We start from the raw sequence: 57671 nt of genomic DNA, 5'->3' as shown, positions 1-57671 counted from the left end.
TACAGTAACGCCAATTGCAACCTTTTTCGCCTGTTCCCTGTTTTGCTCTTTTACTTGTGTAAAGAAGAGCATACTGTGCGTAAGTTTGTCAGCATCTGCCGGAATATGGAGAGATATAATAATTTGCTTTTTCTCTCCGGGCAGAAGTACTATATTGTTTTCTGACAAGGAAATCCATTTTGCGTTGGAGGCCGGATGGGTGTTGATTTCGGAATATACCTTGTTCCCCTTGCTGTCTCTGACCCAGTCCTGCAATCTGCTGATGAAAGATAACGTATTTGAAGAGGTATTTGAAAAAATGACAGACTGCATAATGGTTTCTCCGGGATTACCTGTAAAGAATATTCTCGAGGGAGAGATAGAAAAACCCTGCCCCTTCGATGTGGAGGCAATAGAAAGGACTAGGCTTAAAGTAAGTATAACCGTTAATAGTTTCATTAACCTACTGCTGTGTCAGTGTGTACACAACATTTGTACTATAAGTAGCGGCTTTTTTATCGAGAAGTAATAAAGCCTTTGCTGCAGGGATTTTATAGTTAATATTATAGGCTGTTCCTAAAGTTGGCTTCGCTCCAGTGACAAGTGCCTGATTGGTTTCAGAAAGTGAAGGATTATCGTAAGTGCCATTTGTAACAGGTGTGCTTGCATCTACAGAAACATTTACCGCATCCAGCGGCACCGGCAGCGCATTTGTTGCCTCTACATTAAAGGCACTTGTTGCCTTTACAAATACATTGTACGTTTTATTACTAAATACTGAGAATGCACCTGTCTTAGGCACGGTCTGATCAGCAGCATATGCTGCCTCTGAATTATAGGTAAAAGTTACATCGGGTGTACCCCCTAAAGTTATGGCCACAATATCAGTAAGAATAATCTTTAACGGGACATTCCCTGAAGTGGTGGTTGCAGGTGTTTGCGCGTTCGCCCTGATGTTAATAAGCGATAACAACATAAGAACAGCGCCACCCTGTAGTAAAGTTTTTTTCATAGCTTGTAAATTATTATATAATTCAAAAGTATGAATACCTAAATAAAAAAAACTTTTAATATTGACACATGTTGATGTTACACAACCTGCTCATTTTTAATGGTTATGGTAAAAGTTGATCCTTTATCGACTTCGCTTTCCACAGCTATTGAACCGCCTAATGAAGTGATCTGGGTTTTGGTAATAAAAAGGCCTACACCACTGCCGTTTACATGGCTGTGAAAACGCTCATTTAAACCGAATATGCGGTCTTTATGTTTTAGAAGGTCTATTCCCATTCCATTATCACTGAAAGTAAGGATGATATTATTATCCTCATCCAGTCTTGTAGCAATTTCAATCCGCAATGCACGGTTTTCTGAACAGTACTTTACAGAGTTTGACATTAGATTCATTAGTACGCTCTCCAGATAACTCTTGTTAAAAGGGATTAACTCACACTGGAAATCAGTGTGGATAAAAATACCCATTGTGTGGATCTGTTTGGTGAAAGAATTACATACTTTTTTAAATATGCGTGACACGCTGACCTTCTCAATCTTAATTGCTTTGTTCTGTTTGAGGCTGAGCATCTGGGTAAGATCGTAGATAGTTTCGTTTAACTTATCTGCTGAATCTCTAAACATGTCTACAATCTTTTTATTGTACTCATCCAGAAGATCATAGTTAAGTATATCGATTAAGCCAATCAGATTGGAGAGGGGTGCGCGGAGATTATGAGAGGTAATGTAAGCAAACTGACTGAGGTCCTGGTTCCGGGAAGTGAGATCCTCAATAAGCTGATCGCGCTCTTCTTCGGTTTTATTCCGGGCAATATATTCCCGAAAATTAGCCGCAAGTGCGCTGATATCCGAGTTCTTTATCATATTATTATTCAGTTGATTCGACATAAAGTTTATCCTTGGTAGTGATGCACTACACATTAGTCAAACACCTTGCCACATCCTGAGGTCCCCCGGATTTTAACAATCATTAATATCCCTCTCAGGAATACTGTTATTCCGGGTCGAGAATCCGGTGCGCAAGTGCCGCCTGTTCTGCAGAACCTGCTGCAATACTGAGAATATATTCATCCCTGGAGCCGTCGCCAATAAATTCTGTATCGGTATTTCCGGCAGGATCGGTGACGCTGTTCAGCGGGTTGTAAGGGGTAACTTTAAGATCTTTTTCAGAAAAACCGTTATCAATCAGCAGCACAAAAGCATTTTCTGCTTCGTTCTCTTCCTGGTAGATCCGGGTGATTACCTGGAAGGGAATATCATCCTCATAACTTCCCGGCTGCCTTCTGGCGTAAAGGTTTGATTCATTAAAATCCTTATGCCCGTAAAGTTCTGAGTTTGCTGAGATGACTGCATGGCCCCTGACGTAATCAGGCAGGACAATCAACTGTTGTGCAGTGATATTGGGCAGGATCACGTGGTCCTGCACGGCATCCAGTTCTGCCACTCCGATCGGGATCAGCACTGCTCTTTCTGCCATATTCCAGATATTACCTTTAAGGTTAAGCACCAGGTAACGAACTTTCTGTTCCCCTTCGTCAAAAAGCAGGTCGGTAACTGTGCCCAGGTCCTGACCGGCTGTATTGACTACCTTCCACTTAATGATGTCCGGCTGGCCGTCTTTAATCTCAAAATCGCTTGTGCTCAGTTCAGTCAGTTGTCTGACCTCATGCTCGTTCTCTTTGCGTTCCATAGTCATTAGTATATAATTTTATCACTTAGAAAATAGAATAATGCAAGTCCGAGTGCAGCAATTGTCAGCAGCCAGCTAAACCAGCCTTTATATTTTTTGGGTTGAACTTCTAGTTGTGCCATGATTTCTATAGTATTGATGTTCTGGTGTAACACCTGTCAGGTAATTTATGTTTGAGTATCAAGCAATTCTATTGCCTCTTTATTCCCCTGCTGTATGGCCAGGTCGAGGGCAGTGAGTCCTCTGAACTCCGTGATATCAGGATTTGCACCATAATCCAGCATCATTTTTACAAGCTCGTTTCTGCCGAACATGGTAGCAAACATCAGGGCCGTGCCGCCATTGCCATGCTGAAGGTCCAGGTCGGCACCGCTTTCTACCAGCAGTTTTGCGATCTCTGGGTAACCTTTAAAGCACACGCCCATCAGGGCGGTATTACCGCCGATATCCGCAGCATTAACATCTGCACCGGCATTGATCAGGAGTTTTGCCGCCTCAAGACGGTTATTGTAACAGGCGATGATCAGTGGGGTATATCCTTTTTCGTCATTGATATTTACGTTTACTCCATCACTGAGAATGGATTGAAGGAAGGCAATGTCGCCGGTTCTTGCGGCAGCAATAAGTGTAGGGTGATTTTCCATGAATAGTAATAGCTTGAATGAGAAAAAGCCTCCTGTATGAATTACAGGAGGCCGGATAAATAATTATGCAGGTACGTCTGGTTTTTTCTCTCTTTCCCAGAAACGGTGCTGCGCAACTGCTGAGATGAAATCAGCAGGTTTACCATTGATAACAACTCCCGGAGGGGTTGCGCCTTTGGGACCGGCAGGGACTTGCGATGCTTTGATGATCTCTTCACCTTCGCTGCTGGCAGCAATTGCTTTGCAGTGTTTGAAAGCTTCAGTTACAAAATGCAGGGCATCAGCTTCGGCAGCAATTGTTTTTACGCTGGCCGCGCCTCCCGGAATATATACGGCATCGAACAGTACCGATGCAGTGGTAAGGAAAGTAAAATCTACCTTCACCGCCGCGCCTTTGTCATCCTTGATGAATCCGCCATGGGTGGCAACGATTTTGGGTACTGCACCTTCTGCAAGCAAAGCTTTTTTGAATGCGCTGAGTTCAGCACTTTTCACTCCATCGGTAGCCAGGATAGCAATCATTCTGGTTTTGATAGAATCTTTTGGTGTATTGGCCATGCTCAGTGCAGCGGATGCTCCGAGCGCTGATTTGATGATTTTTGATTCGTATTTTGCCGGGTCTGCATCAGCAGGCACCCCGTGATTGATCGGTTGCTCCGGGGCCGGAACTTCCATTCCCAATCCATCGGCTACTTTTTTTGCAAGGCTGGCATCGATGATGCTCAGGATGCCGAGCATCCTTTTGCGGATTTCTTCACGTTCTACTTTTCCAAGCTCGAAACGCAGGGCATCAACGATATGATTTTTCTCCGGTTCCGACTGGCTGTTGAAGAACATCGTAGCCTGGCTGAAATGATCAAAGAAGCTCTCGCTGCGGTCCCTGATTTTTCTCGCATCAATTCTTTCCTGGTATGAATTAAACCCGCCTTCGGCAACAGTTGCCTGTCTCGGAGAATTACCGGAGATGCTGTTGGGCTCATAACTGGTGCGGCTGGTATTGATCGTCTGACGCATATGTCCGTCGCGCTGGTTGTTGTGGACAGGCGATACCGGTCTGTTGATCGGGATCTCGTGGAAGTTAGGTCCGCCCAAACGAAGCAGCTGTGTATCTGTATAAGAGAATAAACGTCCCTGCAGCAGCGGGTCATTGGTAAAGTCAATTCCGGGAACAACATGTCCCACGTGGAATGCTACCTGTTCTGTTTCTGCAAAGAAGTTATCAGGATTCCTGTTCAGCGTCATCTTTCCGATCCGCTGTACCGGTACCAGTTCTTCAGGGATCAGTTTGGTAGGATCGAGGATATCAAAGTCGAACTTGTGCTCATCTTCTTCAGATACGATCTGTACGCCAAATTCCCATTCAGGAAAAGCGCCGGATTCAATCGCATCCCAAAGGTCCCTTCTGTGGAAGTCGGGATCATTGCCCGAAATCTTTTTCGCTTCATCCCAGGCAACGGAGTGAACGCCCAGTAAAGGTTTCCAGTGGAATTTTACAAAGCTGGATTTTCCTTCGGCCGTAATCAGGCGGAAAGTATGGACACCAAAACCTTCCATCATACGGTAACTGCGCGGGATTCCCCTGTCCGACATCGCCCACATAATCATGTGCGCAGATTCTGGCATCAGGGAGATGAAATCCCAGAAGGTATCATGTGCTGATGCTGCCTGTGGAATTTCGTTGTGTGGTTCTGGTTTTACCGCATGGACCAGATCCGGAAATTTGATCGCATCCTGAATAAAGAATACAGGCATGTTATTTCCGACAAGATCGAAATTACCTTCCTGGGTATAGAATTTTACGGCAAAACCACGTACGTCGCGCGCCAGGTCGGTAGAGCCCCTGGAGCCCGCAACGGTGGAGAAACGTACAAATACAGGAGTTTTAACCGAAGTATCATTTAAGAAACCTGCTTTGGTAAGCTCAGGAATGGGCTTATACAGCTCGAAGACACCGTGAGCGCCGGAGCCACGTGCGTGGACGATCCTTTCGGGAATACGTTCATGGTCAAAATGTGTGATCTTCTCACGAAGGATAAAATCTTCGAGGAGGGTTGCACCCCTCTCGCCTGCTTTTAATGAATTCTGGTTATCGTTGATTTTTAAACCCTGGTTGGTAGTCAGGAATTCACCCGCGCCGTTTTCTTTGTCGGCAGCCAGTTTCTGTAATTTTTCACTTTGTTGTGCCGGAGGGCTAACCTGTGCTGGGTTGTTCGCCTCTGGTTTTGTTGTTTTTTTGTCTTTCATGGTCGTATGAGTATGCTGAATCACAACATTTAATAGCTGACAGTGTTTTGACTGTTTACACATATTTTGAGTAAATACACGATGGGGTATGTTTTTGATAAGCATTCCGCGAGGGAGTACGACTAAACTAATTGATAAATATGTTGTTGGGAGATATATCTATTAAAAATATTTACTTATGAAAAACCTTTTAAATACTTCGTCGATAGGGCTCCTTGCAGGAGCATTGATGCTGGCTTCATGCGGCAACCAGACAAAATCTACAAGCACAACGGACAGCACTTCTACAGAAACCACTACCACGGTAGAAAAGCCTGCGGGTTTAAAGCCTACTGGCCCGGCACCCGAATGGGGTCCTACGATCCATCCTGAAATGCAGGCGGTAATCGAAAAGCTGGTAAGCTATGGTGATAAACCTACAGAAAGCCTGAGTGCAGTTGATGCAAGAAAGAACCATACGCCAACTGATGCGGTGATGGACCTGATCAAAGAAAATAATATTACATTACCTGCTCCGGGTGTAGACACGGTAGGAAAAGAGATTCCTGTAGCCGGTGGAAATATTCATTTACGGATATACACACCAAAGACGGGCAAAGGTCCTTTCCCTGTAATCGTATACTACCATGGCGGCGGTTTTGTGATTGCAAATATTGATGTATACAATGCTTCGGCGCAGGGACTGGCTGAGCAGGTTGGTGCAGTAGTCGTATCTGTGGCTTACAGGCTTGCTCCTGAACATAAATTCCCTACGGCACATAATGACTCATTTGCCGCCTATGAATGGACAGTGAAAAATGCAGCATCTATCAATGGAGACCCTAAGAAGATTGCTGTAGTAGGCGAGAGCGCAGGTGGTAACCTGGCGGCCAATGTAAGTATCATGGCCAGAGATAAAAAGATCATGGTTCCATTGCATGAGGTGCTGGTGTACCCGATTGCCCAGGCAGACATGACTACTAAATCTTATACAACTTATGCTGCGGCTCATCCGCTGAATAAACCGATGATGGCCTGGTTTACTGAGAAATATGTAAACGCCATGGCTGAGGCTAAAGACCCAAGGATTTCTTTGGTAAATGCAAACTTAAAAGGATTGCCATCAACTACGATCATCACAGCAGAAATTGATCCGCTGAACAATGACGGGATGATGCTGGCTGACAAACTAAAAGCAGCAGGCGTAACGGTTGATACTAAAAACTATGACGGTGTAACCCATGAGTTTTTTGGAATGGCTGCGGTTGTTCCTGAAGCCAAAGAAGCGCAGGCATATGCCGCAGATGCACTGAAAAAAGTTTTTGGAAAATAACCAAAACATTTTTTTTTCAGCGCTGTTGTTTGAACATCTACCACATTTACCTGTGAAATACAAAGAGGCTGGATCATTTATTTGATTCAGCTTTTTTTGTTCAGGGAACCTCCTGCACAACCGCCGGATTAATAAACAGGGATGTAACTGCTGTTTAAAGGATGCTCTACCACATATCCGAATTTGATATTGAGGCCCATATAAAAGGAGGCACCAATGGTTCCTGTTGAGGAATACGATGTGGATTTTAACAGTGTTGAAGATTTAAAGAGATTATCTGTTCCCATAAAACATTCAAAATTAGGCGTTTGATATATACCCTGCGCCCCAAACAAGACAATTTTATTCATGTTATAGGCAGGTACAAAAGCCAGGGAAAACTCATTCATCTTAAATGTGTTGACCAGCACTACATCACCACCATTGTAAAAGAGGTTTTTGGAGACAATGAAACCGGGTGTATAAAGGCCGTAGGTTTTGGAAATCAGAAAATCGGCTTTGGCATTTGTAGGCGTATAAAAACTGCCCTGTACAGCCTTGTTGCTTACCAACGCCGAAACCCTGCGTGCCAGGTCATTTGCTCCGGGATTTCTGTTGAGAGTGATGACATCATTGATCACAGCAGTGCTGGAATTTTTATTCCAGCGGATAAATCCCAGGTCTTTGAGGTTTCCCATCAGGAAGATCCCGGATGCTGCATCCCTGTAGCTGCTGCCAAAACTCAGCGACAGGCCCGGATTCTTAAAGTCAGGAATGAGCATTTTTTTGTCGATATCATCTTTCTTCAGGAAGCTGCCTTTGTAAACGCCCTGCAGGGCTACTGAAGAGCTGCGGGGATTGACCGTCAGGCTGGATTCATCAACCCGGCCGCTGTTATAGGTTATTCCGCTGAGCAGGCTCAGCTTTCCGCCAAAAGCCAGTTCATCGGTTTCGTCCTGCCGATAGCTAAGGCTAAACTGATGATAGGTCTGTGCGTACCCATCGCCATTAAATAGTCCGTCCTGGGAGGTATTCAGCCGGCCAAAAGTCTTGGCTGCTATTGCAGTTTCGTTGGTATAATCAGCATCGCCATCTGCCCTGACCTGCCAGGAAAAGCCAATCTCTTTGTTGTCGCGCCAGGACAGGTAGCTCCTGAAAGTAAGCAGATAAACATTCGCATTACCGTAAAATTTATTGCGGGTATTGTTGCCGGCGGGTATCTGCTCTGTGTCAATTTCTCCTTCATTGAGCCTTGTCTTGATTGCGTAGTTGACATCACCCTTATTTCCGCCGTTGAGACCCAAGTTGGGCAAAAAGAAATTGGAGGCGAACTGCCGGGAATAGTCCAGTACAAAAGCGCGTTGTGCCGGATTTTCAAAGGCATCAAATAAGGTGTTGGTATGAAATAAACCGTATTGCTGCGCGCTGACGTTTACGGTAAATATTGTGGTAAAGCAGAATAGAACGTATGTTTTCTTCATAACTTAAATATTATCTTCAAATATCTAAATTATAGAAAACAGAGTGTAATTGTTTGCTAAATTTAATATTTATTAAATAACGTTATCCTTATATATAAATATATTAACATTAATCGTGCCGTGAATACTTACTTTTAATTATAAGTGTCTGAAGAGCAGTTGTCTATATTAAATTATCATTTGTGTTAATATTTCCGTTTGCTGGCCTCCTTTCCGGGAAATATTATAATTGATGCCGTACCAAAACTTTTGGTTGTACATTTTAAACTACACCGAAATTTTAAAGTGTGACCGGTAATTTTAGCTGTTGGGAATATATCTTGTTGATGATCAATGGCGTTGTTTTAAAACGGGCTCTGATTTTCGGGCAAAAAAATAAAGAATGTTAAAACATTTCGTGCTAAAATTGATTGATATTAGTAATGGAGAAGATTACTGTATATCCCGGCCGTCCCTATCCGTTAGGAGCTACCTGGGACAGCGAAGGTGTTAATTTTGCAATTTATGCCGACAATGCAACGGCGGTTGATCTTTGTTTTTTTAATGATGAAGATGATACCCGGGAATCCCTGAAAGTAAAGCTTACTGAACGCACCCACCATATCTGGCATGGCTACCTGCCTGGCATAGCTCCGGGACAATTATATGGTTACCGTGTACATGGTCCTTTTGATCCGGAAAACGGGCACCGCTTTAATGCGAATAAACTGCTGATCGACCCCTATGCGAAAGCAATCTCGGGCGTGATCGGCTGGAGCGATGCACTGTTTGGCTATGTGATGGGCTCCGAAATTGAAGACCTGAGTTTTTCTGAGCTGGACAGTGCGCCTTTTATTCCCAAAGCGGTGGTAATTGACCAGACCTACGACTGGAAGGGTGATGTGCCGCTTGATATTCCATACCATGAATCAATAATTTATGAAGCACATGTAAAAGGTTTTACCATGCAGCATCCGGATATCCCGGAAGAAATCAGGGGGACATATGCCGGACTGGCACATCCAATTACGCTGAACTACCTGAAGGAACTGGGCGTAACGGCGATTGAGCTGATGCCTGTCCACCAGTTTGTGAACGACAGGCACTTAGTGGAAAAAGGGCTGAGCAATTACTGGGGGTACAATACGATTGGATTTTTTGCACCTGATGTACGCTATGCGGCCAGTACGGAACGCGGCGGACAAGTGAAGGAGTTTAAGGATATGGTGAAGGCAATGCATGTTGCCGGCATAGAGGTGATCCTGGATGTGGTATATAACCATACGGCTGAAGGAAACCATATGGGACCTACGCTTTCTTTTAAAGGAATTGATAACGCTTCGTACTACAGGCTTACTGCCGACCAGCGTTATTATATGGATTATACGGGTACAGGGAACACGCTGAATGCGAACCTGCCGAATGTGCTGCGCCTGTTTATGGACAGCCTGCGCTACTGGATTACTGACATGCATGTGGATGGCTTTAGGTTTGACCTTGCACCGGCCCTGGCGCGGGAGCTGCACAGCGTAAACAAGCTGAGTGCGTTTTTTGATATTATCCACCAGGACCCGCTGATCTCGCAGGTGAAGCTGATTGCAGAACCCTGGGATATTGGTGAAGGGGGTTACCAGGTGGGGAACTTTCCGCCGGAATGGGCAGAGTGGAACGGGAAGTACCGGGATTGCATCAGGGATTACTGGAGAGGTGCGCATAGTATGCTAGGTGAATTTGCCCAGCGCTTTACGGGCAGCCCGGACCTTTATCAGGATGACCTGAGAAGTCCCACTGCGAGTGTGAACTTTATTACGGCGCATGATGGTTTTACGCTGCATGACCTGGTGACATACAATGAGAAACACAATGAAGCGAATGGCGAGGATAACCGGGATGGGGAACAGCACAATGGTTCCTATAATTACGGTGTGGAGGGCGAGACTGATAACGAAGAGATCAATCTGATCCGCTCCCGCCAGAAACGCAACCTGCTGACCACCCTGTTTCTGTCGCAGGGCGTACCGATGATGGTGGCAGGTGATGAATTTAGCCGTACCCAGCGTGGTAATAATAATGCCTATTGTCAGGATAATGAAATTTCGTGGATCGACTGGAACAATATGGACAAAGAGCTGTTCAACTTCACCCAGCAGCTGATCCACCTGCGGAAAAGGCATCCTGTATTTTGCAGGCGGCGCTGGTTCCAGGGTGTGCCGATCAAAGGGGCAGGTCTGAAAGATGTGGCCTGGTTCCTGCCGGACGGACTGGAGATGCAGGAACACAACTGGAATGAGGATTATGCAAAATCGCTGGCTATTTATTTGAACGGGGCCGATCTGCGCAGTACTGACCCAAAGGGAAACAAGATTACTGATGACAGCTTTTACCTGATGTTTAATGCGCATGATGAGCCGCTGCACTACAGTCTTCCGAATGAACGTTATGGTAAGGAATGGCTGAGGGTACTGGACACGGCAATAGAGGATATCAATGAATCACCTGTAAGGCACTTTACCAGTGATACGATCCGTGTGGAAGGAAGATCTATAGTTTTATTAAAACATGTTAGGAACAATAATGAAGATGTCCAGAGAGCTAAAAAGAAAAATAGGCGTAAACTTTAACGATGCCGGACTGGCGGAGATCAGGTTCTGGTCGCCCGAAGCTGAAACGGTGGAACTGAAAACCGAAGCTGTAACGGTGGCGCTGGAAAAGAAAGAACTCGGGTACTGGGAGCTGAGCGGAGCGGGCATTTATCCGGGAAATACGTATCAGTTTCTGATCAATGGCGAAACGCTGATTCCGGACCCGGCAAGCCTTTCGCAGCCGCAGGGTGTGCATGGCCCCTCGGAAGCAGTTGACCTTTCGGCTTTCAGCTGGACAGACCAGGACTGGAAAAACCCTGAACTGGGAGATTACATTTTTTATGAACTGCATACCGGTACATTTACACCGGAAGGAACTTTTGAAGGCATCATAGCGAAACTTGATTATCTGGTTGAACTGGGAATTACAGCCATCGAGATAATGCCTGTGGCCCAGTTTCCTGGTGGCCGCAACTGGGGCTATGATGGTGTTTTTCCTTTTGCTGTACAGAACTCCTATGGCGCTGCGGCAGGTTTGCAGCAACTGGTTGATGCCAGTCATGCCAAAGGCCTGGCGGTGGTGCTGGATGTAGTATATAACCATATGGGCCCCGAAGGTAACTACTTTGAACAGGCCGGGCCGTATTTTACAGAGAAATATCACACGCCATGGGGCAGTGCCATCAATTTTGATGATGCCTGGTCTGATGGTGTGCGCCGGTATTTTATTGAGAACGTACTGATGTGGTTCCGCGATTTCCATATTGACGGGCTGCGCCTGGACGCAGTACATGCGATCAAAGACCTGGGCGTGAAGCACCTGCTGCAGGAGATCAGCGAGGAAGTGGATCAGCTGATTGAAGCTACGCACCGCAAACACCACCTGATTGCAGAGTGCGACCTGAATGACAATAAATATATCAATTCCCCTGATCAGCATGGTTACGGAATGGATGCACAATGGATCGACGAGTTCCATCATGCACTGCGGGTGACAGCCGGTGAACCTGCTACAGGTTATTACAGTGATTTTTCGGGGATCAAGGACCTGGAGAAATCGTATCGCGATGCTTATATCTATGATGGTGTATACTCTCCGCACCGCCTGAAAACTTTTGGCGGCACAGCTGAGGGCAATGCAGGCTCGCAGTTTGTAGTCTTTTCACAAAATCATGATCAGGTGGGAAACCGCATGCTGGGCGAGCGCAGCAGCACACTGGTGAGTTATGAAATGCAGAAGCTGATGGCCGGCGCAGTGATTTGCAGCCCCTTTTTGCCAATGTTATTTATGGGCGAAGAGTGGGGAGAAACCAACCCCTTCCTGTTTTTTACGAGTCATGGCGACCCGGAGCTGATCAAAGCGGTGAGCAAAGGGCGTAAGGCGGAGTTTGCGGCTTTCCATGCCGAAGGCGAAGCGCCGGAACCGCAGTCTGAAGATACCTTTAACCAGTCAAAATTACAATGGGACCTCCTGCAGTCGGACGGACACAGCGAACTCCTGTCGTTCTACAAGACCATCATCGGCCTCCGTAAAAAATATGCACCGCTGCGGAATACCAACCGGAAACAGCTTACCGTATCGGCTGATGCCAAAACAAACTGCCTGGTGCTGCGGCGCTGGGAGGAGGAGGTGCAGGTACTATGCCTGATGAACTTCTCAAAAAATACACAGGATATCACTATCCCTGATGACAAACCCAGCTGGAAGAAGATCCTTGATTCTGCCGATCCGCAATGGAAAGGCAGGCGTGCAGCACCTTTGTCTGTGGACGCACTGCAGAAAATGGAAATACAACCACAATCTATCCTAATTTACACCAATAAATATGCTTAATCCGATTTCAACCTACCGCATACAGTTCCATAAGGACTTTACATTTAAGGATTTTGACGGGATCATTCCTTATTTAAAAGAATTGGGCATAACCACGATTTACGCGTCGCCGGTACTGGAGGCTTCGCCGGGAAGTATGCACGGATATGATACCGTGAACCCCGGTCAGATCAATCCGGAAATCGGGACGCTCGAAGAACTAAGGGCCTTGTCGGCCAGGCTGAAATCGCTGAACATGGCCTGGATCCAGGATATTGTACCCAACCACATGGCTTTCCATCCCAATAACCAATGGCTGATGGATGTGCTGGAAAAAGGAGATCAATCGGACTATGATGGTTTCTTTGATATCAACTGGTCTGGCGACAGCAAGCTGCCGCTGATGGTTCCTTTTCTGGGCAGCACGGTGGAGGAAGCCATAGCGAAGCAGGAACTGAAACTGATCCAGCGCGACAGCGGAATAAAACTGCAGTATTTTGAAACAGAGTGGCCTGTGAACGACAAGGTAAAGGATGTAAATATGCCCTTACAGGCGGCCATCGATCTGCAATATTACCGGCCTTGCTCGTACAAGGAAACAGATTATAAAATTAATTACCGCCGCTTTTTTACTGTAAACAGCCTGATCTGTTTGAATATGCAGGATGAGAAGGTTTTTACGGCCTATCATCGCCTGATCAAGACACTGCTGGAAGAAGGGGTTTTCCAGGGACTGCGGGTAGACCATATTGACGGCCTTTATGATCCCGAGACCTATTTTGCACGGCTGCGCAGGCTTGCCGGCGAAGAAACTTATATTGTAGTAGAAAAAATCCTGGAAGAAGGTGAGGAGGTGCCGGCAGACTGGCCTGTTGAAGGAACAACGGGCTACGATTTTCTGGCGCAGGTGAACAACCTGTTTACTGCAAGAAAAGCAAAAAAGAAATTCTCCAAATTTTATGAATCGATCAGCGGTGAGAACAAGGGTGTAGAAAGGCTGATCCGCCAAAAGAAAGCAGGTATCCTGGGCGACCATATGGCTGGGGAACTGGACAATCTGTACCAGCTTTTCCTGGAACTGAGACTGGCAGAGGAAACACAGTTGAACGCGCTGAAGCCGGGAGCGCTGAAAGATGCGATTGGACAGCTGCTGATCTGTTTTCCCGTTTACCGCTTTTATGGCAATCAGCTGCCGCTCGATGTAAAATACCATGGAATGATGGCTGATGTGCTGAAGGAGATTGAAGTAGTGAAATCGCTGGGCGGGGCTGTAGAAGTGCTGCGCCATGTGCTGCTGACAAAACCTTTTGAACAGGCCGATCAGGATTACAATGACAGGATAACGCTGTTTTATCTGCGCTGCATGCAGTTCAGCGGCCCGCTGATGGCAAAGGGCGTGGAAGATACTTTAATGTATACATACAACTGCTTTATCGGACATAATGAGGTTGGAGATGCACCTGCTGCTTTTGGTATCAGGAAAAAAGACTTTCATCAGCTGATGCAGAACCGTTTGCAGATGCTGCCGCATACCATGAACGGCACCTCAACGCATGATACCAAAAGGGGCGAGGATGTACGTGCGCGGTTAAATGTGCTGACAGACCAGCCCGAGCTATGGATTGCGAAAGTAAAGGAATGGAGAAAACTGAACAAAGAGATTGCAGGCGGATTAGACGCGAATGATGAATACTTTATCTATCAGACTTTAACGGGCAGTTACCCTATGCCGGGCATGGAACCGGATAATTATACGGAGCGCCTGCAGGCTTACCTGGAGAAAGCGCTGCGTGAAGGAAAGGTGAATTCTAACTGGACGGACCCGGATACAGATTATGAGGGACTGGTGAAGGAGTTTATCCTGGGCATACTGGACCAGTCGGCACCTTTCTGGAAGAGCTTTGCTGCTTTTCACCGGAAAATCGCTGATTTTGGTATCCTGAATTCGCTCTCGCAACTGGTGCTGAAGTTTACCTGCCCCGGGATGCCCGACACTTATCAGGGGACGGAGCTGTGGGACCTGAGCCTGGTAGATCCGGATAACAGAAGACCTGTGGATTATCAGCAGCGGCAGGAATGGCTGCAGGAGCTTGCTGCGGGAGGGGATTTGAAAGCGCTCTGGGAGGAACGCTATAATGGAAAGATCAAGTTGTACCTGACACATTTACTGCTGGAACAGCTAAAGCCTTTTGCAGATCTTTTATCTTCCGGTGAGTATCTGCCCCTGGAGGTAAAGGGCAGGTTTGCAAATGAAGTATTTGCCTTTGCAAGAAAAAAAGATAAGCAGTGGCTGGTGGTGGCGGTTCCGCTGCACCCGGCCCAGCGCATGAAAGAACTGGAACTGGACATGGATTGGGGAGATACCAGTATTACATTGCCGTTACGAAGTTCATTCCACTGGAAAAACCTTTCGGATGGCACTGCAGGAACCGGCCATACTGCCGAAATAGCTGTAGCTACGCTATTTGATGCTTTCCCGCTGGGGCTGCTGACGCTGGAAGAGATCGACAATCCGCGCGGAGCCGGTGTATTGTTGCATGTGACCTCACTGCCCTCGGTACATGGGATTGGCGATATAGGGCTGGAGGCCTATTTATTTATGGATTTCCTTGCACAGGCTGAGCAAAAGTACTGGCAGCTGCTGCCACTGAACCCGATAGGAGCAGATCAGGCATATTCACCTTACAGTTCTGTTTCGGCGATGGCCGGCAATGACCTGCTGATCAGTCTTGTTGGGCTTTTCAATGAATACTTTATAGACCTGCGTTTGCTGGATAAGAAGAAGTTTGAGGCCGCAGATGAGGTAGATTTTGAAAAAGCGACTGCATTTAAGAATAAGATGCTGCTGAAAGCCTATGAAGGCTGGGGCGAGATATTTGGCGGCAATGATGAGGATTTTGATAATTTTTGTGAGAAGGAAAAGGACTGGCTTGATGATTTTGCACTGTATACTGTACTGAAAGAAAATCAGGAAGGCAAGCCCTGGGTAGATTGGTACCCGGCTTACCGGGACCGTGATGCAGGGCGATTAGGCCAGTTTGCCGCAGACTATACAGATGAATTGAAATTTGTGAAATGGAAGCAGTTCAAGTTTGCTGAACAATGGGCGGATATCAGGCAATATGCAGCAGCTGCGGGTATTGAGCTGTATGGCGATCTGCCATTCTATGTGAGCCACGATTCTGCGGATGTGTGGGCGAACCAGGAATTCTTTGGCCTTGATGAGGAAGGGAAGATGATGGGGATCGCTGGTGTGCCGCCGGATTATTTTAACGACGAAGGTCAGCTCTGGGGGATGCCGGTGTATAACTGGGAGAACATGAAAGCTGACGGATACCAGTGGTGGATCCGCAGGATCCGTAAAAACATAGAGTTGTACGACCTGTTGCGCCTGGATCATTTCAGGGCTTTCGCTGACTATTGGGAAGTACCCGCCGGCGAGCGCACGGCGGTTAATGGAGTGTGGAAAACAGGGCCTGGAAGTGACTTCTTTCAGGTATTGAAGAAGGAATTTCCTGAAATGCCTTTTGTAGCGGAAGACCTGGGAGAGATTAGTCAGGGCGTATACGACCTGCGTGATGAATTCGGGCTTCCGGGAATGAAGGTGCTGCAGTTTGCTTTTGGTGAGGATATTGGTTTAACGGACCACATTCCGCATAACTTTAAATCGGACAACTTTGTAGTATATACTGGTACGCATGATAACAATACGACCAGAGGATGGTATGAGACGGACGCTGCTGAAGTTGAAAGGAAGAACCTGAATAAATATACTGGTGCGAGAGTGGGTGCAAATGACGTGCATAAGGTGCTGTCGAGACTTGCCTATGCCTCTGTGGCCAGAATAGCAGTTCTGCCTATGCAGGATATCCTTGGCCTGGACGGGAAATCGCGAATGAATATACCAGCCTCGGTAAAAGCCAACTGGAAATGGCGTTTGAAGGAACTGCCGGGGAAGGATGTAGCAAAGAAGCTGAGTTCCTGGGTGAGAATATACGGAAGGGCGTAGGTGTTTGGGATGGGAAATCTGGCTCAAAAGAAAAGATAGCCTGCAATCAAAGTTTGCAGCAATAACTCAGCTGACCAATACAATAGAGCGATGAATAATCACAAGGATCAATAAACATGGCTTAAACGTATAAGAACCAGTGACAAGAAGAAATAACCGCTTATAAGTTAAATTTTAGGGTATGAGTAACGACAACAGAAAATTTATAGTTGAAGAGCTGACCGCTCTGATTGAAAAAGGTAATGCGCATGCTTCTTTTGAAGATGCTGTAAATGGAGTCAATATGGATCTGATTGGGGTGGTCCCGGACGGCCTGCCCTATGGTGTCTGGCATATGGCAGAACACCTGAGGATCACACAATGGGATATCCTGGAGTTTTCTCTGGGACCAGATCACAAATCTCCTAAATGGCCCGACGAATACTGGCCTGAAGTTGGGCCCGAGGTAACCAGGGAACAATGGGAAGCTACTATCGCAGGGTTCAGGAAAGACCGGAAAAGTTTTCTGGATTTACTGAAAGATGAAAGCAGGGATCTGTACGAACCTTTTGAACATGGTGACGGACAAAGCTTATTCCGTGAAGCTTTGCTGCTTGCGGATCATAATTCCTATCATGTGGGGGAGATCATCGTGATCAGGCGCCTGCTTGGGGACTGGAAGTCTTCTTAAGCTTTTCCGGGTTCACATCTGCATACGTGAAAAAGAATCGTAAAAGTTAGCTCTTTTACGATTTTTTTGTTTTAATTCTTTCCTTTTTTTACAGGACGCTGCCGTATTGCAAATGCTTAATTCTTTTCCTGAGCTAAAACGTTTTATAATACTTTAGCGGCTTGCTTATTGTTATCCGCTTATTGATTTTGGTGAAAAAATAATGCTGAAATCGCTGTGAATCTGCATTCGTCTAGCTAATTAACCGGGTGTCTGAGTTAAATCGGGAGTTCTGTCTCCTTGGAATTAAGGTGTAATTCGCTAGTTTTACATTTTAAATTCAAATATAAAATGTGTGGAATAGTAGGTTATATCGGGCATAGAGAAGCCTGGCCAATCGTCCTTAAGGGCTTAAAAAGATTAGAATACCGGGGCTATGACAGTGCCGGAATTTCGCTGATCAATGATCATGGATTAAATATCTATAAGAAAGTTGGCAAAGTTCAGGAACTTGAGAATTTTAGTGCAGGCAAAAACTTGTCGGGCACCATTGGTATGGGACATACCCGCTGGGCTACGCATGGGATCCCTTCTGACAGGAACTCGCATCCGCATACTTCCAATGATGGCCGGCTAACGATCATTCATAATGGAATCATCGAAAATTATGCTGTTTTAAAGGAAGAGCTGGCTTCGAGAGGCCACGTTTTTAACAGTGATACGGATACCGAAGTCCTGATCCATCTGATCGAGGAAATCTATAAAAAAGAGAATGTTGACCTGCTGGAAGCTGTTCGTCTGGCTTTACACCAGGTAAGCGGTGCCTATGCGATTGTGGTGATGGATGAAGAGCAGCCAAATGAGCTGATTGTAGCCCGTAAGGGTAGTCCGCTGGTGATTGGTGTGGGTACCGGGGAGTACTTTATTGCATCTGATGCTACTCCGATCATCGAATATACAAAAAACGTGATCTATCTGAATGACAATGAGATTGCCCTGGTGAAACGGGACGAGCTGGTGATCAAACGCCTGGATAACGTAGTGCAAACTCCCTATATCCAGGAACTGGAGCTGAAACTGGAGATGCTGGAGAAAGGCGGATATGAGCATTTTATGCTGAAGGAGATCTTTGAACAGACACGGTCTATCCGCGACTGCCTCAGAGGGCGTATTTATGCTAATGAAGGGCGTGTACAACTGGGCGGGATCAAGGAGTACGCAGACAAGCTGAAAAATATTGACAGGATCATCATTGTGGCCTGCGGTACTTCGTGGCATGCGGGGCTCGTGGGAGAGTACTTGATCGAGGAATATGCAAGGATCCCGGTTGAAGTTGAATACGCGTCGGAATTCCGTTACAGGAACCCGATCATTACGGAAAAAGATATTGTAATAGCCATTTCTCAGTCGGGCGAAACCGCCGATACCATGGCAGCAATCCAGATGGCAAAAGAACGGGGCGCTACGATTTTTGGTGTGTGCAATGTGGTAGGGGCTTCTATCCCGCGCTTAACACATGCGGGCGTGTATACGCATGCAGGACCTGAGATCGGTGTGGCTTCAACCAAGGCTTTTACCGCGCAGGTAACGGTGCTGACGCTTATGGCATTTTACATGGCGCAGCAAAAGGGCACGCTCACCCAGGCGAAGCTGGTGGAATTGTTAACCGAACTGGATCATATTCCAGAAAAAATTGAAAAGGCGCTGGAATCAAATGCGCTGATCGAAAAGATTGCACATAAGTTTAAGGATTCACGTAACTGTTTGTTCCTGGGCAGGGGAAGTGGTTTCCCTGTAGCTTTGGAAGGGGCGTTGAAACTGAAGGAGATCTCTTATATCCATGCTGAAGGTTATCCGGCAGCAGAGATGAAGCACGGCCCTATCGCACTGATTGATGAGGAGATGCCGGTAGTGGTGATTGCCACAAAGAATTCTTCTTATGAGAAGGTGATCAGCAATATCCAGGAAGTGAAAGCAAGGAAGGGTATTGTGCTGGCGATTGTTACTGAAGGTGATACTGAGGTGCGCAGCATGGTGGATTATTGCATCGAGATCCCTGACGCAAGTGAGGCGTTCTTGCCATTGCTTGCTACGATCCCGCTGCAGTTATTAGCTTATCATATTGCGCTGCTGAGAGGTTGCAATGTGGATCAGCCGAGGAATCTGGCGAAGAGTGTTACTGTAGAATAACTGATAAGAAATAGAGGTGTAATTTTGGCGCTTTCTGGTGCGTTGCAGCAGCAGAAAGCAGCAAAACCACACCTCCATTTCTTATTGATATTGATACCACTCAATCTTTTGCTGGATTTCTGCTGGTGATCTTTCGATAGTATGTAGTTTACATTAAAGTTTTTTGATCTCTGCAATAGACAAATTTGTGGCAGCTTTAATTGTTTCTGTAGTAAAACCTTGATTTTTTAAATTACGGGCAACATTGTACACGCCCTCTTTTAAACCTTCTTTCAAACCTTGTCTCAAACCTTCTCTTCTTGCAGTTTGAAGGATAGCGTAGTGATCCCACTCAATTTTTTGCTGGATTTCTTCTGTTGATCTTTCCATAGTATGTAGTTTACACTTAAAGTTTTTTGATCTCTGCAATAGACAAATTTGTGGCAGCTTTGATTGTTTCTGTAGTAAAACCTTGATTTTTTAAATTACGGGCAACATTGTACACGCCTGCTCTCAAACCTTCTCTTTTTGCAGTTTGAAGGATAGCGTAGTGATCCCACTCAATCTTTTGCTGGATTTCTTCTGGTGATCTTTCCATAGTATGTAGTTTACACTTAAAGTTTTTTGATCTCTGCAGTAGACAAATTTGTGCCAGCTATGATTGTTTCTGTATTAAAACCTTGATTTTTTAAATTACGGGCAACATTGTACACGCCTTCTTTTAAACTTTCTCTTAATCCTTCTTTCAAACCTTCTTTCAAACCTTCTCTTTTTGCAGTTTGAAGGATAGCGTAGTGATCCCACTCAATCTTTGCTGGATTTCTTCTGGTGATCTTTCCATAGTATGTAGTTTACACTTAAAGTTTTTTGATCTCTGCAATAGACAAATTTGTGGCAGCTTTGATTGTTTCTGTAGTAAAACCTTGATTTTTTAAATTACGGCCAACATTGTACACGCCTTCTTTCAAACCTTCTTTCAAACCTTCTCTTTTTGCAGTTTGAAGGATAGCGTAATGATCCCACTCAATCTTTTGCTGGATTTCTTCTTGCGTTCTTTCCATGTCTGTTAGAATTTCTGCGGTTTTAAAAAACTCTTTAAATATCTCTTCAGTGAAGGTCTCTGGAATGTCACTGAGCTGGCTCATATGTTTTAGTGCAAAGAGCCATTTATCCAGTCCTGTTTCCAGTTCTTTTTCACTTTTAGTAAAGTTAAGTAATTCTATAAACACAAAACGAATTTTGTCGTAAAATTGTTTGCTGCTGTTGCGGTCTCGGAGAGCGATGTCGTGTAGGTACTTTTTTGAAGACTTGCCCTCCAATGTGAACTTTCCAAGGATAGCAATTACATGCACCGCTTTGTAACCATATTGCCATTTCCTGCCCTTCTCTGATTGACTGCTGATCTGACGGGCAGCATAATATACAGCACGGTCTTTAAAATAGTCCTGCTTTACCTGCTGTATTTCTATGAGGAAAACCTCACCGTCCCTGCCATGACATAAAAGATCAAATATAACTATACGTTTATTTTGTGATTCTCCCTGATTTTCAGGATTGCTGTATTTAAGGTCTGCGATCTGTTTGTCTTTTGGAAGTATTTCATTTAGAAAAGCAATCAGAAATCGTTTATTCGACTCCTGACCAAACAACTTTTTAAAACCGTGATCCAACAAGGGGTTGACATATCTTCTGACGTCGGTTAACATATGATTTAAATTACAAGGCAAATATAATTAATAAGTTGCATTATAAAATAAATATATTCTTAAAGATTAATAATTAATCTTATTTGTGAAGTCTTAATTTGGCTCGCAGGCCAGTATTTTGAAAAAGTTTACCGCAGAAAATGAAGCGAACTCACCAATCTGGGGATATAAGCTAAAAATTTGCAATGGGAAGATCTATAAATGCCTGCAACAGAGAGCGAGCATTGCCAACCTACGCAACCATCAAAACCTGAATAAAAACTTAAGAAGCAATCGTTGCAGTAGTCCTGCTGACAGCAATCTTCCTAACGGTTTCGATGATACCGTTTTTATCGTATCCGCAGATATCCCACAGTTCTGCCTGCTCGCCGTGTTCTACTACTTCGTCTGGCATGCCCAGGCGGATCACGCTGGCCTGGTAGTTATGATCTGCCATAAATTCAAGTACTGCAGAACCCATTCCGCCTTGCAGGCAGCCGTCTTCTACGGTAACAATCTTTTGATAGCGTTTGAATACATCGTGGAGCAGGGCCTCATCCAGAGGTTTTACAAAACGGATGTCGTAGTGTGCAGGATGAATGCCTTCGGCATTGAGTTCTTTACAGGCCTCGACGGCAAAGTTTCCTACATGGCCGATCGTAAGAATGGCTACGTCTTCGCCATCGCATATTTTCCGGCCTTTACCGATCACAATAGCTTTGAAAGGACGTTTCCAGTCTACCATCACACCCGATCCCCTTGGGTAACGGATAGAAAAAGGGCCGGCATCTTTGAGCTGGGCAGTGTACATCAGGTTCCTGAGTTCTTCCTCGTTCATTGGTGCGGCAACGGTCATGTTAGGGATGCAGCGCATGTAGGCAAGGTCGTACGCACCATGGTGGGTAGCACCATCGGCACCGGCAACGCCCGCACGGTCCAGACAGAATACAACGTTGAGGTTCTGGATGGCCACATCGTGGATCACCTGATCATAGGCACGCTGCATAAAGCTGGAATAGATATTGCAAAAAGGAACAAGCCCCTGTGTGGCGAGCCCGGCAGAGAACGTAACGGCATGCTGTTCTGCAATACCTACGTCGAATGCACGATCGGGCATAGCCTTCATCATGATATTCATGGAAGATCCTGAAGGCATGGCAGGGGTAATTCCTAAAATGTTTTTATTGCTTTCGGCAAGTTCTACCAGGGTATGTCCAAAAACATCCTGATATTTTGGCGGCTGCGGTTTATCCACTACAGACTTCTTGATTTCACCGGTCATTTTATCAAACAGGCCGGGCGAATGCCATTTGGTCTGGTCTTTTTCTGCCAGTGCAAAGCCTTTTCCCTTTACGGTGATGCAATGCAGCAGCTTAGGGCCGGGAATATCTTTCAGGTCTTTAAGTATCGCTGCCAGTTTTTTGACATCATGGCCATCAACAGGGCCAAAATATCTGAAATTGAGGGCTTCGAACAGATTGCTTTGTTTAAGCAGCGTTCCTTTGATACTTTTTTCAATCTTTTTAACAAAAGTATGGGCATTAGGGCCTAACTCCGAAAGCTTGATCAGTACGCTTGATATATCATCGCGGAAGCGATTGTAAGATTTAGAGATTGTAATGCTGGTGAGGTATTCTTTTAATGCGCCCACGTTGGGATCGATCGACATACAATTGTCGTTGAGGATCACCAGCAGGTTTGAGTTTTCGATTCCCGCGTGGTTAAGTCCTTCGAATGCGAGTCCTGCCGTCATGGAGCCGTCCCCGATTACAGCTACGTGCTGGCGGTCGTTTTCTCCCTTGTAATGAGAGGCTACGGCCATGCCCAGGGCTGCGGAGATGGAAGTGGAAGAGTGGCCTACACCGAAGGTGTCATATTCACTTTCGCTGATCTTGGGGAAACCACTGATACCATGAAGTACACGGTTGGTATGGAAAACGGATTTTCTGCCGGTAAGGATTTTATGTCCATAGGCCTGGTGGCCCACATCCCAAACCAGCTTATCATAAGGGGTATTGAGTACGTAATGTAAAGCAACGGTAAGTTCCACTACACCAAGGCTTGAGGCAAAGTGACCGCCATTAACGCTCACTACATCAATGATATACTGACGTAATTCCTGGCTGATCTGCTCCAGATCATCTTCTTTATACTGCTTTAAATCAGCAGGGTAATTTATGTTCGGTAGTAATGGAGTGGTAAAATTTTCCATGCAGTTATTAGTAGACAACAATATACAAAGTACGTGATTTTAGTTAATAAAACCGCGAAATATTAGTCATTACATCAATTGGCCGGAAACGTGTTTAGAGGATGACATAATTAAGCCCTTAAATTCAGCCGGAAATCATTATTTTTACAAAAATTATATTTTAATAAATGGAAAGAGATACTTTAATCTTTGATTTGATTGACAAGGAATTGGATCGTCAGGAGAATGGCCTTGAGCTGATCGCTTCAGAGAACTTCGTAAGCAGACAGGTAATGGAAGCTGCTGGCTCAGTGTTAACCAACAAATATGCAGAAGGCTTACCGGGCAAACGTTATTATGGTGGCTGCGAGGTAGTTGATGATATTGAGACGATTGCTATTGAGCGTGCGAAAAAATTATTTGGCGCTGCATGGGTAAACGTACAGCCTCACTCTGGTGCACAGGCAAATGCTGCGGTAATGCTTGGCGTGTTACAGGCTGGTGATAAGATTCTTGGATTTGATCTATCACATGGCGGTCACCTTACTCACGGTTCTCCGGTTAACTTTTCAGGAAAATTGTACCAGCCGCTTTTTTATGGTGTTGGTAAAGAAGACGGACGTATTGACTATGCAAAACTTGAAGAAGTAGCGCTGGCAGAACGTCCAAAATTAATTATCTGTGGTGCGTCTGCCTATTCAAGAGAATGGGACTATGCTTTTATCCGCAGTGTAGCTGATAAAATTGGTGCTTTGGTACTGGCTGATATCTCTCACCCTGCCGGATTTATTGCCAAAGGATTACTGGCAAACCCGCTTCCGCATTGCCATATTGTTACCACTACTACGCATAAAACACTTCGCGGCCCCCGTGGAGGAATGATCATGATGGGCAAGGATTTTGAAAATCCTTTCGGTTTGAAAACTCCTAAAGGAGAAACCCGCATGATGTCATCTGTATTGGATATGGCCGTATTCCCGGGAACTCAGGGTGGGCCATTGGAACATATCATCGCTGCAAAGGCTATCGCATTTGGTGAAGCACTGAGCGACGAGTATTTAGTATATATCAAACAGGTACAGGTAAATGCACAGGCGATGGCTAAAGCATTTGTAGCTAAGGGTTATGGGATCATTTCTGGCGGAACTGACAACCACATGATGCTGATTGACCTGAGAAATAAAAATATTACCGGAAAAGTTGCTGAAAATGCGCTTGGAAAAGCCGATATTACGGTGAATAAAAACATGGTGCCTTTTGATGATAAATCACCATTTGTGACATCTGGAATTCGTGTTGGAACTGCTGCAATTACGACCAGAGGACTGAAAGAAGAAGATATGGCACAAATCGTTGACTTAATAGACCAGGTGTTGACAAACCCTGAGGATGAAGCTCATCTGGCTGCTGTAAAGAAACAGGTAACTGCCCTGGTTGCGCGTTTCCCGTTATATAAATAAAAATTAAAGGGTTAATTAACTATGCAGGAAGATCCGGAAGTGTTGACATCAATTGAGCAGGACAGGTTAAGTGCCTTAAATGCTTATCACATCCTGGATACCCCTGCAGAACATAGTTTTGATAACCTGGTTAAACTGGTCACACAGATATTTAATATGCCCATTGCCTTTATCTCTCTTATTGATGAGAAAAGGCAATGGTTTAAATCTTCTATCGGACTGGACGATACGGAGATGCCCCGTGATGAATCATTTTGTGAGCACGCGATTGGGGGCACTGATGTGATGGAGGTATGCGATGCCTTGCAGCACAGCAGGTTTAAACACTACAAAATTGTAACGGATGCACCCTGTATCCGCTATTACGCCGGTACTCCCCTGATTGATGATGATGGCTTTGCACTGGGCACACTTTGTGTGGCCGACATCAAACCGAATGCGCTCTCTGAACACCAGAAGGATATTCTCCGGAACCTGGCCAAGGAAGTGATGGTGCACCTGACGCTGAAGAAAAAAGATCAGGAAATCGCCGCAAATGCCATTCGCGCAGCGGAGAATAAAAAACTGGAAAACGACCGCATGAAACTGTCGTTTGTAGCCAGTAAGATCAACAACGCAGTGGTGATCAATGATGCAAATAACCTGGTGACCTGGGTAAATGCGGCTTTTGAAAAAATCACCGGGTTTACGCTGGAAGATGTGAAGGGGAAACGCCTGGGAGACCTGATCATAGGCCCTAAAACAGACATGGAACTGCTTGATGAGGTAAGGCGGCTGACAAAAAAACGGCAGTCGTTTACCATAGATATGCTGGCCTACCGAAAGGACAGGCGGGAAATCTGGCTTTCTGTATATAATACCGTCGTACTTGATGAAGAGGGAAATGTAGATGCCGAAATAGAGATCATCATTGACATCACAGATAAGAAAAAGGCGGAAGAAGAACTGATGGTACTCTCACTGGTAGCGAGTAAAACCGATACGGGGGTGAGCATCCAGGATAAGGAAGGAAGAACCACCTGGGTGAATAAGTCGCTCGAAAGAATGACAGGCTACACCCTTAAAGAGTTGCGTGGCCACCAGATGGGAAATATCATGTCGCCCAATTTCCATGACCAGGAGCTGATACAAAACTCCCGTATTAAAAGTAAAAATAATCAATCCTACAGTATAGAAGTACTTGGTGAAAAGAAGGACGGTACGCCAATATGGTTTTCCATCTCCAATACCCCGATTTTAAACAGCAGGGGCATGGTTGACCGGCAGATTGACCTTATTTCTGATATCACCCAGCGCAAGCAGGTGGAGAAAGGAATGATTGAAGCCAAAGAACAGGCCCTGAAGCTTAGTCAGGCTAAAGAAATGTTCCTTTCGGTGATGAGCCATGAGATCCGCACACCTTTAAATGCCGTGATCGGCATGACGCACCTTCTGCTGGATAACGACCCGAAAATTTCACAGATTGATGACCTTAATATCCTGAAATTCTCTGGTGAAAACCTGCTCCATATTATCAATGACATCCTGGACTTTACCAAGATAGAAACGGGAAAGATGGAGCTGGAGATCTTCCCTTTCAGCCTGAAGACTTTGGCGAATGATATTATCAATTCTTTACAGGTAAATGTGAAGAAGAACAACAACCAGCTGACGCTTGTACTTGATCCTGATATACCCGCACAGGTATCCGGGGATAAGAACCGCCTGTATCAGATCCTGATGAACTTTTTAGGGAATGCCATTAAATTTACGGATAACGGACTGGTACAGCTAAGGATCAAACTGCTGGAAGAAACTGACAAGGAATCTGTGATCAGGTTTGAAGTAGAGGATAACGGAATAGGGATACCAAAGGATAAGCAGCATTACATTTTTGAAACGTTTACCCAGGCGAAGACTGATATTTCAAGAAAATATGGCGGTACAGGACTGGGGCTGGCCATTACCAAAAAACTGCTGGACATGTTCAACTCTGAGATCAGGGTAGACAGTGTTGAAGGAAAAGGCACCACCTTCTCTTTTGATCTGAAGTTTAGCACCACAAATGAAAAATCTTTAGCGGCTGTACTCGGCCCTGAAATGAGCGTTTTTATCGGTAAGAAGATTCTTGTGGTAGACGATAATGAGATCAACATCTTAATTGCAAAACGTATCCTGAGCAAATGGGGGCTGGAGATCGATGCGGCCATTAATGGTTATGAGGCAATTGACAAGATCATGGGCGTACGGTACGACCTGGTATTCATGGATATCAAAATGCCGGGCATCGATGGGTTTGAAACCACAGGTATTATCCGTGATATCAGCGACCCATACTATAAAGAAGTGCCGATCATTGCCTTAACGGCATCTACCCTTAAAAATGATCATTTTAAATTTAAGGAATGCGGTATGAATGGCCATGTACTAAAACCATTTAATCCCGAAGAGATCAAACAGCTCCTTTCTGGTTTTTTGGCGGCTGAGAGAGTAGAATACTGATACGATATGACAGGTCGGTCTGACCAGATATAACATACATCCAGAATTGAATGCAATTGTCATTAGGATATCCCGCGGGAACAGGTTAAAAGATAAAGGGCCGATTTTTCTGTGAAGAAATGACCGACCCTTTTACCATCTAAATTAACGCTCTCGAATATATAAACGGAGATATTCATAAAATGTTTTGTACTTTATTAAATTTTTAAGAAGTGTTTAAAAAGCTTGTTTTCTATTCCGCAAATGCGAGCGCTGCGATACTCAGTTTTGCTACACCTCCCTCCAGTAATACTTGTCCGCACGCCTCGAGCGTCGCCCCTGTGGTAATTACGTCATCAACCAGCAGCACATGTTTTCCCCTTAGTTCCGCAGTACCTGCCAGGCTGAAGACGGATTGCATATTCTGATACCTGTCATAGCGGTTTCTTTTGGTTTGCGTGCCGGTGGCCCGCAGCCGGTTAAGCTGTGTGCTGCCCACAGGTATATGCAATACACTGGATATGCCATCGGCAATCATCCTGCTTTGATTGTACCCGCGGCTTCTTTCCTTTTTGGGATGCAGAGGTACGGGAATAATCAGATCTGGCTTTTCTCCGGGTTGTACCGCCAGTTTTTCGCCAAGCAGCGCCCCTAATCTGAATCCAAGATCTGGCTGGGAGCGGTATTTGAGCTGGTGTACCAGGCGCTGCGCTTTGGTTCCTTTCCTGAAATACAGCATGGCCATGGCCCACTGGCATCTGATCCTGCCATAGAACAATTTAGCCACGGCATTTTCTGCATAGACATGAAAATCGGTGTAAGGTAAATCATAAAGACAGGCAGTACAAATCTGCTGCTCGCCATGATAAAGCTGCTGCCCGCAGGCGTTGCAGAGATCGGGAAATATCAGATTGAAGAAATCAATACTATATTGTTTGAGCTTGTGCATACAAGCAATATACTGCTGATCAGAAATAAATTGGTAACTGGCTTTACAGGCTTGCTGAACTTTCTTCCTTTACTGCCAGTTGTCCGCAGGCGGCATCAATATCTTTTCCGCGGCTGCGCCTGATATTGGTATTTACGCCCTGGCTTTTCAGGTAGTTTGAAAAGGCATCGATTTTATCGCCTTCGGCATTAACAAAATCTGCAAACTGGATGGGGTTATATTCAATCAGGTTCACTTTGCAGGGAACATGTTTACAGAATTTAGCCAGGTCCATCGCATCCTGGATCTCATCATTGAAACCGTTGAAAACAATATACTCGTAGGTAACAGGGTTTTTGGTTTTAGCGAAATAATATTTTAAAGCTTCGGCCAGCGCTTTTAAAGAGTTATGCTCAGTGATCGGCATGATCTCGTTCCTTTTCTTGTCATCAGCTGCATGCAGGGAGAGTGCAAGATTGAACTTGGCACCATCATCACCCAGTTTACGGATCATTTTAGCTATGCCTGCTGTAGAAACAGTAATCCTTTTGTAGGACATATTCAAGCCGTCGGGAGCAGTGATACGCTCGATCGACTTCATCACATTGGCATAATTCAACAGGGGCTCGCCCATTCCCATGTAAACGATATTGGTAAGGGGGGCATTATAGTTCTTTTTGGCCTGTTCATCTATCAGGACAACCTGGTCATAGATTTCATCTGCGTTCAGGTTACGTTTTCTGTCCATATAACCTGTAGCGCAGAACTTGCAGGTTAAACTGCAGCCTACCTGCGAACTTACGCAGGCCGTCATCCGTTCTTCCATAGGAATCAGAACACCTTCAACAATGTTGCCGTCATATAAGCGGAAACTGCTTTTGATGGTATGGTCGTTACTGTGCTGCGAATTATTTACTGATACCACATTGATGGCATAATTTTCATCCAGTTTCTTTCTGAGGTCTTTGGACAAGTTGCTCATCTCCTCAAATGTACGCGCAGATTTTTCCCATAGCCACTGGTAAACCTGTTTGGCACGGTAAGCGGGCTCATTCATTTCAGTGAAGTGTTGCTGAAGCTGGACAAGGTTCAGTGAGCGGATATCAGTTTTAGTAATTGTTGCAAGCATTTGATGCAAAGTTACCTAAAATTTGTAAGCCACCCAATATTTATAATGAGTTGACTTACAGATGGCATTGTCCTGCGATCTCCTACGGCTGCAGAAATTGCCAAAGGGCTTAATTACAGCGGTACTATCTTTTCGGGCTTTTGGTTTTACCAGCCGGAGCACCGGATTTTCCATTGGAAGGCCTTACCGGTCTTCTGCTGGGTCCGCCACTTTTATTCCAGTCGCCCGCCGCTCCTGCGGGTTTGTACGACGAAGATCCTCCTGCTTTTGATGCAGATGCTTTTGAAGGCCTTTCTGAGCCCTCGCCTTTTCCTGCCCTGCCTGATGACGCTCTTGGAGACGCGCCTGCGGCTGCCGCTCTTGGAGAAGCAGACCGTGATGGTGCCTTACCTTTTGAAGGGCCGGCAGGCCTTGCACGTGAAGCGGTTCTTTTCGGGGTTACATTAACCAGATCGTCATCATCCTTTACAGATTTTTTAACGATGCGCTTAGGTGTTTTATCTGCTGCGGAGCTGGACTTGGCTACTAAGTTATAGATATCGGTTTCTTCTTCGGGAGTAAGTTCTCTCCATTCTCCCACCGGAAGGCCTTTCAGGCTGATGTTCATGATACGGACACGCTCCAGTTTAGTTACTTCGAAACCGAAGTGCTCGCACATGCGGCGGATCTGTCTGTTGAGGCCCTGTATCAGGATGATCCTGAAAACGAAGGGACTTTCTTTGATGACTTTACATTTTTTAGTCATCACCCCAAGCACAGGTACGCCCTTAGCCATATTAGTGATAAACTGGTCTGTCAAAGGTTTATCTACCGTTACCAGATATTCTTTCTCGTGGTTATTTCCGGCGCGCAGGATTTTATTGACAAGGTCTCCATTGTTGGTCATGAAGATCAGTCCCTGCGAATCTTTATCTAATCTTCCGATAGGGAAAACGCGTTCGCTGTGGTTTACATAATCCACAATATTACTTTTCACACCGGCTTCGGTGGTACTGGTTACCCCTACAGGTTTATTAAATGCCAGCAAAATAGAATTTTCTGCCTGTTTAGGCTCAATGCTTTGTCCGTTAACCGAAACCAGGTCGCCGAAATATACCTGGTCGCCAACTTTAGCTTTCCTGCCGTTAATCAATACATTCCCCTGCTCTATATATCTGTCGGCCGCTCTTCTGGAGCACATTCCGCTTTCACTTATGTATTTATTTAATCGGGTGGTAGAATCAGACATAAACGTAATTAATTGATTTTCTTTTTACAAAGTAATCAATTTATACCCACATATGCTATCAAAATATTTAATAAGGCCTTTTTTGCGGATTGACTGATAAGTATTTGTGAACTTTTTGTAAGCTGAGTGTAATTTGCTAATTTTATAAAAAAATTACGCTCATGATACTTCCTTCTGCTCTGAATGATGTGGATAACAACCTGGTCACCTTGTTTCAGCATGGTGATAAAGAGGTTTATACCAGGTTGTATAACAAGTATGCTCCTGCTGTTTTAGGCGTATTAAGCCGGATGGTTGGGGATAAGGCTCTTGCTGAAGAGTGTACGAACGATGCGTTTTGCCTGATCTGGTCAAAGCGGAAAGACTACGATCCTGCCAAAGAGCGTTTGTTTACCTGGATGATCAAGATTGCAAAGCACTGTGCTTCCTGCCTGCCGCCGGAAAAAAGAAACCAGATGGCTGATGAAATACGCGAAGAGATAGACCTGGTTTATGCCATGGATATCAAAAGTTACCTGCAGGAGATGCAGAAAGAACAGGGTGATAATTTTGCGTCCGGTGTAGATGTAACAATCAGAGAGGCCATCCATCTAATCTATTTTGAATCGCACAGCTTTGCCGGTGCCGCAGAAAAAATAGGTATTTCAGTAGATGCGCTCAGAGAAAAAATGATTCAAACAATTAAACAAATTAAGGGTTCATTGCTGGCATGAAAAAGAATCTGCAGGAATTTATAGCATCCGGAATATTGGAACTTTATGTTCTGGGTGATACTTCCGACGAAGAAGATGCAGAAGTACTGATTATGTCCAGCAAATTTCCGGCGGAGATTGCGCATGAGATCATGGAAATTAGCATGGCCCTGGAATACTTTTCGCTTGAAAATGCTGTGGAACCAAGTGCCAGGCTGAGAGAAAATCTGTTTTCAAAGTTCTTTCACCAGGGTAACGCTGCTGACAAAAGTGCGCCCCAATCCCGGAAATACCCGAGGCCTGCATCTGAAATCCCCCGGCTGACACATTTTTCAAAAATAGAAGATTATACAGACTGGTTTGATCCTGAGGACCTGATCACCCCCGCAGACTTTAAAGGTGCGCGTATTAAATTACTTGGACAGACAGCAGAAATGACCACCATGCTGATCTGCGCAACAGCCATAGAAGGCGAAGTGCACCACGAACATTATGAGCGTTTGCTGGTGATTGAAGGCAGTTGCGATGTGATTGTTGAAAATAAGGTATTTTCTTTCCATAAGGGGGATTTTATCGATATCCCATTGCACAAATGGCATGATGTAGTGATCACTTCCGCAATGCCATGCAAAGCGATCCTGCAAAGGATACCGGTATAATTCTGCGGCGATTTTTATCAGCTTTGTTGGGAATAACCGTTATTTGTAAAATATGATTTCCTATCTTTCTGCATCATGGATCTATCCTGTCAGCTCTGTACCGCTGAAAAACGGCGTTATTGCAGTACATGACGACGGTACGGTTGAAGAAGTCCTTTCTGCAGAGCTGGCCGCTGCCAAAAACATTAAAAATATACAATACCATGAAGGTATACTGATACCCGGACTGGTGAATACCCACTGCCACCTGGAGCTTTCACATCTCAGGGGCAAAATCGCTATGCACACTGGTTTACCCGGTTTTGTGCAGCAGGTGATACAGCAGCGCGATTCCTCTGCGGAGGAGATTGAAACAGCCATGCTGCGTGCTGATGAAGATATGTTTGCCAATGGCATAGTTGCTGTGGGCGATATATCCAACCAGACGGTTTCAAAAAGCGTAAAGCTGCAAAGCAAAATCTATTACCATACTTTTGTTGAGGCCATGGGTTTTAATCCCGGCAGGGCGGGGGAGATTATTGCTGCTGCGAAACTTACGCAGGAGGCCTTTGCGCCGCTGAAAGCAACGATTGTTCCGCATGCACCCTATTCGGTCTCGGCCGAGCTTTTTAATGAAATCAATGCCGTATCCGGGATCAGCGGAGAATCGGTGTCTATCCATAACCAGGAAACAGGGGATGAGAATGCTTTTTTTGAAAGCAAGACCGGTCATTTCCTTAAACTATATGAATTCCTGGGCCTGGATATTTCTTTTTTTGAAGCACAGGGGAAATCATCACTTCAAACTTATCTTCCGCTGCTGTCCGCTGCACCCAGAACGTTGCTGGTGCACAATACCTTTACCAGCAAGGCTGACCTGGAATTTGCAGCGGCAACGCATGCGGGTTTGTACTGGTGCTTATGTCCGAATGCAAATCTTTATATTGAGAACAGGCTGCCGGATATCGCGCTGCTGAAGGATGCGGGGCTAACGCTCACGCTGGGAACAGATAGCCTGGCGAGTAATCACCAGCTGAGCATACTGGCAGAAATGTACAGCCTGCAGGAAAGGGCTGAAGTATCTTTTGATGAATTGTTGCGCTGGGCAACGATAAATGGAGCACTTTTTCTTGGAAAAGATAAGATATATGGTAGTTTTGAGAAAGGGAAGAAACCCGGTGTGAACCTGATCACAAAGACTGAAGGCCGGCGCCTGACGTCGGAAAGCCGGGTTCAGCGTTTAATTTAATATCATACCTATGTCTAACCGAATAACCGAATTGTTCAATATTCAATATCCGATCATCCAGGCTGGTATGGTCTGGTGCAGCGGCTGGAAACTGGCCTCGGCTGTGTCCTCAGCAGGTGGTTTGGGAATTATCGGTGCCGGCTCAATGTATCCCGAGGTATTGAAGGAGCATCTTCAGAAAATTAAAAAAGCTACTGATAAACCATTTGCGGTGAATGTGCCCTTATTGCATCCTGGTACTGAAAAGATCATGGATGTCATTGTGAAGGAAAACGTAAAGATTGTATTTACATCGGCAGGTAATCCGGCAATATGGACGGAATTTTTAAAAGACCTGGGGATCACTGTAGTGCATGTGGTATCCAATACCAGGTTTGCGGGGAAGGCCCAGGAATGGGGCGCAGACGCTATCGTTGCTGAAGGGTTTGAAGCCGGAGGACATAACGGTAGGGAAGAGACCACTACCATGTGCCTTGTGCCAATGGTCGTTGATCATGTGAGTATTCCGGTGATTGCAGCCGGCGGGATATCCTCAGGAAGGAGCATGCTCGCAGCGATGGCATTGGGTGCTGAGGGCGTACAGGTAGGCTCTGCATTTGCTGTGGCCGAAGAATCTTCTGCTCATCCGGCTTTCAAAGATAAAGTGATCAAGGCTGCAGAAGGGGATACCAGGCTGCGCCTGCAGAAGCTGGTCCCGGTACGGTTGCTGCGAAATACGCTGGAAGCTGCCATAGCAGCAGCAGAAGCGGAGGGGGCTGATCCATCCACATTAAAATCATTGTTAGGCCGGGGAAGAGCAAAATTAGGTATGTTTGACGGCAACATGGAAGACGGCGAACTGGAAATTGGCCAGGTTTCGGCCATGCTGAACGCTATCCGTCCTGCAAAAACGATACTTGAAGAAATATGGCAGGACTTTTTATCCGAAAAGGAGAAGTTGTGCCGGTTCAATGAAAAATAAATTATGAAGCATATTACGATTAAAATAACGGGTAAAGTACAGGGCGTAGGTTTTAGGTACACCACAAAAGTAGTGGCCGATCAAATGGGCGTGAGAGGAATGATCAGAAACGAAAAGGACGGAACTTTATATATAGAGGCTGAAGGTGATGATACACTGCTGGAAGTGTTTTTGGAATGGTGCCATGAGGGACCGGACCGCTCGCAGATAGAAAACGTGGAGGTTAGTCCCGGTGAACTGAAAAACTATCGTAATTTTGAAATTATAAAAAAATAGTACTCTTCATCATTCGTTTTAACCCGGTCCAGTGTCAGTTATCAAAAAGTTTTTAGGCCAGACGGCAGTATATGGTCTCAGTACCGTATTTTCAAGGCTGTTTAATTTTATCTTAACACCCCTATTTACGAAGGTGTACGCGACCAGTGTATATGGTATCTTCACTACCTTGTACAGTTATGCTTCACTGATCAATGCAGTACTTGCATTCGGGATGGAAAGCACCTATTTCCGCTATCTGAACAAACATGAGGATAAAAAGCAGGAAGTTTACAATAACTCATTTATCTGCATTGCCTTTATTGCGCTGCTCTTTCTGATCAGCGGCAATGTATTTGCTGACGCCATTGCGGCATGGATCAACAACGGGCAGAAAACGCAGGTTTTAGATTATCAGCAATACATCCGCTTTTTTGTATGGCTGCTGTTCCTGGATGCAATTTGTGTAATTCCCTTTGCAAAATTGAGGGCGGATGATAAGGCGTTTAAGTACAGCCTGATCAAATTCCTGAACATAGGAACTTTCGTTGGTTTTAACCTGTTTTTTATTTATGTGGTTCCGCTGATCATCAGCAATCAGGGGAGCGCTGGTGCATGGTTTGAATCATGGTACCGCCCGGGATGGGTTGGTTATGTGTTTATATCAAACCTGATTGCAAGTGCAGTGACGTTTTTACTGCTGCTGCCTGAGTTCCTTCAAATCAGGTTCCGGTTTGATAAAGAACTTTTCTATAAAATGCTTTCTTACAGCTGGCCTATTCTGGTGGCCAACCTATCCTTTATAGTGAATGAAAACCTGGATAAAATTGTGCTGAGCAGGTTGCTTCCGGATGCAATTGCGGATGTTCAGGTAGGGATCTACGGTGCAGTGTGCAAGATTGCCATATTCTTAAGTATTTTTATTACTGCATTCCGCCTGGGTGCCGAGCCTTTCTTCTTCAGTCATGCGAAACAGGCAAATGCAAGAAATACCTATGCAACTATACTGCACTATTTTGTGATTGCGCTATCGTTATTGTTTGTGGCGCTGGTTGCCAATATCGAACTGCTTAAACATTTCATTCAGAACAAAGCCTATTGGGTTGGGCTGCCGGCAGTGCCTTATCTGCTGTTTGGCTATGTCTGCCTGGGGATCTATATGAACCTTTCGATCTGGTACAGGTTGTCTGACCAGACAAAATACGGGCTGTATATTTCAATGATAGGTGCGGTGATCACGATTGTTTTCAATCTTGTTCTTATTCCAAAATACAGCTATATGGGCTCTGCATGGGTATCTATGCTGGCATACTCCGTGATGATGGTGATTTCGTATGTGCTGGGTCAAAAATATTACCCGATTCCCTATCAGCTGAACAGGATCCTGGCCTATCTGCTGATTTCTGTGGTGCTGGTGGTATTGTCATTCTGGGTGTTCCACAGAAATATCTATATCGGCAACGGATTGCTGCTGCTGTTCCTTGCAGGAATATGCTATGTGGAAAAAGATGAAGTAAAAGTGTTGCTTGCAAAAGGGAAGTAAGCCGGCAGCAGAAATTTGATTAATTGTGAAAGAAGTAACGAATGAGCAAATTGCTGGCAGAATAAATAATAAATTAATAAAACCTTATATTACAGATGAAGATTAATATTATCAACAAATCAGGACTGGCATTGCCTCAGTATGAAACTGCTCACGCAGCCGGAATGGACATGAGAGCTTTTACACCGGAAGAAATTGTAATTAAACCTTTGCAGCGTATCCTTGTCCCTACAGGATTACATATAGAATTGCCGGTTGGCTACGAAGCGCAGATCCGCCCGAGAAGTGGCTTGGCCTATAAACATGGCATCAGCATTGTGAATTCTCCGGGAACCATTGATGCAGATTACCGTGGAGAGATCAAGGTATTGCTGGTTAATCTTTCTGATACTGATTTTGTAGTGAACAATGGTGACAGGATTGCGCAGATGGTGATTGCGAAACATGAAACTATCAGTTGGGAAACTGTTGAAGAACTGAGTGATACTGCACGGGGCGAAGGCGGATACGGACATACGGGTAAATAAAATGAACCGCTGATTCTACTGATACGCAAGAAAAAAATAGATACAATATACCGGTAAATGGATTTTGAATGAACAGAATTGTTGTTTTATGCTGTGTACTTTTTACGGGAATGCATGCTGCAGGACAGCAGGCAACAATTTCTGTGCGCGACAATACCATCATCAAACAACTTTTCTTTGAAGGGCTGAAGGACAAACTGAACGAGAACTACGAAAAGAGCAACGAGAGTTTCAGCAGGGTTGCGGCCCTGGATCCGGGGAATGCCGCTGCCTGGTACGAGATTGCGCTGCTGAATTTCAGGCAGAATAAAATGCCTGAGGCCGAAGCGGCCATCAAAACGGCAGTTAAGCTGGATAGGAACAACCTCTGGTATTGGAAGCTACTGGCAGAATTGTATAAAACTACCGGCAATATGGCCCAGCTGATCCCGGCTTTTGATCAGCTGATCAGGCTTTCGCCGGAACAGAAAAGCTTTTATTTTGACAGGGCGAATGCACTGTCTATCGCCGGTAAAAAAGAGGAGGCGCTGGCCGCGTACGACCTGCTGGAAAAGAAATTTGGTACGTCGGCCTCCATTAACAGGGCAAAGCAAAGAATAGCTGCAGATCCGCTGCCAGCCGACTCTATGGCAGTGGCCACACTGTATGCAGGACAGAAAAATTTTACTGCTGCGGCACGTATCTTAAAAAATATTGCGCCGGCACATCTGGAAGATCCCCTTTATTTCGCGCTTTCGGGGGATATCCTTTACGAAAGCGGAAACCTGCCCGGGGCACTGCGAAGCTATAAAAAGGCTTTAAAGATCAGCGATCAGCTGTATGGCGTCTGGGAAAAGGTGCTGAATATCCATATCCTTCTGGGCCAATACAAACAAATGATAGAAATGGGCGAAGCTGCTTTGTCGGTTTACCCAAACCAGGCTATCTTATACTATTATATGGCTTTTGCCTTGCACCGTGAAGAGCAGAACGATGCCGCGCTGGGGCATATCAAAACGGCACTGTCACTGGATGGGGAAAATAAGGAACTGCAGGCGCTGATCTTTGCTTTAAAGGCAGAGATCCTGATCGATGAGCGCAAGCCTGATGCGGCAGATGTGGCTTTTGAAAAGGCAGTGATGCTTGATCCGCAAAATTACCTGATCATGAACAACTATGCCTACTATCTTGCCCTGCGGAACGAGAACTTAAATAAAGCGGTTGCGCTGATCGATGTTGCCGCCCGGGCGCTGCCTGATGATGCTTCGATTGCTGATACCTATGCGCTGATTTTACTAAAAGGAGGCAAGTATGCTGTAGCCAGGACCTGGATAGAAAAAGCCCTGGAAAACAAGGAAGCTGAAAATAGTGTTTACCTGGAGCATTACGGCGATATCCTTTTCCTGCTGGGTGAGCCGGACAATGCGGTGGTTCAATGGAAAAAATCCAGGGATGCAGGAAATGATTCAACGCTGTTAAAACGAAAAATTGATGAGAAGAAATACTTTAAATAGCCTGCTGGTGCTGTCGCTGCTGCTGATTGCGGCAGGATGCAAGTCTAAGAAGGCGATTGTTAAGGCGCCGCCCGCAGCAGAAACCGTAGCACCGGTGCTGAACACCAAAAAACTGGAGAACCTGAAGACCTTAAAATCTAAAGACCTGCCCTATACTACCCTTTCGCTGAAAGGAAAGGTAAACCTGGAGATTGAGGGCAAGGAGAATGGTGTATCCGTGAACATCAGGGTGAAAAAGGATGAAATGATCTGGATCAGCATGACTGCCATTGCAGGAATTGAAGTAGCCCGGGCGCTGATCACTCCGGACAGCCTGATTGTAAGAAACAACCTGCAGTCGCTGGCCATCAAAAAACCATTCAGCTATATCTATAAATTTACCAGCAAACAGGTGACCTTTAAAATGCTGCAATCGGTGCTGACAGGAAATACGATCGATGAGCTGATGACGGAGCGTTCTGTGGTAGACCTGAATGGCGGTATCTTTACACTTTCCGGAGATAAAACAGGTTTAGGTTACCGGGTACTTTTTAATACGCTGCTGAAAACTGCTGAACTGAACCTCAACGATGCCAAAGCCGGGCAGGCGCTGAAAGTAGCATATTCGGATTATCAGGATGTAACGGGGGCGCTTTTTCCGTCGGTAACCAAGATAAACTCGGTTTCGGGTACGAAAAAAACCAATATTTCATTCGATTTTAATAAGATAGAACGTAATGTTCCCCTTGATTTTCCGTTCAGTGTTCCTAAAAGGTTTGAGTTAATAAACTAAATTTTTTTATACTTTTGATGCAATGAAGCTACACAAATTACTTTTGTTTCTTTTATTTTTTGCGTTTGCATCAACTGCGGTTGCGCAAAGCAGTTCACAGCTGAAGAGAAAAAAAGAGGCTATACAACGGGAAATTGAGCTACTACAGCGAAATTTGGATAAAGCTTCCCAAAGCAAGAAGCTCACCTTAGGGGAGATCCGTGCATTGAGCGCCAAGATTAACCTGATGCAGAACAAAATTACTGTCATCAACTCGGAAATAAAAAACCTGGATAGTGAGATCCATGAAAATACGAATACCGTACATTCACTGCAAGGTCAGCTGGCACAGTTAAAAAAGGAATATGCAGGGATGATCAGGTTTGCACAGCGCAACAGGAATTCATACGATAAGATGATGTTTATCTTTGCTGCGCGTGATTTTAACCAGGCCTACAAAAGAATTAAGTACCTGCAGCAATTTGGCCAGTACCGCAAGAAACAGGCGGATTACATCCAGGGTACGGAAAAGAACCTAAACTATAAAATTGTAGTACTGGACAAAAGCCTGAAAGCGAAAAGCAATCTGCTGCGCGAACAGGAATCAGAACAGGACAAGCTGGCCAGGAACAAGAGGGAGCAAGCCTCTGTTTTAAACCAGGTGAGCAGGCAGGAAAAAGAGCTTGGGCGCGATATTGCCAAGCGTAGAAAACAACAGCAGGCGGTAGACCGTGCAATCAGGGATGCGATCAGCAGGGAAATTGCGATCGCCAGAAAGAAAGCAGAAGACGAAGCACGGGCAGCTGCGGCTAAAGCCAGAGCGGAAAATAAAGCTGCACCGGTAGAAAAAGCAAAAACCAACAGTAATTACCTGACCTCTACACCTGAGGCGGCGAAGTTATCTGCAGGATTTGAAAATAACAGAGGGCGTTTGCCATGGCCGGTAGGACAGGGTTCTATTACGGAGAACTTTGGAAGGCATACTGAAGGCGAAGCCAGTTACACCAACGACGGGGTGAATATCCTGACAGCCGACGGTGCTGCGGTAAGAGCAGTATTTGGCGGGGAAGTGCTGTTTGTAAGGATGATCCAGGGGATCTATGTAGTGGCAATCCGTCATGGTGATTACTTTACGATCTACCAGAACCTGAGGTCATCTTCTGTAGCCAAGGGCGATAAAGTAGAAACACGTCAGAACATCGGAAGCGTTGCTACGACTTCTGACGGGCCGGTATTACATTTTGAAATCATGCGGGGACAGTCTAAACTGAATCCGGAAGCATGGATCGCAAAATAAATAATTGGTTTTAAAATGATTATATTTGTAGGGATTTAATAAAAATGTTGATATGAATGCTGGAGTGATATTAGAATTTTTAAATATGGGCGGGGGAGAGATCATGCTGATCCTTGGCGTGGTGATGCTATTGTTCGGTGGCAAGAAACTGCCCGAACTGGCAAGAGGCCTTGGAAAAGGAATCAGGGATTTCAAAGATGCATCCGAGGGCGTGAAGAGAGAAATTCACCGGAATATCAATGCGATGGATATCGATGAGGACCTGAAAGCTGAAAATGACAAGTACGACTCGCAGCATACACCTACTTTAGAGGAACAAATGTACCCTACTGCCGCTGCGGCAGCACCAATCAACTTAACTAAAACGCCTGCACAGGAAGAAGTGGAAATACCGGCTTCCGAATCGCCTGCTGAAGTTGCGGCAGAAGCACCGGAGATACCCTCAGCACCGGCTGATGAACCTGTTGCGGAAAGACCGCCACTGGGCACGCCAATCGCAGCATATACTGCAACGGCAGCAGCAGAGAAAGCTGCTGCACCAGAAGTTTCCAAAATGGAAACAACAGAAACAGCTCCTGTTGAGTCACCAAAAGCATCAGCACCTGCACCGGAAACAGTTACGCCGGAAACAGCATCAACAGTTCCTTCAGAAACAGAAAAAAAATAAAATTTAATCCCAACGATCATGTTAAACACAACAATATTAGCTGCCCTGGGCACACCGGAGATCATAATTATCTTAGTAGTTGTTCTCCTGCTTTTTGGTGGTAAAAAAATTCCTGAACTAATGCGCGGCCTTGGTAAAGGCGTTAAAGAATTCAAAGACGGTAAAGACGGAGCGGATAATGATACTGTAGAATCTAACCGTACCAATACCCACAAACCGCTGTAGGTTTTAATTTGAATTCGTAACCCATTTATCATTGCCCAATAGTTTGAAGAAGTATACATCTTTATCAGAGATACAAGCACTTATTGATCAAAAAAAGCTTGTTCTACCTGATCTGCTTGACCATTATTTTACACAGATAGAAACCCATCAAAACCTCAATGCATTCAACGAGGTTTTTTTTGATTCTGCAAAAAAACAGGCGCAGGAAGTGCAGGAAAAAATCAGTAAGGGCACTGCAGGGAAACTTGCAGGTATGGTGATCGGGATTAAGGATAATATCCTGTATAAAGATCACGCTACTACTGCATCTTCAAAGATGCTGGAAGGTTTTATTTCTCCTTATTCTTCTACTGTGGCTGAGCGGCTGATTGCTGAAGATGCCATTATCATCGGCAGGTTGAACTGTGATGAATTTGCAATGGGCGGTTCCAACGAGACTTCTTATTACGGACCGGTGCGCAATGCCGCGGATACCGAAAGGGTAGCCGGTGGTTCATCTGGTGGTTCGGCTGTGGCCGTACAGGCCGATCTTTGCCTGTCTGCCCTGGGTACGGATACGGGCGGATCTGTACGACAGCCTGCTGCTTTTTGCGGCTGTTTTGGATTTAAGCCTACCTACGGACGTATTTCAAGATATGGCGTAATTGCCTATGCTTCTTCGTTTGACCAGGTGGGGACACTCACTTCTTCGGTAACGGATGCGGCACTGCTGATGGAAGTACTGGCAGGTGCCGATGCGCACGACAGTACGGTATCACGTTTGCCTGTTCCTGCTTATTCGGCCAATCTCGAAAATCAGGGAATAAAGAAAATTGCGGTATTAAAGGAAACGCTGGAGAGTGAAGCACTTGATGCTGATCTTAAATCGGCTATACTTGCAGCTATCGAGGAATTTAAGGCACAGGGGCATAGGGTTGACTATGTATCCTTTGATCTGCTGGATTACCTGGTGCCTGCTTATTACGTGCTAACAGCTGCTGAAGCTTCTTCCAACCTGTCCAGATATGATGGTGTACATTACGGATACCGTAACCTGCAGGCAGAGAATCTCAACAGTTTATATAAAAAGTCGCGGGCTGAAGGCTTCGGCGATGAAGTAAAAAGAAGGATCCTGCTGGGGACGTTTGTACTCAGCGCGGGATACTATGATGCTTATTACCAGAAGGCGCAGCGTGTGAGAAGGATGATCAGAGACAAGATCGAAGTGCTTTTTCAAAGTTATGATGTACTTCTTACCCCTGTAGCACCTACTCCTGCCTTTAAAATAGGCGAGAATATGCAAGACCCGCTGGTGATGTATATGGCCGATATTTTTACCGTACTGGCCTCGCTTACAGGTATTCCTGCGATTGCAGTTCCCCTGGGCAATAATCCGGACGGTTTACCGTTAAGCTTACAGTTAATGGCAAAACATTTTGAAGAAGATGTTTTACTTTCTTTAGCAAAGAGTTTTAGCACTACCCCTAAACGCTTATGATAAGAAATGTACTTGTAGTAATATTGTGTGTCCTGTTTGGTTTAAACGCCCCTGCACAAGAAAAAATCAATAAGCTGGATTCTATTTCCCCGATCAGCTTTCTTTCTACAACTTACACAGGCGACACAACTGCGGTACCTCTGGTTTTAGAGAACCCCCTGTTCTACAATTACAATTTTACTTATAAAAAACGCCTTGACTCTATCCAGAGAGAAATTCCGCTGACTTACAATGAGTCTGTGCAACGTTATATCGATGTATATGCCGGCAGGAAAGAGATGATGGGTAAAATGCTGGGGCTTTCAGAATATTATTTTCCAATCTTCGAAAATGCGCTCAAAGCTTTTAGTGTGCCGGCGGAGCTGAAATATCTGCCGATTATCGAATCTTCGATGAATTCACATGCGATTTCGAGGGTAGGCGCTACAGGCTTATGGCAGTTTATGTTTACCACGGCCAAAGGTTACGGGCTGAACATGGACAACTTTGTTGATGAACGTAAAGACCCTATCCAGGCCAGCTATGCCGCTGCAAGATATTTTAAGGATGCGTATGCAGAGCTGGGCGACTGGCTGCTGGCTATTGCCGCCTATAACTGTGGTACCGGTAATGTAAACCGTGCGATAGCAAAGGCACATTCCAGGGATTTCTGGGCGATCAGACCTTTCCTGCCGATGGAAACAAGAAATTACGTACCCGCATTTATCGCTGCCATCTATGTGATGAACTGCCCTGATAAACACCAGATCATGTCACAGAAATCGCTTTTTGCGATCAAAACCGATACGATACAGGTGAGCCGCTATGTATCACTGACAGAGCTTGCACAGGCTTTGGCCATGCAGGAAGAGGATCTGTGTACACTGAACCCTTCGTATAAGAAAAAAATTGTTAACGGATCACCGGAACTTCCGAAACGGATCATCATGCCCAAAGTAAGCCTGGCTAGTTTTGCCAGCATTTATGAAGTGCTGAATGACCATACGGTAGAGGTGAGTCCTCAGATTATCCAGGCATCCAATGATGACCGCAGGATCCGCACTAAACACCGTGAGGTAGCTGAAGACAGGCCAGCTGTGGTATATCACAAGGTAAGTGCCGGACAAAACCTGACCACCATTGCCGATCAGTTCGGGGTAGAAGTGCAGGACCTTAAAGTCTGGAATAAACTAAAAGGGAATAATCTTGTTCCCGGACAGAAATTAATCGTGTCCAAAAATGCCGGCGCTGTGCGGCATTCTGAAAGCCGTTCAGGAAAAAAATACATTTCGTACAGGGAAAAGTCAAATGGCCTTTCCAGGTCTTCAGGCAGGCTGTAGCCTCTTTATTCTTTTTGTTCATTTCTGAATTCCCCTTTTTTTTGCTCAAATATTGTCTCATATTCGTATGTGCATCGCATGAATTATGCTTTGCCGGAATTTGCGTAGGTAAATTTAATATACAATAAAGAATTTAATAATATTTTCCTATTAACTTTGACTCAAAAAATAGCATGATGCAATATTAAAGCCGTATAACCGAACTCTTTATTATACGCTCCATATATTAAAATTTAGGTTAACGAAAAGCTGAAAGTAATTAAGGTGTTACAATTCATTATCAATGGTAAATTCCTTTTAGTAGCTTTAGCACATTGATTTTAGCGAAAATAGAAAAATATGTATGATTATATTGATGGCAGGCTAACGTTTAAATGTCCTGCTTATGTTGTGGTTGAAGCTGGTGGTATTGGATACCATATTAATATATCATTGAACACCTATAGTGCTTTAGGTGCAGGGGAACGCTGCAAAATGTATGTTTGGCTGCATGTAAAGGAAGATGCCCATACGCTTTACGGATTTATTGACGAGGGAGAGCGCCGGCTGTTTCTTCACCTGATATCCGTTTCAGGCATCGGACCGAATACCGGCAGGATGATGCTCTCGTCGATTACCCCGGCAGAGATTCAGACGGCTATTGTCAATGCAGATCTGCCGCTGATCCAGCGGATCAAAGGTATTGGTGTGAAATCCGCACAACGATTAGTCTTAGAACTTCAGGACAAATTAAAAAAAGAAGGAACGGGATCGCTGATTGCTGCTCCTTTGAGCAATACCACGCGCGAGGAAGCCCTGTCTGCCCTGATGATGCTGGGTTTTGCGAAGCTGCCGGCAGAGAAATCGATAGACAATGCCATCAAGACCGGGGGAATGGAGCTCACAGTTGAACAGATGATAAAAATAGCGTTGAAGAATTTATAATACCTAAACAATCTATCACAGAAAAACATAACATATATTTTTGCCTTTGAGAAACACTTTTACTTTCCTCCTCTTCCTGGTTTTTTCTTTCTGCGGACTACAGGTTTTTGCGCAGGTAAGGCGTGTGGCTCCTGCTCAGGATACCACCAGGAATACTTTTGGCCTGAGAGAAAAGCAAAGACTGGGTATCAGGCAGCCATTTAATTCATTTTCACCGATGCCTGATAACATGACCAGGGAGGTAGAATATGATGCGGTAAATAAAAGATATATTATCCGGGAGAGAGTAGGCGGAAGGATCCTGGGTGCCCCCCAGTACTTAACGATAGAACAATACCAGCGCCTGGTGAACAGCGAGATCAAACGCAGTAACTGGCGTGAGATTTCCAATGCAGAGGCGGACGAGATCAGGAAGACAGGAGTGATCCCAAGCCTCACGATAGACAATAAATCTTTTGAACGTTTATTTGGCGGCAACCAGATCAATATCCAGCCGAGGGGGGAGGCAGAGCTCACCTTTTTGGGCAGGATCAACAAGAATGAAAATCCCTTGTTTAATGAAAGGCAGCGGGTGCAGAGTAATTTTGATTTTAACCAGCGTATCCAGATGGATGTGGTGGGCAATATCGGGACGAAGCTGAAGCTGAATATGAACTACAATACCGAAGCCCAGTTCGATTTTGAAAACCAGATTAAACTGGATTATACGGGCGGCGAAGATGATATCATCAAAAAGATTGAAGCGGGTAACGTAAGTATGCCGCTGAGCACTTCCCTGATTTCGGGTACGCAGGCACTGTTCGGCGTGAAAACGCAGCTCCAGTTTGGAAAGCTGAATGTAACTTCGGTTTTCTCCCAGCAAAAATCACAATCGCGCGAACTCAAAATCAGCAATGGCGCACAGCAAAACGAATTCAGGCTGAGTGCTGATACCTATGAGGCCAACAAGCACTATTTCCTGGCAAAATATTTCAGGGACAACTACAACAAAGCCCTGGCTACCCCGCCAACAGTATTATCTGGTATCAACATTACCAAAATTGAGGTCTGGATTACCAACAAAACGGGCAATACCCAGGATTCAAGGGATGTACTGGGGCTGATCGACCTTGGTGAAAACCAGCCGTACAATACCGGGCAGATCGTTGGAGGTGCAGGTTTCTCTGCATTGCCGTCGGGATTCGCACTGCAGGGCAGCCGGCAGTCGAACGACATTCTGACGAAACTGCCGGCGGGATCGCGCCTGACGAACTCCAATGACATCATCTCTTTTTTCCAGTCCAACGGAGGAACTGACAACTTTGGCAAGATGACCTATGCGCGTAAGCTGTCTGACAAGGAATATACACTGCATACGCAGCTGGGTTATATCTCACTGAACAATCCCCTGAATGCGGATGAAATCCTGGCCGTTGTTTTCAGGTACACTTTTAACGGTGTGGAATATCAGGTAGGAGAGTTTTCTACAGATGTGAGTTTTGACCAGGCTACACCAAAAGTGCTTTTTGCCAAGTTGCTGAAAAACGAAACGACAAAAACCAACCTGCCTACCTGGGACCTGATGATGAAAAACATCTACTCCATCGGAGGCTATCAGATCAGTCCGCAGAATTTCAGGCTGGACATCCTGCGCCTGGACAATGAATCGGGTATTGAAAAACCGGTCATGTCTGAGGGGATCAACACGGCGAATAAACTCTGGATTAACCTGACGGGACTGGACAGGCTGAACCAGCAGAATGAACGCAAACCAGATGGTGCGTTTGACTTTGCGGCGGAAGATAAACCTTTTGCCAGTACGGCCAGTGCCTCTACACAGACTTCGATAGGAAACCTGAATACGGCAGGGAATGTAAATTCGGGTACGACAAGCAATGGGCTTTCTTCATTTATCACCAATACCAGTACGGGTTATGTAACGATTGATCCGCTGAACGGAAGGGTGATCTTTCCTGTACTGGAACCTTTTGGTAAAGACCTGGCCTCGCAGTTTAACCCCGGAGAACAGAACCTGATTGATAAATACACATTTACGGCTTTATACGATTCTACAAAGGTGGTGGCGCAGCAGCTGTTTACGAAGCAGAACAGGTTTATTATTAAGGGTGCGTTCCAGTCTGACGTAGCCTCAGAATTCAGCCTCAACTCGATCAACGTTCCTGAAGGATCGGTAAAAGTATTTTCAGGAACGATCCCTTTACAGGAAGGCGTGGATTTTACCGTGGATTACCAGGGCGGCCGGGTAAAGATTATTAATACAGGTTTGCTTATTTCTGGTCAGCCGATCAGGATCACAACGGAAAACAGCGAGTTATTTGGCTTGCAGCAGCGGTCGCTTTTTGGAACCCGGTTTGACTACCGCGTGAGCAACAAGCTAAACCTTGGGGGTACGTATATGAACCTGTCGGAGAAACCGCTTACGCCAAAGGTGAACCTGGGCGAGGAGCCGATCAGCAACAGTATCTACGGATTTGACCTGAACTACAGTTCCAATTCAAGGTTCCTGACCAAGATGGTAGACCGTCTGCCCTTTATCTCTACCAAGGCACCTTCGAAGTTTACTTTCTCCGGAGAATATGCCAAGCTGGTTCCTGGTCACCCCGGAGCACTGAACAGTGCCGGAGATAAAGGAGGGGTGAGTTACCTGGATGATTTTGAAGCGACCCGTTCAGTGATCGACCTGAAAAGTGCAATTTCCTGGCAGCTGTCCAGCACCCCTCAGCAGTTTCCTGAAGCGCAGCTGATTGACAACCTGGCTTATGGATACAACAGGGCGAAAATGGCTTTTTACAATATTGACCCTACGTTTTATAACGGCGCAGGCACTAACCTGCCGGCCAACCTGAGGAACAACAGGACGGAGCTGTCAAATCACCTTGTGCGTGAAGTCATTGAGCAGGAGGTTTTTCCTTTCAAGGAAACGCCTGCGGGACAAACCGTATCCCTGCCTACGCTGAACGTAGCCTTTTACCCGACCAAAAGAGGACCATATAACTACGCAACCACGGGATTTACCCCTTCGGGCGATCTGCAGAACCCGCGGTCGCGCTGGGGAGGGATCTTCAGAAAGATCGAGACCAATGATTTCCAGGCCCTGAATATTGAGTATATCGAGCTCTGGGTGATGGACCCGAATATTTATAAACCAAATTCTCTGGGCGGAGACCTGTATTTTAACATCGGAAACCTTTCTGAGGATATCCTGAAGGATGGCAGGAAATCGCTTGAAAACGGTCTCCCTGCAGATGGCGACCCTGCAAAATACGATGAAACCAACTGGGGCCGTGTATCCAAACTTCAGCCGGTAGTGCAGGCATTCGACAATGACCCTGCGGCCCGCAGGGCGCAGGATGTAGGTTTGGACGGATTGTCCAGTACTGATGAAAAGGTAAAATTTGCAGCGGCGATCACACAGATCAAAACGCAGCTGAATGCGACGGCAGCTGCCGAAATTGACAATGACCCGAGTTCTGATAATTATACCTATTACCGCGGCCCTCTACTGGATCAGGCAAATACCGGAATCTTAAAGCGCTACGAAAATTACAATGGCCCCGAAGGAAACTCGAAAACTTCGCAGCAATCGCAGGAGGAACTTGGAATTGATAACTCAGCCTCTACTTCACTGCCTGATGCAGAGGATGTGAATAGGGACAACAACATGACGCAGAGCGACGAGTACTTTCAGTATAAGGTATCGATGCGCAAGGGCGACCTTGAAGTGGGCAAAAACTATGTAACGGATGCAGTGACCTCGCAGGTGAAACTGGCCAACGGCCAGACGCAGCCGGTAACCTGGTACCAGATCCGTATCCCTCTGGCCGATTATGAGCAAAAGGTAGGGAACATCCAGGACTTTAAATCCATCCGTTTCTTCAGAATGTTCCTGACAAACTTTGCTGATACTACTGTACTGAGGTTTGCCAAGATCCAGCTGGTGAGGGGCGACTGGAGAAAGTATAACGATCTGAACGAAAGTTCACAGATCATTGCCGATCCGGTACTGAATACTGTAACTCCGGATAACTCCACCGTGGAACTGACGACGGTAAACATCGAAGAAAATGGCAAGCGTGCCCCGATCCCTTACGTGATTCCTCCGGGTATTGTGCGGGAGCTGGACTATAACAATTACAGAACGGATACAAAACTCAATGAGCAGTCGCTCTCCTTTACGATCCGCAACCTGCGTGATGGTTATGGCAGGGCAACTTTTAAAACTACACTGAGCGATTTCAGGTCGTACAAGCACCTTAAAATGTTTGTCCACCTTGAAGCGCTGGGCAGTGCTGTGATCAACAGCGGAGACCTGACCGCTTTTATCAGGATTGGTGCGGATAATCAGGACAACTATTACGAATATGCTCAGCCGATGACGGTGACGGCACCGAATACCAGTAATCCTGATGCGATCTGGCCGGACGCGAATATCATCGATATTGAACTGAAACTGTTCCAGGATGCCAAGCTGGCCAGGAACAGGGCCCGGGATGTAAACGGGGCGTTGTGGGATATCAGCAAGCCCTACAGTTATGTGGTGGATGGCAACCGGACGATCACGATCAAGGGACAGCCAGACATGGGCCAGGTAAAGGTATATATGCTGGGGGTAAAAAACCCGCTGAAGAATGTGGCTGTACCCGGCAATGACGACGGACTGGAAAAAAGTGCACAGCTCTGGTTCAATGAGCTGAGGCTGACGGAATTTGATGAACGCGGCGGCTGGGCAGCAGCGGGCAGGATCAATGCACAGCTGGCTGATTTTGCTGAGGTAAATGTCTCCGCGAGTAAGACGACGATTGGTTTCGGGTCACTTGACAGCAGGGTGAGCGAGCGCAACCGGGATGACAATGTTTTCTTTGATGTGTCTTCCAATTTGCAGCTGGGCAAGTTCTTCCCGCAGAAATCCGGTTTAAAGGTGCCGATGTATGTAAGCTACTCCAACCAGGTGAGCACCCCTCAGTATGATCCCAAGATGCCGGATATCGAGCTGAAGCGATCACTGGCGACGGCCACTAAGGAGGAGAAAAAGGAAATCCTGGATTACTCACAGGATGTAACCACACGCAACAGTATTAACTTTACGAACGTACATAAGGAACGTACCGACCCCTCGAAGAAACCGCAGTTATGGGATGTGGAGAACCTGAGTGCCAGTTACTCTTTCACCAAATTCCTGCACCATGATTTTATCAACCAGAATACGGTGCAGAAAACTACGTTTGCATCGCTGGCCTATAATTATTCGGGCCAGTCAAGAAACTACAGGCCTTTTGACAAGATCATCAAAAACAATACACTGGCCCTGCTGCGGGATGTTAACTTTAGCCTGCTGCCAAGCTCCATCAACTTCAGGATTGATGTGAACCGTTTTTACTCGGAAAACAGCCTCCGGAATAATGATCCTACAAACAGTATTCCGATCAATACCACCTATAACAAGAATTTCCTGGTAACCCGGGTATATGCGATTTCATGGAACCTGACAAAGTCCATGACCATAGATTTTGATGCGACAAACTACTCGATTATTGATGAACCGGACGGAAAGATCGAAGGGCTGAAAAGGGATACTGTCTGGCAGAACCTGAAAAACCTGGGCCGTACTACGGATTACAGCCATAACCTGAATATCACTTATACGCTGCCGGTAAACAAGATCCCGGGGCTGGACTGGGTAAATGTAGCTACGCGTTACGGAACCAACTTTAACTGGCAGACTGAGCCGCTGTCTACGCTGAACGACCCGAATATCAATCTTGGAAATACTATCCAGAACTCGCGGACGATCCAGCTGAACCCTACGCTTAACTTTAACGGACTGTACAATAAATTTGGCGCACTGAAGCGGTTAAGGGATGATGCCAGCGGTGGATTTGGCGGGATCATGATGAACCTGCTGACGAGCATCAAGAACATCAATGCGGCATATACGCAAACCAAAGGGATCTTCCTGCCGGGCTACTTGCCGAAAACAAGTTATTTTGGAATTGACGACGTGACCGGGGCCCCGGGTCTGGGTTTCGTTTTTGGAAGCCAGCGCGATATCAGGCAGATGGCCATCAATAACAACTGGATCACTACCGATACGCTGCAGTCGCAATTGTATATCAATACCCTCAGGGAAGATATCAGCGTGACCAGTGTGCTGGAGCCTTTCCGTGATTTCAGGATCACGCTGACGGCCAATAAAAACCGGACGATGAACTATTCTACCAACTTCAGGTATGACAATACAAGTCAGGCTTTCCGCAATCTGAGCCCTGCTACAACCGGAGACTACAGTATCTCTTACATCACCCTGGGGACTGCATTTTCTGAGAAATCCGGCAGTACGGTATCCAAGCTCTTTAACCAGTTTATGGCTAACAGGACGATCATATCCCAGCGTTTGGGTGCAAAGAACCCAAATTCACGAGGTACAGCCGGCGGTTACTCGGATGGGTATAACCAGAACTCACAGGATGTGATCATCTCAGCGTTTATGGCTGCCTACACTGGAAAAGATGCATCCTCTGTAAGCCTGAACTCTTTCCCTAAGATACCATTGCCCAACTGGCGCATCAATTATGGCGGACTGGGCAGGATCGACTTCCTGGCAGAGACCTTTAAATCTGTCGACATCAGGCATTCCTACCGCTCTGTTTACAGTGTGAACGGGTTTAACTCTTTACAGCGGTACAGCGAGAACGATGGCTATGTGAACAGCAGGGATGACAACCAGAACTTTTTGCCTTTCTACCAGTTTCAGCAGGTGACTATTGCAGAGACCTTCTCGCCGCTGATTGGTGTGGATACCCGTTTAAAGAATAACCTGACGGCCAATTTTGAGGTGGGCAAAACCAGGCTGCTGGGGCTGAGCCTGTCTAACAGCCAGCTGGCACAGTTAACGGAAAACAACCTGGTGTTTGGTATTGGGTACAGAACAACGAAATTCAGGTTCCCGTTTGGGCTGTTCAAGGAGCTGAAGATGGATAACAATATGGACTTTAAACTGGATCTTGCCATCAGGGACAACAAAACGGTAATCTACCGTGCTGATGTGCTGGAGGCTGAAGTATCGTCTGGTGCCAAGAATATTACGTACCGGCCAACGATCGATTATATCCTGAACCAGCGCTTTAATATCAAATTGTTTTATGATGCCAACCTGACCAAGCCTTATACGTCGCAGACCTATAATACTTCATTCAGCAACTTCGGCTTTAGTTTACGTATTACACTGAATTAGCCTTGCTTAAAAGCAGATATTAATTACCTTTGGCCTATACTAACAAAACCGAACAAGAAAATGAATTTTCCATCAGAACTAAAGTACACGAAAGACCACGAATGGGTTAGAGTTGAAGGTAATGAAGCCTTTATTGGTATTACTGATTTTGCACAACGTGAACTGGGCGACATCGTTTACATTGATATCAATACAGTAGGTGATGAAATCAGCAAGGATGAAGTTTTCGGTACCGTTGAGGCCGTTAAAACTGTGTCTGACCTTTACATGCCTGTTACTGCAACAGTACTGGAAGTAAATACAGCATTGAACGACAATCCTGAACTGGTAAATTCTGATCCTTACGGAGAAGGATGGATGGTAAAAGCAGCTATATCTGACGCCTCTCAAGTGGAAGGATTGTTAACAGCAGAAGCATACCAGGCCTTAGTAGGCGCATAATATCCATGAGTAAATTTAAGACGTTATCATATCAGCGCTGGACAGTTCTCTGGATAGTGATCATATTGATTTTTTGTACTGCGAAAATGCCCGATACCCAAGGTTCGGGCTTTTTCTTTCCCGGATTTGACAAGCTGGTACACCTGGGCTTTTTCTTTGTGCTGACCATCTTACTGTTTTATGGTAAGATCAAAAGCCAGTCGAGCTACAGTTTCAGAATATTGACTATCTTTAAGATCGTAGCCATTACCTTTTTTATTGGCGGGGGGATTGAAATCCTGCAGCTTGAGCTTTTCCCTTACAGATCTGCTGAGTGGTGGGACCTGGGAGCGGATATGATGGGCGTGATGATGGGGGTTTTCAGCTATATTCTCCTGCATACCTCGAATTACAACGAGGCGAGCATGACCAGGGAAATCCGTAAAAACAATGAAGCTGCGCTTGAAAATATGGATGTTAACGGTAAAAAATAAGAAATATGAAATTAAAGTACTGTATTTTTTTTCTGGGACTGGCAATGTTGGCAAGTGGCTGCAGTATCTTTAAACCAGGCTGCCACTGTCCCCATGTGGTATCTGCTGCTCGTCCTCAGCAGCAGGTGAAAAGCTCCTGAGATATGTGTATTTAAAATGTTACCCTTTTTTTACCCCGCTGTTTCAAACTATTTTCCCCTGCCGGAGTCTGATAGGTATAGATAAATAATTATACCCCTCATTCTTGATGACAACTTCTACAAAAAATCTGCTGCTGATTTCAAAAATTCTTGTGCTCTCAGCCTTCCTTTTGATCAGCGTATCTGCATTTGCACAAACTAAAAATGGTTCTGTAACAGGAAAAGTGGTGAATGCCAAAGACCATTTGCCTGTAGATTTTGCATCTGTGGCCATCAAGAACCTTGCGGATACTACGCAAACTTCGGTGATCAATACACAAGCTGACGGTTCATTCACAATTAAAGGTCTTGCCCCGGGCAGTTACAGGCTGACTGTGGCCTATCTGGGATTAACGAATTTTAATAAACAGTTTGCCATTACTGCGGCCGCTCCGGTAGCAGCTTTGGGTGAACTGGCAATGGTAAACAGTGGGCTCGACCTGAAAACGGTGGAGATCAAGGGGGTGGTAACGCCGGTTGTGGTGAAAACCGATACCGTTGAATATGATGCGAAAGCTTTTAAAGTAAGGGAGAATGCAGTAGTAGAAGATGTACTGAAAAAACTGCCGGGTGTAGATGTGGCAAAAGATGGTTCCATCAAAGCACAGGGCGAAACGGTAACACGTGTGCGTGTGGATGGCAAGGATTTCTTTGGCAATGACCCGCTGCTGGCAACAAAAAACCTTCCGGCAGATATGATTGATAAGATCCAGGTAATTGACCTGCTTTCGGACCAGTCGCAGTTTACAGGAGTGGACGACGGCAACAGGGAGAAGATCATCAACATCACCACCAAGAAGGATATGAAAAATGGGTATTTTGGTAATTCATCAGCGGGCTACGGTACCAATTCGGGTTCGGGAACAGATCCCCGCTATGATGTGAGCATCAATGCCAACAAATTTAATAACGATCAGCAGTTTTCTGTAATAGGCCAGTTTAACAATGTCAATAAACAGAATTTTGGCAGCGGTGGCGGTGGTGGTAACCGTGGCGGTGGCGGCGGAGGTGGTGGATTTGGTTCGAGCATCAGCACAGGCGCCCCTCAGCAGGGAATTACGACCACAAATGCTTTTGGTATCAACTTCGCAGATGTGTATACCGACCAGACCAAGATTACCGGAAGTTACTTTTTTAATAAGAGTTCACTTGATTTGAACCAGAGCAGTTTCAGACAGAACCTGCTGGGGAACAGTACCACTACTTTTGATCAGGACCAGGCCAGTATCACAGATAAGACCAACCACAGGTTTAACTTTATGATCGATACCAAGATCGATTCTTCTACCACGATCCGTATCGAGCCGGCAGTAACCTACACTGAAACCGGGCTGAACCAGAGCAGTTCCTATATCAATAATTATGCAACTTCACAAACTGTGGGAACGCAGCAGCTGAATACCAAAACCACTGCCCCAACGGTAAATAACAATATCCTGCTTCGCAAGAAATTCCTGAGAAGAGGACGTACCCTGTCATTAAATGTAAGAACAACCATTAACGACAGTGACGGCAAGAATTACAATACGATCATGAACAGGACTACATCCGGTGCAGATTCGCTTACGCTTGATAATACAGATCAGCTGAACAATACAACAGCCCATTCGGTCAGCAATACATCAAGACTGGTATACACGGAACCGCTTTCTAAAACACTGAACCTGGAACTGAATTATCAGAACACGTATAATTTTGATAACAGTGAGCGCTTCACTTATAACTATAATACGATTACTTCATTATATGATATTCCGGATTTAACCTATACCAATACTTACGAGAACAAAACCCTGACCAACGCTGCCGGGGCAAGTATCAATAAAACCGCTAAGAAGTATAACTGGAATATCGGGCTGGCAGTACAGCATACCGACAGAAGAAACGAAAACCTGACTACAGGAACGATTTTTAACCAGAATTTTAACAATTTTGTTCCGAGCGGACAGCTGCGTTATAATTTCAGCAAAAGCAAAAGACTGGTGATCAGGTACCGCGGAAGCACACAACAGCCGTCCATTACGCAGATCCAGCCGATACCGGATAACTCAAACACACAGACCATTCCAATTGGTAACCCTGACCTGAAACCAGCTTTTACCAACAATGTGACTGTACTGTATAATAACTTTGATTTTGCACATTTCCGTTCGCTGTTTATTTTCGCAAATATCAGCCAGACTTTTAACGCTTTTGGAAACAATAATTCCCTGATCAATGATGCTGCAGATCCAAACTATGGCAAGATTGCTGTAGTACCGGTGAATGTGAACGGCGTATACCAGGGAACTTTGGGTTCATCTCTGGGGCTTCCGATTATTACCGAAAATAAGCTGAACCTGAACATCGACCTGAGCGGTACTTATGCAAGGGGAGTTAACTTTACCAACTCCCTTCAGAATATCACTAACGATGTATCTGTGACGAACAAATACAGACTGGTTACCTCTATGGATCAACTGGATATGACAGCAGGTATTGCGGGATCCATCAACAGGGCTACCTACTCTGCACAATCCGGTTCCAACACCACATACTATACACTGAACCCTACTGCCAATGTGAGTTATATGTTTCCGGGCGAATTCCGTGTGGCTGTAGATGCAGATTATTACCAGAACACGGGCAGGGGACAGGGATATGATACCAATTATACTATTGTAAATGGTTATGTGAGCAAGCAGTTCTTCAAGAACAGGGGAACCTTTAAGCTTTCCGTGAATGATGCACTGAACCAGAACCAGGGCGTAACCAGGACATCCAGCAACAATACCATCACCGATTTAAGATATAATGTGCTGAAAAGGTACTATATGTTCTCGTTTACGTATTCATTGAACAGAATGGGCGGCAGGAATATTGGCACCATGACTCCTGGTCAGAGAGGAGAACGCGGTGATGGCGGCGGTATGGGCGGCTTTGGCGGAGGTGGCGGCGGCAGAAGAGGGGGAATGTAATTTCAACATCATCAATCATCGGTTTAGCTGATTCATTATTTGGATTTATTATCGATAAAGGCTAAATTGCCGGCTAATTTAAGGTATGAATCTTTCACATTTGAAACCGGGGGAACGTGGCACTATTGTAGCTTTTACAGATTTGGAAATGTCTGTAAAATTAATGGAGATGGGCTGCCTGCCTGGTGAAATGGTGGAGGTTGAACGTTATGCCCCGTTAGGTGATCCTATGGCTATCCGTGTGGCGGGATATCAGCTTTGTTTACGTAAAGACGAAGCTTCAGTTATTATCATTACATAGACAAGTTGAGCCATATTCTAAAAATCGCGTTAGTCGGTAACCCTAATACAGGAAAATCGACACTGTTTAACTTACTTACGGGTATGAACCAGAAAATTGGAAATTTTCCGGGTATTACTGTAGATAAAAAAGTAGGTTACTGTAAATTAACGCCTGATCAGCAAGCTGAGATTACCGACCTGCCCGGTACGTACAGCTTATATCCCAAGAGTAAAGATGAAGCTGTGGTTTTCCAGGTACTGGCAGATAAACATAATTCAAGTCACCCGGACCTGATTGTAGTAGTTGCAGATGCGACCAATCTGCGCAGGAACCTGCTGTTATATTCTCAGGTGGCCGACCTGAACCTTCCCGTTATCCTGGCATTGAACATGACGGATATGGCTACCAAAGAAGGAATCATCATTGATGTTGACAAGCTTTCGGCTAAGCTGGGCGTGCAGGTTGTGCCTATCTCTGCAAGGAGCAACAAGGGGCTGAAGGAACTGAAACAGGCCATTGCCAATGTTACGTCAATAGCCACACAGGAAAAGGGTGCCGATATGAACGTACTGGCCGGCGCAGCGATTAAGGAGGTAAAAGCGCTGGTTGGGACAAACAATGATTACTATGCACTGCAGTTGCTGCATCAGCATGAACATATTGAATCCTTTACACCGCAGTATGAGCAGTTTGAAGCTATCGAAAGAACCCACCACTTTGAATCTTCGAAACTCCAGGCAGCAGAAACTATTGCACGTTATAAACACCTGAGCACGATCCTTTCCGGAGTGATCGAAGATACAGGAACTGCAAAGAAATTTGTGGTGAGCGACCGTATTGATGCGATCCTGACTAACCGGTTCTGGGGATTCTTCATTTTCCTTTTTATCTTATTATTTGTTTTCAACGCGATATTTTCATGGGCGGCTTATCCGATGGACCTTATTGAGGAATCCTTTGCCTGGCTGACAGCTGTTGGACATGAACATCTTCCTGCCGGGGTTTTAACCGACCTGATGCTGGATGGTGTTGTTGCCGGGCTGGGCGGAATTGTGATATTTATCCCTCAAATTGCTATTCTCTTTGCTTTTATCTCGATCCTGGAGGATACCGGTTACATGGCCAGGGTAACCTTTATGATGGACAAGATCATGCGTAAGTTTGGCCTTAGCGGGAGATCTGTGGTGCCTATGATTGGCAGTCTGGCCTGCGCCGTGCCTTCGATCATGAGCGCCAGAACAATTGAAAGCTGGAAGGACAGGATGATTACCATTATGGTTGCGCCTTTGGTGAGCTGCTCGGCAAGATTGCCGGTATATACATTGCTGATCTCACTGATTATCCCGCAGGAGAAAGTATTTGGGGTGATCAGCCTGCAGGCATTGACGCTGATGGGAATGTACCTGATCAGTATTGTAGCTGCCATGGTAGTGGCTTTTGTGATGAAGTTCATCATCAAGGCTA

44 protein-coding genes (2 of these 44 only partly in view) are annotated in these 57671 nt (G+C 45.5%); 29 read left to right on the top strand and 15 right to left on the bottom strand.

The window, feature by feature from the left end; translation table 11 throughout:
* The 6 genes from FN831_RS06625 to katE form a co-directional block, all read right to left on the bottom strand.
* Window positions 1-438, bottom strand: the 5' portion of a protein-coding gene (locus FN831_RS06625) for a COG1470 family protein (protein ID WP_142527423.1). It extends 375 nt beyond the left edge of the window; the window shows 438 of its 813 coding nt (coding positions 1-438); the start codon lies at window positions 436-438; its stop codon lies beyond the left edge, outside the window.
* 4 nt (window positions 439-442) lie between these two features.
* The gene (locus FN831_RS06620; RefSeq protein ID WP_142527422.1) at window positions 443-991 is read right to left on the bottom strand and encodes a hypothetical protein; all 549 of its coding nucleotides are present in this window, start codon (window positions 989-991) and stop codon (window positions 443-445) included.
* A gap of 77 nt (window positions 992-1068) precedes the next feature.
* Window positions 1069-1857: a sensor histidine kinase gene (locus tag FN831_RS06615; protein WP_185960403.1), complete on the bottom strand. Its 789-nt coding sequence runs from the start codon at window positions 1855-1857 to the stop codon at window positions 1069-1071.
* Between the two features lie 130 nt (window positions 1858-1987).
* On the bottom strand, window positions 1988-2683 hold the full coding sequence (locus tag FN831_RS06610; protein WP_185960402.1) for a PRC-barrel domain-containing protein: 696 nt from the start codon (window positions 2681-2683) through the stop codon (window positions 1988-1990).
* 167 nt (window positions 2684-2850) lie between these two features.
* Window positions 2851-3327 (bottom strand): ankyrin repeat domain-containing protein, encoded by a 477-nt coding sequence (locus FN831_RS06605; protein WP_142527419.1) that lies wholly within the window; start codon window positions 3325-3327, stop codon window positions 2851-2853.
* 63 nt (window positions 3328-3390) lie between these two features.
* Window positions 3391-5571, bottom strand: coding sequence for a catalase HPII (gene katE, locus FN831_RS06600; protein WP_246101387.1), 2181 nt, complete (start codon window positions 5569-5571; stop codon window positions 3391-3393).
* A gap of 178 nt (window positions 5572-5749) precedes the next feature.
* On the opposite strand from katE, the gene FN831_RS06595 reads away from it, so the two are divergent.
* Window positions 5750-6883, top strand: coding sequence for an alpha/beta hydrolase (locus tag FN831_RS06595; RefSeq protein WP_142527417.1), 1134 nt, complete (start codon window positions 5750-5752; stop codon window positions 6881-6883).
* Between the two features lie 128 nt (window positions 6884-7011).
* Here FN831_RS06595 and FN831_RS06590 read toward each other — a convergent pair whose 3' ends face one another.
* Complete coding sequence (locus FN831_RS06590) at window positions 7012-8343, bottom strand: DUF5723 family protein (RefSeq protein WP_142527416.1); 1332 nt, start codon at window positions 8341-8343, stop codon at window positions 7012-7014.
* A gap of 422 nt (window positions 8344-8765) precedes the next feature.
* Here FN831_RS06590 and glgX point away from each other — a divergent pair, with 422 nt between their 5' ends.
* From glgX to glmS, 5 genes are all read left to right on the top strand, one after another.
* A complete protein-coding gene (gene glgX / locus FN831_RS06585) occupies window positions 8766-10943 on the top strand; it encodes a glycogen debranching protein GlgX (RefSeq protein ID WP_142527415.1) in 2178 nt (725 codons plus the stop codon).
* Window positions 10882-12738: a malto-oligosyltrehalose trehalohydrolase gene (treZ, locus tag FN831_RS06580; protein ID WP_221931291.1), complete on the top strand. Its 1857-nt coding sequence runs from the start codon at window positions 10882-10884 to the stop codon at window positions 12736-12738. Before glgX ends, treZ begins: the two co-directional genes overlap by 62 nt.
* Complete coding sequence (gene treY, locus FN831_RS06575) at window positions 12731-16726, top strand: malto-oligosyltrehalose synthase (protein WP_142527414.1); 3996 nt, start codon at window positions 12731-12733, stop codon at window positions 16724-16726. Before treZ ends, treY begins: the two co-directional genes overlap by 8 nt.
* Before the next feature lie 181 nt (window positions 16727-16907).
* On the top strand, window positions 16908-17396 hold the full coding sequence (locus FN831_RS06570; protein WP_142527413.1) for a DinB family protein: 489 nt from the start codon (window positions 16908-16910) through the stop codon (window positions 17394-17396).
* Window positions 17397-17726: 330 nt separating this feature from the next.
* Window positions 17727-19565: a glutamine--fructose-6-phosphate transaminase (isomerizing) gene (glmS, locus tag FN831_RS06565; protein ID WP_142527412.1), complete on the top strand. Its 1839-nt coding sequence runs from the start codon at window positions 17727-17729 to the stop codon at window positions 19563-19565.
* A 153-nt stretch (window positions 19566-19718) separates the two neighbouring features.
* Here the strand turns inward: glmS and FN831_RS06560 are convergent, their stop codons facing one another.
* The 5 genes from FN831_RS06560 to dxs all read right to left on the bottom strand — a co-directional run bounded on the left by FN831_RS06560 (window position 19719) and on the right by dxs (window position 23441).
* The gene (locus FN831_RS06560; RefSeq protein WP_221931290.1) at window positions 19719-19934 is read right to left on the bottom strand and encodes an RpnC/YadD family protein; all 216 of its coding nucleotides are present in this window, start codon (window positions 19932-19934) and stop codon (window positions 19719-19721) included.
* A gap of 16 nt (window positions 19935-19950) precedes the next feature.
* Window positions 19951-20142, bottom strand: coding sequence for a hypothetical protein (locus FN831_RS06555; RefSeq protein WP_142527411.1), 192 nt, complete (start codon window positions 20140-20142; stop codon window positions 19951-19953).
* A 16-nt stretch (window positions 20143-20158) separates the two neighbouring features.
* A complete protein-coding gene (locus FN831_RS06550; protein ID WP_221931289.1) occupies window positions 20159-20305 on the bottom strand; it encodes a hypothetical protein in 147 nt (48 codons plus the stop codon).
* 96 nt (window positions 20306-20401) lie between these two features.
* Window positions 20402-21250: an Rpn family recombination-promoting nuclease/putative transposase gene (locus FN831_RS06545; protein ID WP_142527409.1), complete on the bottom strand. Its 849-nt coding sequence runs from the start codon at window positions 21248-21250 to the stop codon at window positions 20402-20404.
* Between the two features lie 262 nt (window positions 21251-21512).
* Window positions 21513-23441, bottom strand: coding sequence for a 1-deoxy-D-xylulose-5-phosphate synthase (gene dxs, locus FN831_RS06540; RefSeq protein ID WP_142527408.1), 1929 nt, complete (start codon window positions 23439-23441; stop codon window positions 21513-21515).
* Between the two features lie 167 nt (window positions 23442-23608).
* Here dxs and glyA point away from each other — a divergent pair, with 167 nt between their 5' ends.
* Entirely contained in the window at window positions 23609-24880 is a 1272-nt protein-coding gene (gene glyA / locus FN831_RS06535; RefSeq protein WP_142527407.1) for a serine hydroxymethyltransferase, read from the top strand.
* 21 nt (window positions 24881-24901) lie between these two features.
* A complete protein-coding gene (locus FN831_RS06530; protein ID WP_142527406.1) occupies window positions 24902-27361 on the top strand; it encodes a PAS domain S-box protein in 2460 nt (819 codons plus the stop codon).
* Between the two features lie 232 nt (window positions 27362-27593).
* Here the strand turns inward: FN831_RS06530 and FN831_RS06525 are convergent, their stop codons facing one another.
* The 3 genes from FN831_RS06525 to rluF all read right to left on the bottom strand — a co-directional run bounded on the left by FN831_RS06525 (window position 27594) and on the right by rluF (window position 30625).
* Window positions 27594-28289, bottom strand: coding sequence for a ComF family protein (locus tag FN831_RS06525; protein ID WP_142527405.1), 696 nt, complete (start codon window positions 28287-28289; stop codon window positions 27594-27596).
* 43 nt (window positions 28290-28332) lie between these two features.
* A complete protein-coding gene (rlmN, locus tag FN831_RS06520; protein WP_142527404.1) occupies window positions 28333-29397 on the bottom strand; it encodes a 23S rRNA (adenine(2503)-C(2))-methyltransferase RlmN in 1065 nt (354 codons plus the stop codon).
* Between the two features lie 124 nt (window positions 29398-29521).
* Window positions 29522-30625, bottom strand: coding sequence for a 23S rRNA pseudouridine(2604) synthase RluF (gene rluF / locus FN831_RS06515; RefSeq protein ID WP_142527403.1), 1104 nt, complete (start codon window positions 30623-30625; stop codon window positions 29522-29524).
* A gap of 161 nt (window positions 30626-30786) precedes the next feature.
* On the opposite strand from rluF, the gene FN831_RS06510 reads away from it, so the two are divergent.
* The 21 genes from FN831_RS06510 to feoB form a co-directional block, all read left to right on the top strand.
* A complete protein-coding gene (locus FN831_RS06510; RefSeq protein ID WP_142527402.1) occupies window positions 30787-31338 on the top strand; it encodes an RNA polymerase sigma factor in 552 nt (183 codons plus the stop codon).
* Window positions 31335-31976, top strand: a complete 642-nt coding sequence (locus FN831_RS06505) for a cupin domain-containing protein (protein WP_142527401.1) — start codon at window positions 31335-31337, stop codon at window positions 31974-31976. Before FN831_RS06510 ends, FN831_RS06505 begins: the two co-directional genes overlap by 4 nt.
* Window positions 31977-32028: 52 nt before the next feature.
* Window positions 32029-33204: an amidohydrolase family protein gene (locus FN831_RS06500; protein ID WP_142527400.1), complete on the top strand. Its 1176-nt coding sequence runs from the start codon at window positions 32029-32031 to the stop codon at window positions 33202-33204.
* A 10-nt stretch (window positions 33205-33214) separates the two neighbouring features.
* The gene (locus FN831_RS06495) at window positions 33215-34165 is read left to right on the top strand and encodes an NAD(P)H-dependent flavin oxidoreductase (RefSeq protein ID WP_142527399.1); all 951 of its coding nucleotides are present in this window, start codon (window positions 33215-33217) and stop codon (window positions 34163-34165) included.
* Between the two features lie 3 nt (window positions 34166-34168).
* Entirely contained in the window at window positions 34169-34441 is a 273-nt protein-coding gene (locus FN831_RS06490; protein ID WP_142527398.1) for an acylphosphatase, read from the top strand.
* Between the two features lie 31 nt (window positions 34442-34472).
* Window positions 34473-35963 (top strand): lipopolysaccharide biosynthesis protein, encoded by a 1491-nt coding sequence (locus tag FN831_RS06485; RefSeq protein ID WP_142527397.1) that lies wholly within the window; start codon window positions 34473-34475, stop codon window positions 35961-35963.
* 95 nt (window positions 35964-36058) lie between these two features.
* Window positions 36059-36490 carry a dUTP diphosphatase gene (dut, locus tag FN831_RS06480; protein WP_142527396.1) on the top strand — a complete coding sequence of 144 codons (432 nt, stop codon included), beginning with the start codon at window positions 36059-36061 and terminating at the stop codon, window positions 36488-36490.
* 68 nt (window positions 36491-36558) lie between these two features.
* A complete protein-coding gene (locus tag FN831_RS06475; RefSeq protein ID WP_142527395.1) occupies window positions 36559-37983 on the top strand; it encodes a tetratricopeptide repeat protein in 1425 nt (474 codons plus the stop codon).
* Complete coding sequence (locus FN831_RS06470) at window positions 37961-38755, top strand: DUF4292 domain-containing protein (protein ID WP_142527394.1); 795 nt, start codon at window positions 37961-37963, stop codon at window positions 38753-38755. Before FN831_RS06475 ends, FN831_RS06470 begins: the two co-directional genes overlap by 23 nt.
* A 22-nt stretch (window positions 38756-38777) precedes the next feature.
* Window positions 38778-40031, top strand: coding sequence for a murein hydrolase activator EnvC family protein (locus tag FN831_RS06465; protein ID WP_142527393.1), 1254 nt, complete (start codon window positions 38778-38780; stop codon window positions 40029-40031).
* Window positions 40032-40083: 52 nt separating this feature from the next.
* Window positions 40084-40698 (top strand): twin-arginine translocase TatA/TatE family subunit, encoded by a 615-nt coding sequence (gene tatA, locus FN831_RS28090; protein WP_246101385.1) that lies wholly within the window; start codon window positions 40084-40086, stop codon window positions 40696-40698.
* Between the two features lie 18 nt (window positions 40699-40716).
* Complete coding sequence (tatA, locus tag FN831_RS06455) at window positions 40717-40923, top strand: twin-arginine translocase TatA/TatE family subunit (protein WP_142527392.1); 207 nt, start codon at window positions 40717-40719, stop codon at window positions 40921-40923.
* A 43-nt stretch (window positions 40924-40966) separates the two neighbouring features.
* Complete coding sequence (gene gatA, locus FN831_RS06450) at window positions 40967-42400, top strand: Asp-tRNA(Asn)/Glu-tRNA(Gln) amidotransferase subunit GatA (protein WP_142527391.1); 1434 nt, start codon at window positions 40967-40969, stop codon at window positions 42398-42400.
* Entirely contained in the window at window positions 42397-43719 is a 1323-nt protein-coding gene (locus tag FN831_RS06445; protein WP_142527390.1) for a lytic transglycosylase domain-containing protein, read from the top strand. Before gatA ends, FN831_RS06445 begins: the two co-directional genes overlap by 4 nt.
* A 339-nt stretch (window positions 43720-44058) precedes the next feature.
* On the top strand, window positions 44059-44643 hold the full coding sequence (gene ruvA / locus FN831_RS06440) for a Holliday junction branch migration protein RuvA (protein ID WP_142527389.1): 585 nt from the start codon (window positions 44059-44061) through the stop codon (window positions 44641-44643).
* A 46-nt stretch (window positions 44644-44689) separates the two neighbouring features.
* Window positions 44690-51874, top strand: a complete 7185-nt coding sequence (gene sov / locus FN831_RS06435) for a T9SS outer membrane translocon Sov/SprA (protein ID WP_317132078.1) — start codon at window positions 44690-44692, stop codon at window positions 51872-51874.
* A 60-nt stretch (window positions 51875-51934) separates the two neighbouring features.
* On the top strand, window positions 51935-52315 hold the full coding sequence (gene gcvH, locus FN831_RS06430; protein WP_142527388.1) for a glycine cleavage system protein GcvH: 381 nt from the start codon (window positions 51935-51937) through the stop codon (window positions 52313-52315).
* A 5-nt stretch (window positions 52316-52320) separates the two neighbouring features.
* Window positions 52321-52788: a VanZ family protein gene (locus tag FN831_RS06425; protein ID WP_185960401.1), complete on the top strand. Its 468-nt coding sequence runs from the start codon at window positions 52321-52323 to the stop codon at window positions 52786-52788.
* A gap of 247 nt (window positions 52789-53035) precedes the next feature.
* Window positions 53036-55924: an outer membrane beta-barrel family protein gene (locus tag FN831_RS06420; protein ID WP_142527387.1), complete on the top strand. Its 2889-nt coding sequence runs from the start codon at window positions 53036-53038 to the stop codon at window positions 55922-55924.
* An 85-nt stretch (window positions 55925-56009) separates the two neighbouring features.
* Window positions 56010-56225 (top strand): FeoA family protein, encoded by a 216-nt coding sequence (locus FN831_RS06415; RefSeq protein ID WP_142527386.1) that lies wholly within the window; start codon window positions 56010-56012, stop codon window positions 56223-56225.
* 5 nt (window positions 56226-56230) lie between these two features.
* Window positions 56231-57671, top strand: the 5' portion of a protein-coding gene (gene feoB / locus FN831_RS06410; RefSeq protein WP_142527385.1) for a ferrous iron transport protein B. The gene runs 674 nt beyond the window's last position; only the first 1441 of its 2115 coding nucleotides appear in the window; it begins with the start codon at window positions 56231-56233; its stop codon lies beyond the right edge, outside the window.

Source organism: Pedobacter westerhofensis (assembly GCF_900182595.1).
Classification (GTDB): domain Bacteria; phylum Bacteroidota; class Bacteroidia; order Sphingobacteriales; family Sphingobacteriaceae; genus Pedobacter; species Pedobacter westerhofensis.
The sequence above is the reverse complement of the archived record's forward strand: the minus strand, read 5'-3'. Positions and strand labels throughout refer to the sequence as shown.

Coding starts and splice junctions, on each gene's coding strand:
- dxs (WP_142527408.1), bottom strand. CDS start 23,441: ATGGAAAATTTTACCACTCCATTACTACCGAACATAAATTACCCTGCT.
- FN831_RS06445 (WP_142527390.1), top strand. CDS start 42,397: ATGATAAGAAATGTACTTGTAGTAATATTGTGTGTCCTGTTTGGTTTA.
- FN831_RS06615 (WP_185960403.1), bottom strand. CDS start 1,857: ATGATAAAGAACTCGGATATCAGCGCACTTGCGGCTAATTTTCGGGAA.
- glyA (WP_142527407.1), top strand. CDS start 23,609: ATGGAAAGAGATACTTTAATCTTTGATTTGATTGACAAGGAATTGGAT.
- FN831_RS06590 (WP_142527416.1), bottom strand. CDS start 8,343: ATGAAGAAAACATACGTTCTATTCTGCTTTACCACAATATTTACCGTA.
- FN831_RS06560 (WP_221931290.1), bottom strand. CDS start 19,934: ATGGAAAGATCAACAGAAGAAATCCAGCAAAAAATTGAGTGGGATCAC.
- FN831_RS06510 (WP_142527402.1), top strand. CDS start 30,787: ATGATACTTCCTTCTGCTCTGAATGATGTGGATAACAACCTGGTCACC.
- FN831_RS06420 (WP_142527387.1), top strand. CDS start 53,036: ATGACAACTTCTACAAAAAATCTGCTGCTGATTTCAAAAATTCTTGTG.
- FN831_RS06620 (WP_142527422.1), bottom strand. CDS start 991: ATGAAAAAAACTTTACTACAGGGTGGCGCTGTTCTTATGTTGTTATCG.
- FN831_RS06570 (WP_142527413.1), top strand. CDS start 16,908: ATGAGTAACGACAACAGAAAATTTATAGTTGAAGAGCTGACCGCTCTG.
- rluF (WP_142527403.1), bottom strand. CDS start 30,625: ATGTCTGATTCTACCACCCGATTAAATAAATACATAAGTGAAAGCGGA.
- FN831_RS06555 (WP_142527411.1), bottom strand. CDS start 20,142: ATGGAAAGATCACCAGAAGAAATCCAGCAAAAGATTGAGTGGGATCAC.
- FN831_RS06530 (WP_142527406.1), top strand. CDS start 24,902: ATGCAGGAAGATCCGGAAGTGTTGACATCAATTGAGCAGGACAGGTTA.
- FN831_RS06605 (WP_142527419.1), bottom strand. CDS start 3,327: ATGGAAAATCACCCTACACTTATTGCTGCCGCAAGAACCGGCGACATT.
- tatA (WP_246101385.1), top strand. CDS start 40,084: ATGAATGCTGGAGTGATATTAGAATTTTTAAATATGGGCGGGGGAGAG.
- FN831_RS06595 (WP_142527417.1), top strand. CDS start 5,750: ATGAAAAACCTTTTAAATACTTCGTCGATAGGGCTCCTTGCAGGAGCA.
- FN831_RS06610 (WP_185960402.1), bottom strand. CDS start 2,683: ATGGAACGCAAAGAGAACGAGCATGAGGTCAGACAACTGACTGAACTG.
- glmS (WP_142527412.1), top strand. CDS start 17,727: ATGTGTGGAATAGTAGGTTATATCGGGCATAGAGAAGCCTGGCCAATC.
- FN831_RS06525 (WP_142527405.1), bottom strand. CDS start 28,289: ATGCACAAGCTCAAACAATATAGTATTGATTTCTTCAATCTGATATTT.
- glgX (WP_142527415.1), top strand. CDS start 8,766: ATGGAGAAGATTACTGTATATCCCGGCCGTCCCTATCCGTTAGGAGCT.
- FN831_RS06425 (WP_185960401.1), top strand. CDS start 52,321: ATGAGTAAATTTAAGACGTTATCATATCAGCGCTGGACAGTTCTCTGG.
- treY (WP_142527414.1), top strand. CDS start 12,731: ATGCTTAATCCGATTTCAACCTACCGCATACAGTTCCATAAGGACTTT.
- katE (WP_246101387.1), bottom strand. CDS start 5,571: ATGAAAGACAAAAAAACAACAAAACCAGAGGCGAACAACCCAGCACAG.
- FN831_RS06545 (WP_142527409.1), bottom strand. CDS start 21,250: ATGTTAACCGACGTCAGAAGATATGTCAACCCCTTGTTGGATCACGGT.
- rlmN (WP_142527404.1), bottom strand. CDS start 29,397: ATGCTTGCAACAATTACTAAAACTGATATCCGCTCACTGAACCTTGTC.
- treZ (WP_221931291.1), top strand. CDS start 10,882: ATGTTAGGAACAATAATGAAGATGTCCAGAGAGCTAAAAAGAAAAATA.
- FN831_RS06470 (WP_142527394.1), top strand. CDS start 37,961: ATGAGAAGAAATACTTTAAATAGCCTGCTGGTGCTGTCGCTGCTGCTG.
- tatA (WP_142527392.1), top strand. CDS start 40,717: ATGTTAAACACAACAATATTAGCTGCCCTGGGCACACCGGAGATCATA.
- gcvH (WP_142527388.1), top strand. CDS start 51,935: ATGAATTTTCCATCAGAACTAAAGTACACGAAAGACCACGAATGGGTT.
- FN831_RS06490 (WP_142527398.1), top strand. CDS start 34,169: ATGAAGCATATTACGATTAAAATAACGGGTAAAGTACAGGGCGTAGGT.
- FN831_RS06415 (WP_142527386.1), top strand. CDS start 56,010: ATGAATCTTTCACATTTGAAACCGGGGGAACGTGGCACTATTGTAGCT.
- dut (WP_142527396.1), top strand. CDS start 36,059: ATGAAGATTAATATTATCAACAAATCAGGACTGGCATTGCCTCAGTAT.
- ruvA (WP_142527389.1), top strand. CDS start 44,059: ATGTATGATTATATTGATGGCAGGCTAACGTTTAAATGTCCTGCTTAT.
- FN831_RS06500 (WP_142527400.1), top strand. CDS start 32,029: ATGATTTCCTATCTTTCTGCATCATGGATCTATCCTGTCAGCTCTGTA.
- FN831_RS06495 (WP_142527399.1), top strand. CDS start 33,215: ATGTCTAACCGAATAACCGAATTGTTCAATATTCAATATCCGATCATC.
- FN831_RS06505 (WP_142527401.1), top strand. CDS start 31,335: ATGAAAAAGAATCTGCAGGAATTTATAGCATCCGGAATATTGGAACTT.
- FN831_RS06475 (WP_142527395.1), top strand. CDS start 36,559: ATGAACAGAATTGTTGTTTTATGCTGTGTACTTTTTACGGGAATGCAT.
- FN831_RS06465 (WP_142527393.1), top strand. CDS start 38,778: ATGAAGCTACACAAATTACTTTTGTTTCTTTTATTTTTTGCGTTTGCA.